Source organism: Variovorax beijingensis (assembly GCF_007828835.1).
In the GTDB taxonomy this organism is placed as follows: domain Bacteria; phylum Pseudomonadota; class Gammaproteobacteria; order Burkholderiales; family Burkholderiaceae_C; genus Variovorax; species Variovorax beijingensis_A.
The window spans coordinates 54,239-108,482 of sequence record NZ_VIVL01000012.1 but is presented as its reverse complement, the minus strand read 5'-3'; the positions used below and the strand labels follow the sequence as shown (position 1 = coordinate 108,482).

58 protein-coding genes (2 of these 58 cut by a window edge) are annotated in these 54,244 nt (G+C 67.8%); 17 read left to right on the top strand and 41 right to left on the bottom strand.

Going from position 1 to position 54,244, the window contains the following annotated elements; all coding sequences use genetic code 11:
• The 3 genes in view from FB547_RS27650 to FB547_RS27640 are tightly spaced (at most 42 nt apart) and all read right to left on the bottom strand, a layout consistent with a single transcriptional unit that may run on beyond the window.
• On the bottom strand, positions 1-935 hold the 5' portion of the coding sequence (locus FB547_RS27650; protein WP_145746832.1) for an enolase C-terminal domain-like protein. The gene continues 313 nt to the left of window position 1, outside the view; only the first 935 of its 1,248 coding nucleotides appear in the window; it begins with the start codon at positions 933-935; its stop codon lies beyond the left edge, outside the window.
• Positions 936-937: 2 nt separating this feature from the next.
• A complete protein-coding gene (locus tag FB547_RS27645) occupies positions 938-1,906 on the bottom strand; it encodes a tripartite tricarboxylate transporter substrate binding protein (protein ID WP_145746831.1) in 969 nt (322 codons plus the stop codon).
• A gap of 42 nt (positions 1,907-1,948) precedes the next feature.
• Complete coding sequence (locus tag FB547_RS27640) at positions 1,949-2,719, bottom strand: SDR family oxidoreductase (RefSeq protein WP_145746830.1); 771 nt, start codon at positions 2,717-2,719, stop codon at positions 1,949-1,951.
• A 221-nt stretch (positions 2,720-2,940) separates the two neighbouring features.
• On the opposite strand from FB547_RS27640, the gene FB547_RS27635 reads away from it, so the two are divergent.
• On the top strand, positions 2,941-3,732 hold the full coding sequence (locus FB547_RS27635; RefSeq protein ID WP_145746829.1) for a GntR family transcriptional regulator: 792 nt from the start codon (positions 2,941-2,943) through the stop codon (positions 3,730-3,732).
• 74 nt (positions 3,733-3,806) lie between these two features.
• Here FB547_RS27635 and FB547_RS33690 read toward each other — a convergent pair whose 3' ends face one another.
• Entirely contained in the window at positions 3,807-4,097 is a 291-nt protein-coding gene (locus FB547_RS33690) for a hypothetical protein (protein WP_145746828.1), read from the bottom strand.
• Between FB547_RS33690 and FB547_RS27625 the strand changes: the two genes are divergently transcribed.
• Entirely contained in the window at positions 4,096-4,470 is a 375-nt protein-coding gene (locus FB547_RS27625) for a hypothetical protein (protein WP_225612954.1), read from the top strand. The genes FB547_RS33690 and FB547_RS27625 overlap by 2 nt on opposite strands.
• Positions 4,471-4,578: 108 nt before the next feature.
• On the opposite strand, the gene FB547_RS27620 is transcribed toward FB547_RS27625, so the two are convergent.
• The 9 genes from FB547_RS27620 to FB547_RS27580 form a co-directional block, all read right to left on the bottom strand.
• A complete protein-coding gene (locus tag FB547_RS27620) occupies positions 4,579-7,659 on the bottom strand; it encodes a hypothetical protein (protein WP_261380416.1) in 3,081 nt (1,026 codons plus the stop codon).
• 238 nt (positions 7,660-7,897) lie between these two features.
• Complete coding sequence (locus FB547_RS27615; protein ID WP_145746880.1) at positions 7,898-9,229, bottom strand: amidase; 1,332 nt, start codon at positions 9,227-9,229, stop codon at positions 7,898-7,900.
• Between the two features lie 14 nt (positions 9,230-9,243).
• Positions 9,244-9,963, bottom strand: coding sequence for a DUF2848 domain-containing protein (locus FB547_RS27610; protein ID WP_145746826.1), 720 nt, complete (start codon positions 9,961-9,963; stop codon positions 9,244-9,246).
• Positions 9,964-9,986: 23 nt separating this feature from the next.
• The gene (locus tag FB547_RS27605; protein WP_145746825.1) at positions 9,987-11,387 is read right to left on the bottom strand and encodes a TRAP transporter large permease; all 1,401 of its coding nucleotides are present in this window, start codon (positions 11,385-11,387) and stop codon (positions 9,987-9,989) included.
• Positions 11,384-12,004 carry a TRAP transporter small permease subunit gene (locus FB547_RS27600; RefSeq protein ID WP_145746824.1) on the bottom strand — a complete coding sequence of 207 codons (621 nt, stop codon included), beginning with the start codon at positions 12,002-12,004 and terminating at the stop codon, positions 11,384-11,386. Before FB547_RS27600 ends, FB547_RS27605 begins: the two co-directional genes overlap by 4 nt.
• 156 nt (positions 12,005-12,160) lie before the next feature.
• On the bottom strand, positions 12,161-13,234 hold the full coding sequence (locus FB547_RS27590) for a TRAP transporter substrate-binding protein (RefSeq protein ID WP_186454261.1): 1,074 nt from the start codon (positions 13,232-13,234) through the stop codon (positions 12,161-12,163).
• A gap of 47 nt (positions 13,235-13,281) precedes the next feature.
• A complete protein-coding gene (locus FB547_RS33390) occupies positions 13,282-13,662 on the bottom strand; it encodes a cupin (protein WP_186454260.1) in 381 nt (126 codons plus the stop codon).
• Positions 13,663-13,801: 139 nt separating this feature from the next.
• Positions 13,802-14,719: a LysR family transcriptional regulator gene (locus tag FB547_RS27585; RefSeq protein ID WP_145746822.1), complete on the bottom strand. Its 918-nt coding sequence runs from the start codon at positions 14,717-14,719 to the stop codon at positions 13,802-13,804.
• A gap of 34 nt (positions 14,720-14,753) precedes the next feature.
• Positions 14,754-16,130: an MFS transporter gene (locus tag FB547_RS27580; protein WP_145746821.1), complete on the bottom strand. Its 1,377-nt coding sequence runs from the start codon at positions 16,128-16,130 to the stop codon at positions 14,754-14,756.
• A 265-nt stretch (positions 16,131-16,395) separates the two neighbouring features.
• Here FB547_RS27580 and FB547_RS27575 point away from each other — a divergent pair, with 265 nt between their 5' ends.
• Genes FB547_RS27575 through FB547_RS27565 form a run of 3 tightly spaced genes read left to right on the top strand, consistent with a single transcriptional unit; the run spans position 16,396 to position 19,343 of the window.
• A complete protein-coding gene (locus FB547_RS27575; protein WP_145746820.1) occupies positions 16,396-17,373 on the top strand; it encodes an amidohydrolase family protein in 978 nt (325 codons plus the stop codon).
• 34 nt (positions 17,374-17,407) lie between these two features.
• Positions 17,408-18,277, top strand: coding sequence for an intradiol ring-cleavage dioxygenase (locus FB547_RS27570; RefSeq protein WP_145746819.1), 870 nt, complete (start codon positions 17,408-17,410; stop codon positions 18,275-18,277).
• Between the two features lie 4 nt (positions 18,278-18,281).
• Entirely contained in the window at positions 18,282-19,343 is a 1,062-nt protein-coding gene (locus FB547_RS27565) for a maleylacetate reductase (protein ID WP_145746818.1), read from the top strand.
• Here FB547_RS27565 and FB547_RS27560 read toward each other — a convergent pair whose 3' ends face one another.
• The gene (locus tag FB547_RS27560; RefSeq protein WP_145746817.1) at positions 19,344-20,297 is read right to left on the bottom strand and encodes a LysR family transcriptional regulator; all 954 of its coding nucleotides are present in this window, start codon (positions 20,295-20,297) and stop codon (positions 19,344-19,346) included.
• A 24-nt stretch (positions 20,298-20,321) separates the two neighbouring features.
• Positions 20,322-20,858 (bottom strand): MarR family winged helix-turn-helix transcriptional regulator, encoded by a 537-nt coding sequence (locus FB547_RS27555; RefSeq protein WP_145746879.1) that lies wholly within the window; start codon positions 20,856-20,858, stop codon positions 20,322-20,324.
• A gap of 134 nt (positions 20,859-20,992) precedes the next feature.
• Here FB547_RS27555 and FB547_RS27550 point away from each other — a divergent pair, with 134 nt between their 5' ends.
• Both FB547_RS27550 and FB547_RS27545 read left to right on the top strand, forming a co-directional pair.
• Positions 20,993-22,258, top strand: a complete 1,266-nt coding sequence (locus FB547_RS27550) for an acyl-CoA dehydrogenase family protein (protein WP_145746816.1) — start codon at positions 20,993-20,995, stop codon at positions 22,256-22,258.
• 14 nt (positions 22,259-22,272) lie between these two features.
• Positions 22,273-22,830: a flavin reductase family protein gene (locus tag FB547_RS27545; protein ID WP_145746815.1), complete on the top strand. Its 558-nt coding sequence runs from the start codon at positions 22,273-22,275 to the stop codon at positions 22,828-22,830.
• A gap of 18 nt (positions 22,831-22,848) precedes the next feature.
• Here FB547_RS27545 and FB547_RS27540 read toward each other — a convergent pair whose 3' ends face one another.
• Entirely contained in the window at positions 22,849-23,718 is an 870-nt protein-coding gene (locus tag FB547_RS27540) for a LysR family transcriptional regulator (protein WP_145746814.1), read from the bottom strand.
• A gap of 85 nt (positions 23,719-23,803) precedes the next feature.
• Here FB547_RS27540 and FB547_RS27535 point away from each other — a divergent pair, with 85 nt between their 5' ends.
• Complete coding sequence (locus tag FB547_RS27535) at positions 23,804-24,745, top strand: DMT family transporter (protein WP_261380414.1); 942 nt, start codon at positions 23,804-23,806, stop codon at positions 24,743-24,745.
• A 13-nt stretch (positions 24,746-24,758) separates the two neighbouring features.
• Here FB547_RS27535 and FB547_RS27530 read toward each other — a convergent pair whose 3' ends face one another.
• The 6 genes from FB547_RS27530 to FB547_RS27505 all read right to left on the bottom strand — a co-directional run bounded on the left by FB547_RS27530 (position 24,759) and on the right by FB547_RS27505 (position 29,505).
• Positions 24,759-25,157, bottom strand: a complete 399-nt coding sequence (locus tag FB547_RS27530) for a c-type cytochrome (RefSeq protein WP_145746812.1) — start codon at positions 25,155-25,157, stop codon at positions 24,759-24,761.
• Positions 25,154-25,723, bottom strand: coding sequence for a ferritin-like domain-containing protein (locus FB547_RS27525; protein WP_145746811.1), 570 nt, complete (start codon positions 25,721-25,723; stop codon positions 25,154-25,156). Before FB547_RS27525 ends, FB547_RS27530 begins: the two co-directional genes overlap by 4 nt.
• A gap of 26 nt (positions 25,724-25,749) precedes the next feature.
• Positions 25,750-26,475, bottom strand: a complete 726-nt coding sequence (locus FB547_RS27520; RefSeq protein WP_145746810.1) for an RNA polymerase sigma factor — start codon at positions 26,473-26,475, stop codon at positions 25,750-25,752.
• Positions 26,476-26,592: 117 nt separating this feature from the next.
• Complete coding sequence (locus FB547_RS27515) at positions 26,593-27,444, bottom strand: nitronate monooxygenase (protein WP_145746809.1); 852 nt, start codon at positions 27,442-27,444, stop codon at positions 26,593-26,595.
• 35 nt (positions 27,445-27,479) lie between these two features.
• Positions 27,480-28,997, bottom strand: a complete 1,518-nt coding sequence (locus FB547_RS27510) for a tripartite tricarboxylate transporter permease (RefSeq protein ID WP_145746878.1) — start codon at positions 28,995-28,997, stop codon at positions 27,480-27,482.
• A gap of 19 nt (positions 28,998-29,016) precedes the next feature.
• Entirely contained in the window at positions 29,017-29,505 is a 489-nt protein-coding gene (locus FB547_RS27505; RefSeq protein WP_145746808.1) for a tripartite tricarboxylate transporter TctB family protein, read from the bottom strand.
• A gap of 246 nt (positions 29,506-29,751) precedes the next feature.
• Here FB547_RS27505 and FB547_RS27500 point away from each other — a divergent pair, with 246 nt between their 5' ends.
• Positions 29,752-30,168 carry a MarR family winged helix-turn-helix transcriptional regulator gene (locus FB547_RS27500; protein WP_145746807.1) on the top strand — a complete coding sequence of 139 codons (417 nt, stop codon included), beginning with the start codon at positions 29,752-29,754 and terminating at the stop codon, positions 30,166-30,168.
• Positions 30,169-30,274: 106 nt separating this feature from the next.
• Positions 30,275-32,032, top strand: coding sequence for a chloride channel protein (locus tag FB547_RS27495; protein ID WP_145746806.1), 1,758 nt, complete (start codon positions 30,275-30,277; stop codon positions 32,030-32,032).
• Positions 32,033-32,046: 14 nt separating this feature from the next.
• Here the strand turns inward: FB547_RS27495 and FB547_RS27490 are convergent, their stop codons facing one another.
• The 14 genes from FB547_RS27490 to nac form a co-directional block, all read right to left on the bottom strand.
• Entirely contained in the window at positions 32,047-32,322 is a 276-nt protein-coding gene (locus FB547_RS27490) for a hypothetical protein (RefSeq protein ID WP_145746805.1), read from the bottom strand.
• 134 nt (positions 32,323-32,456) lie between these two features.
• Positions 32,457-32,663 carry a hypothetical protein gene (locus tag FB547_RS27485; RefSeq protein ID WP_145746804.1) on the bottom strand — a complete coding sequence of 69 codons (207 nt, stop codon included), beginning with the start codon at positions 32,661-32,663 and terminating at the stop codon, positions 32,457-32,459.
• 102 nt (positions 32,664-32,765) lie between these two features.
• Positions 32,766-33,608, bottom strand: coding sequence for an ABC transporter substrate-binding protein (locus FB547_RS27480; protein WP_145746803.1), 843 nt, complete (start codon positions 33,606-33,608; stop codon positions 32,766-32,768).
• A gap of 43 nt (positions 33,609-33,651) precedes the next feature.
• The gene (locus FB547_RS27475) at positions 33,652-34,386 is read right to left on the bottom strand and encodes an amino acid ABC transporter ATP-binding protein (protein WP_145746877.1); all 735 of its coding nucleotides are present in this window, start codon (positions 34,384-34,386) and stop codon (positions 33,652-33,654) included.
• A gap of 82 nt (positions 34,387-34,468) precedes the next feature.
• The gene (locus tag FB547_RS27470) at positions 34,469-35,227 is read right to left on the bottom strand and encodes an amino acid ABC transporter permease (RefSeq protein WP_145746802.1); all 759 of its coding nucleotides are present in this window, start codon (positions 35,225-35,227) and stop codon (positions 34,469-34,471) included.
• Between the two features lie 6 nt (positions 35,228-35,233).
• Positions 35,234-35,935 carry an amino acid ABC transporter permease gene (locus FB547_RS27465; protein ID WP_145746801.1) on the bottom strand — a complete coding sequence of 234 codons (702 nt, stop codon included), beginning with the start codon at positions 35,933-35,935 and terminating at the stop codon, positions 35,234-35,236.
• Between the two features lie 31 nt (positions 35,936-35,966).
• Entirely contained in the window at positions 35,967-36,719 is a 753-nt protein-coding gene (locus tag FB547_RS27460; RefSeq protein WP_145746800.1) for an SDR family oxidoreductase, read from the bottom strand.
• Between the two features lie 173 nt (positions 36,720-36,892).
• On the bottom strand, positions 36,893-37,657 hold the full coding sequence (locus FB547_RS27455) for a LamB/YcsF family protein (protein WP_145746799.1): 765 nt from the start codon (positions 37,655-37,657) through the stop codon (positions 36,893-36,895).
• Between the two features lie 23 nt (positions 37,658-37,680).
• Positions 37,681-38,076: an acetyl-CoA carboxylase biotin carboxyl carrier protein gene (locus FB547_RS27450; protein WP_145746798.1), complete on the bottom strand. Its 396-nt coding sequence runs from the start codon at positions 38,074-38,076 to the stop codon at positions 37,681-37,683.
• Positions 38,077-38,405: 329 nt separating this feature from the next.
• Positions 38,406-39,401, bottom strand: a complete 996-nt coding sequence (locus tag FB547_RS27445) for a biotin-dependent carboxyltransferase family protein (protein WP_145746797.1) — start codon at positions 39,399-39,401, stop codon at positions 38,406-38,408.
• Complete coding sequence (gene pxpB / locus FB547_RS27440; RefSeq protein ID WP_145746796.1) at positions 39,398-40,066, bottom strand: 5-oxoprolinase subunit PxpB; 669 nt, start codon at positions 40,064-40,066, stop codon at positions 39,398-39,400. Before pxpB ends, FB547_RS27445 begins: the two co-directional genes overlap by 4 nt.
• The gene (gene accC, locus FB547_RS27435; RefSeq protein WP_145746795.1) at positions 40,063-41,415 is read right to left on the bottom strand and encodes an acetyl-CoA carboxylase biotin carboxylase subunit; all 1,353 of its coding nucleotides are present in this window, start codon (positions 41,413-41,415) and stop codon (positions 40,063-40,065) included. Before accC ends, pxpB begins: the two co-directional genes overlap by 4 nt.
• A gap of 13 nt (positions 41,416-41,428) precedes the next feature.
• Complete coding sequence (locus FB547_RS27430; protein ID WP_145746794.1) at positions 41,429-41,863, bottom strand: acetyl-CoA carboxylase biotin carboxyl carrier protein; 435 nt, start codon at positions 41,861-41,863, stop codon at positions 41,429-41,431.
• A 147-nt stretch (positions 41,864-42,010) separates the two neighbouring features.
• On the bottom strand, positions 42,011-42,949 hold the full coding sequence (gene nac, locus FB547_RS27425) for a nitrogen assimilation transcriptional regulator NAC (RefSeq protein WP_021004122.1): 939 nt from the start codon (positions 42,947-42,949) through the stop codon (positions 42,011-42,013).
• A gap of 162 nt (positions 42,950-43,111) precedes the next feature.
• Between nac and FB547_RS27420 the strand changes: the two genes are divergently transcribed.
• The gene (locus FB547_RS27420; RefSeq protein WP_145746793.1) at positions 43,112-44,320 is read left to right on the top strand and encodes an aspartate transaminase; all 1,209 of its coding nucleotides are present in this window, start codon (positions 43,112-43,114) and stop codon (positions 44,318-44,320) included.
• Positions 44,321-44,352: 32 nt separating this feature from the next.
• Positions 44,353-45,024 (top strand): RraA family protein, encoded by a 672-nt coding sequence (locus FB547_RS27415; RefSeq protein WP_145746792.1) that lies wholly within the window; start codon positions 44,353-44,355, stop codon positions 45,022-45,024.
• 90 nt (positions 45,025-45,114) lie between these two features.
• Here FB547_RS27415 and FB547_RS27410 read toward each other — a convergent pair whose 3' ends face one another.
• From FB547_RS27410 to FB547_RS27390, 5 genes are read right to left on the bottom strand one after another with little or no spacing between them, the layout of a single operon-like run.
• Positions 45,115-45,801 carry an antibiotic biosynthesis monooxygenase family protein gene (locus FB547_RS27410; RefSeq protein WP_261380413.1) on the bottom strand — a complete coding sequence of 229 codons (687 nt, stop codon included), beginning with the start codon at positions 45,799-45,801 and terminating at the stop codon, positions 45,115-45,117.
• Positions 45,798-46,772, bottom strand: coding sequence for a Bug family tripartite tricarboxylate transporter substrate binding protein (locus FB547_RS27405; protein ID WP_145746791.1), 975 nt, complete (start codon positions 46,770-46,772; stop codon positions 45,798-45,800). Before FB547_RS27405 ends, FB547_RS27410 begins: the two co-directional genes overlap by 4 nt.
• A gap of 54 nt (positions 46,773-46,826) precedes the next feature.
• Positions 46,827-47,783 carry a Bug family tripartite tricarboxylate transporter substrate binding protein gene (locus FB547_RS27400; RefSeq protein ID WP_145746790.1) on the bottom strand — a complete coding sequence of 319 codons (957 nt, stop codon included), beginning with the start codon at positions 47,781-47,783 and terminating at the stop codon, positions 46,827-46,829.
• Entirely contained in the window at positions 47,776-49,152 is a 1,377-nt protein-coding gene (locus FB547_RS27395; protein ID WP_145746789.1) for an amidase, read from the bottom strand. Before FB547_RS27395 ends, FB547_RS27400 begins: the two co-directional genes overlap by 8 nt.
• Positions 49,149-49,817, bottom strand: coding sequence for an RraA family protein (locus FB547_RS27390; RefSeq protein WP_145746788.1), 669 nt, complete (start codon positions 49,815-49,817; stop codon positions 49,149-49,151). The genes FB547_RS27395 and FB547_RS27390 overlap by 4 nt, the downstream gene beginning before the upstream one ends.
• Before the next feature lie 74 nt (positions 49,818-49,891).
• Here FB547_RS27390 and FB547_RS27385 point away from each other — a divergent pair, with 74 nt between their 5' ends.
• From FB547_RS27385 to FB547_RS27365, 5 genes are all read left to right on the top strand, one after another.
• A complete protein-coding gene (locus tag FB547_RS27385) occupies positions 49,892-50,845 on the top strand; it encodes a LysR family transcriptional regulator (RefSeq protein ID WP_145746787.1) in 954 nt (317 codons plus the stop codon).
• A 127-nt stretch (positions 50,846-50,972) separates the two neighbouring features.
• Complete coding sequence (locus tag FB547_RS27380) at positions 50,973-51,947, top strand: Bug family tripartite tricarboxylate transporter substrate binding protein (RefSeq protein ID WP_145746786.1); 975 nt, start codon at positions 50,973-50,975, stop codon at positions 51,945-51,947.
• Between the two features lie 2 nt (positions 51,948-51,949).
• Complete coding sequence (locus FB547_RS27375) at positions 51,950-53,011, top strand: Ldh family oxidoreductase (RefSeq protein ID WP_145746785.1); 1,062 nt, start codon at positions 51,950-51,952, stop codon at positions 53,009-53,011.
• Positions 53,012-53,049: 38 nt separating this feature from the next.
• On the top strand, positions 53,050-53,940 hold the full coding sequence (locus tag FB547_RS27370; RefSeq protein ID WP_145746784.1) for a LysR family transcriptional regulator: 891 nt from the start codon (positions 53,050-53,052) through the stop codon (positions 53,938-53,940).
• 160 nt (positions 53,941-54,100) lie between these two features.
• Positions 54,101-54,244: the 5' portion of a CocE/NonD family hydrolase gene (locus FB547_RS27365; protein ID WP_145746783.1), read on the top strand. Its footprint extends 1,695 nt past the window's final position; the window shows 144 of its 1,839 coding nt (coding positions 1-144); it begins with the start codon at positions 54,101-54,103; its stop codon lies off the right edge, out of view.

Below are 54,244 nucleotides of genomic sequence, written 5' to 3'. Positions count from 1 at the left end.
GGACCATGCCAGGCCGTCTTCACGCCGAACTGTTCGGCGAAGATCTGCAGCTTGCGCCCGGGCGTGATGCCGCCGATCTGGCTCAGGTGCACGCGGATGTAGTCGATCAGCTGCTCAGTGATCAGGAACTTCCATTCCGCGGGGTTGTTGAACAGCTCGCCCTGCGCCAGCGGGGTCGTCGTCTTCTCGCGCAGCTGGCGAATCCAGGCGCCCTCTTCGAGCGGGATCGCATCTTCGAGAAAGAACAGGTCGAAGGGCTCGAGCTCGCATGCGAGCCGGATCGCATCGACGGGCTTGAGCCGCTCGTGCACGTCATGGCACAGGGCCACGTCGAAGCCGAGCTTGCTGCGAAGGCCGTCGAAGAGCGCGACCGTCTCGCGCATGTACTTCTTGCCGTCGAGATAGATGCCGTTCGCCGAGCCGCGCGGCGCGCCGGCCGGCGCGGGGCCGAAGCCGCCGCCACCGTAGCCGCCGCTCTGGCAGCGCACGTGGGTGATGCCCTGCTCGCGGTACTTCTGGATGTTGTCGCACAGCTCGCTCAGGCTCCCGCCGTCGGCGTGGCGGTAGACCGGCACGCCCTCGCGGCACTTGCCGCCGAAGAGCTGGTAGAGCGGCATGCCGGCCATCTTGCCCTTGAGGTCCCACAGCGCCATGTCGACACCCGAGATCGCGTTGTTCTCGGTGGGGCCGTTGCGCCAGTAGGCGTTCTGGTGCATGAGCTGCCAGAGGTCCTCGATCGCGCTCGCGTCGCGGCCGACAAGCAACGGCCTCAAGTACTGCTCGACCAGGCATTGCACCGCCAGGTGCCGGTACGAGAAGGTCGCACAGCCGAGGCCGAAGAGCCCGGGTTGGTTGGTCTCCACCTTCACGACGACGAGGTTGATGCCTTCGGGCGCCGTCAGGATGACCTTGACGTCGGAGATCAGGGTTGCCATGGTCACTTCTGGATGTTCAGGCCGCTGAGCAGCTTCTTGAAATAGTCTGACTGGCTGTTCATGAAGACCTGGAACTGCGCGCCATCCATGTAGGCGGGCTGCAGGTTGGCCTTCGTCAGCGCGTCACGGAAGGCCGGGTCCTCTGCAGTCTTGCGCGCGGCGTCGCGCAAGTACTGCACGACCTCGGGCGGCGTGCCGAGCGGCACGCCCAGGCCGCGCCAGGTGCCGAGCACGAGGTCGGTGCCTTTCTCCTTGAAGGTGGGTACCTTGTCGTAGGGCGCGGGGAGGCGGCGGTCCGCCATCGACACCAGCACGCGGACCTTGCCGGCCGCGACGAAGGAGCCGATCTCGGCCGGGCTCACCGTGATGGCGTCCACATGGCCGCCGACCAGCGCCATGACGCTCGGCGCCGCCCCCTGGTAGGGAACATGGTTGAACTTCACGCCGGTCTTCTCTTCGACCGCTGCGGCCGCGAGATGCCAGATCGTTCCGGTGCCGGCGTTGCCCATCGTCAGGCTGCCAGGCTGCTTGCGTGCCTGCGCGAGCAGATCGTCGATCGACTGCAAGGGGGAATCGGCCTTCACCGCGATCAGGCCCGGATCGCCGTTGAGGCGCGCGATCGGCATGAAATCGGCGGTCGTGACCTTCGCCATGTTGAGGTGCGGAATGATCGCGAGTTCGGAGATCAGCACGCCGACCTTGTAGCCGTCGGGTGCGGCGCGCTGGACCTCCGTCATGGCGATGCCGCCGCTTGCCCCCGGCTTGTTGCTCACGACGATCGGCTGCGCGATGTACTTCTTGGCCGTGTCGGCGAACAGGCGCGCCATGACGTCGGTGCCGCCGCCGGCCGTCGAGGGCACCACCATCTCGATGGGCCGGCTCGGATAATTGGCGGGGCCTGCCGCCAGGGCGACGGGCCCGGCCGCGACGAGTGCGAGAAGCGCCGGCAGCGCGGTGCGAAGCAGTTTCATGTTTGTCTCCGTTTGCGTGGGGATCGACGAAGCCGTCGCGTGCTACAGCACGGCGAGCATGCCGCCGTCGACATAGAGGATCTGGCCGTTGACGTAGTCGGACGCCGACGATGCGAGGTAGATCGCCGTGCCGGCGAGCTCGTCCGGCCGCCCCCATCGGCGCGCCGGCGTGCGCGACTTGACCCAGCCGTCGAAGGCCGGGTTCTGGAGCAGCGCCGTGTTCATCTCGGTGGCCATGTAGCCCGGGCCGATCGCATTGGCCTGGATGCCATGCTCCGCCCATTCGGCCGTCATGGCGCGCGTGAGCATCTTGATGCCGCCCTTGGCTGCGGTGTAGGGCGCGACGGTCGCGCGCGCGGCCTCGCTGGTGAGCGAGCCGATATTGATGATCTTGCCGCCGCTCTTGCGCTCGATCATCCGGCGCGCGGCCTCGCGCCCGACCAGGAAGGCGCTCGTCAGATTGGTGCGCAGCACCTTGTCCCATTCCGGCAGCGAGAGTTCGACCAGCGGCTTGCGCAGCTGGATGCCCGCGTTGTTGACCAGGATGTCGATCGCAAGGCCCGCGGCGTCGAGACGGGCGAAGGCGTCGCTCACCGCGGCTTCATCGGTCACGTCGAAGGCGGCCACTTCCACGCCATGGCCCTTGGCGCGCAGTGCTTCTGCGCTGTGGGCGAGCCGCTGCGCATCGACGCCGTTGAGCACGACCCTGGCGCCGGCCTGCGCCAGCGCCTCGGCGATGGCGTATCCGAGGCCGCGCGAGGAGCCGGTCACCAGCGCGGTGCGGCCCGCAAGATCGAAGAGGGAATGGGGCATGGCCATGGTGCTTCAGAGTTCAATCGAGTCTCAAGAATATCGTGATATTTCACGAAAGTTCTGAGTATTTACCCTGCCGCACGAGGACGATCGAGCGGGGCATTGCGAAAGCGTTTCTCCTATGACAGCAGGATCGCTTGGGCGAGCCTTCAGTGGCATATCAGGATATGCTTGCGCTTCGAATGCGAACCGTGCACTTGCACCCTGGAGAAAGAGCAGAAATGGCCTCGTCCACGCGACCCCGACCCCGGCTGGCCAAAGCGGCCCCGCCGGCGCAGGAGGCGCCCCGCCACCGCAGCCAGGTCAGCCTGGCCGACCTCGCCTACGAGCGGCTGGAGGAACTGCTGGTCTGCTGCGAACTGAAGCCCGGCCGCTTCCTCGCCACGCATGAATTGCAGGCCATGGTGGGCTTCGGCCGCACGCCCGTGCTGCAGGCCGTCAATCGCCTGGCGGCCGACACGCTCGTGACCGTCACGCCACGGCACGGCCTGCAGATCGCGCCGGTCGACCTCACGCGCGACCGCGTGCTGCTGCGCCTGCGGCGCGACATGGAACGCTTCGTGATCCGCCTGGCGACCGAGCGATCCGGCGCATCGCAGCGCAACCAGATGCTGCACCTCAAGCGCCAGTTGCTCGAGCACCGCGCCGACATCAGCCTGGAGCAGTTCAATCTGGTCGACCGGCGCATCGACCAGCTCTTCCTCGCCGCGGCCGGCGAGCCGTTCGTGGAAAGCACGCTCAGGCCGCTGCACACGATCTTCAGGCGCATCGGCTGGATCTATCACATGCAGACGAAGCAGGGTGTCGATCTGCACGACACCGTCGATGGCCACATCGCCGTGATCGACGCCGTTGCCGAAGGCCAGGCCGATGCGGCCATCGCCGCCTCCGATCACCTCATGGACTTCGTCGAGGGCATGTTCGACGTGCTTGAACGCGAGGTCGATCCCGCCCAGCTCGATTGCAGCCTCGGCGGGCTCGACCAGACTTTCCTGGTGGCATCGGCGCCGTAGCGCCTGGCCGGCTTACGCGGCGTTCATGCACACGAAAACACGTTTCGTGGCATCAGGACCGAAGATGCCGATCGCTACTTCAACGCGGCACTGCCCCTTGCGAGGTACTGGGCCGACAGGCGAGCGAACTGGCCCCCATCGGTGCTGATCGAGGTCTGAACGGCACCGCCGGCACCGAAGACGATCGCAAACGCGTGGGTGTCGCCGTATTCCTGCGCGTTGCGCAGCATGTAGTCCACATGGACTTCGCGCTCGTGCACGAGGGCTTCGCGCCATCGGTACTCGGCAAGCGGATGGTCGAGCTGGTTGCCGCATCGCTGAAACAGGCCGGGGGCGGCTGAACACCGCGTCAGAATGCAGCGCATGAACCATCAGAGCGACATGCAGGACAGTGCCGAATACGTTCCCTTCGAGGAATTTCGCCAAGGCCTTCCGCAGGGGCGTTTTCGCGTCATCGTCAATCCGGCGCTGGCAGCGGCCTTCGTGTCACAACGAACGTACGCCATGCCGCTGGCGATTGCCCTCATCGGCCCAGGCATCGCCGTGGCGCTGGCCGGGCATCCATGGGTGGGCGGGCCGCTGGTGGCGGCCGGCATCCTGTTGCGATGGTCCATCAAGACCGGCGCGCCGCGCATCCTGCTGCACCTGGTCACGCGCGTGCCGTCGGTCTACGAGCAGGCCACCGGCCATGGCGTGATGGAAGTGCGCCGCGCAGATCCGGCAGCAGCGTTGCGCTGAGCCGGATCTGCGCGGGCTTGTCCGGGACAGGCCGCGAAGGCCCGTCCCTTCTTTTCAGAAGCGTCCACCACCGCCCCTCTCGACGAAGGACGGTGGCCGGATCATCGATCAGCCCAGCAGGCTGTCCAGGATGCTGGCAACTGGCGTTCCGCTGCCGCCGAGCCCTTGATCGACCTGGCTGGTGATCGGAGCGATGGTCCCTCCCAGGAGGTCGCCACCGAGCAGGTTGCCGACGAGGCCATCCTCACCCAGCACGCCACCCAGCAGGTCACCGCCGAGCAGATCACCGCCCAGGAGATCGCCACCGACCAGGTTGCCGGCCAGGCCGTCTTCACCCAGCACGCCACCCAGCAGATCACCACCAAGCAGATCACCACCCAGGAGGTCGCCACCGACCAGGTTGTCGACCAGGCCGTCTTCGCCCAGCACGCCACCCAGCAGGTCACCGCCAAGCAGATCACCACCCAGCAGGTCGCCGCCGAGCAGGTTGCCGACCAGGCCGTCTTCACCCAGCACGCCACCCAGCAGATCATCACCGAGCAGGTCGCCACCCAAGAGGTCCCCACCGAGCAGGTTGCCGACGAGGCCGTCTTCGCCCAGCACGCTACCCAGCAGGTCACCGCCAAGCAGATCACCACCCAAGAGATCGCCACCGAGCAGGTTGTCGACCAGGCCGTCTTCGCCCAGCACGCCACCCAGCAGATCACCACCGAGCAGGTCGCCACCCAAGAGGTCCCCACCGAGCAGGTTGCCTACGAGGCCGTCTTCGCCCAGCACGCCGCCCAGCAGATCGCCACCGAGCAAGTCACCGCCCAAGAGGTCGCCACCGAGCAGGTTGCCGACCAGGCCGTCTTCACCCAGCACGCCGCCCAGCAGATCACCACCGAGCAAGTCACCGCCCAAGAGGTCGCCACCGAGCAGGTTGCCGACGAGGCCGTCTTCACCCAGCACGCCACCCAACAGATCACCGCCGAGCAAGTCACCGCCCAGGAGGTCGCCACCGAGCACGTTGCCCAGGAGGCCGTCCTCGGACAGCAAGCCGCCGACCACGCCGTCTTCGCCCAGCAGACCGCCCAGCAGGCCATCGTCACCCAGGACGCCGTCGGTCAGGCCGCCGAGCAGGCCGTCCTCGCCGCCCAGCAGGCCACCGAGCGGGCTGTCTTCGATCAGGCCGCCCACGACGCCGTCCGTGCCGAGCAGGTTGTCCACCACGCCGTCCTGGCCGAGCAAGCTACCGGTCAGACCTTCGCTGCCGAGCACGCCGGCCAGCGTGCCTTCTCCGCCCAGCAAGCCACCGACCAGGCCGTCGCCAAGGAGGCCGCCGAGGGCACCGTCGCCGCCGAGCAGTCCACCGAGCAGGCCTTCCTCGCCCAACGGACCGCCGAGCAGCCCGCCCAGCACGCCGTCTTCGCCCAGGAGTCCGCCAACGATGCCTTCGTCGCTCAGCGCGTTGCCGAGCAGCCCGCCGACGGCGCTGTCTTCACCCAGGAGGTTGCCGACCAGGCCGTCTTCGGCGAGGAGTCCACCCACCAGTCCACTTTCCTCCATCAGGCCGCTGACGAGGCTGTCCTGGCCAAGCACGCCTTCGACGAGGTCGCCGACCACACCACCGTCGCCCACCAGGTCGTCAATGACGCCATCGAGGCCGAGCGCCGTCGTCGCCCCGCTCAGGATGCCGTCCTCGCCCACCAGGTTGTCCAGGCCATTCTGAAGTGCATCGGTGACGTGGTCGACCTGGCCGACCAGCGCATCGGTGGCACCTTCGCCGAGCAGGGCGTCGACGACGGGACCTGCCACGCCGTCCACGCTGTCGACCACGGTTTCAGTGAAGTCGTCCACCGGATCGAACTGGTTCGGATCGTCTCGGGTGAACTCTTCGCCCAGGATCGGCGACACGATGTCATCGATCAGGTCGGTCGTGCCGTCGATGACGCCCGGCACCGGCGTGAGTGAACCACCCAGGCCCAGGTTGTCGTCCGTCGCGCCGATCAAGCCGCCGGTGAGGTCATCGCCCGGATCGAGCAGGTGATCGCCGTCTGCGTCGGCATCGGCATCGGCATCGGCATCGGCATCGGCATCGGCGTCCGCATCAGCATCAGCATCAGCATCAGCATCAGCGTCAGCATCAGCATCAGCATCAGCATCAGCATCAGCATCAGCATCAGCATCAGCATCAGCATCAGCATCAGCATCAGCATCAGCATCAGCATCGGCATCGGCATCGGCATCGGCATCGGCATCGGCATCGGCATCGGCATCGGCATCAGCGTCCGCATCGGCATCGGCATCGGCATCGGCATCGGCATCGGCGTCCGCATCGGCGTCGGCGTCGGCATCAGCGTCAGCGTCAGCGTCGGCGTCGGCATCGGCATCGGCATCGGCATCGGCATCGGCATCGGCATCGGCATCAGCGTCGGCGTCGGCATCAGCATCAGCATCAGCATCAGCATCAGCATCAGCATCAGCGTCAGCATCAGCGTCCGCATCAGCGTCCGCATCAGCGTCCGCATCAGCATCAGCATCAGCATCAGCGTCCGCATCACTGTCGCTGTCACCATCATCAAGACCGCCCCCCGTACCGCCCCCGCTGCCAAGGAAGAACGGAACCGTTCCACCGTCGCTGCCGCCGCCGCCGCCCAATGCCGCGCCGAGCGCGACTGCGCCGAGCGCGCCGAGGGCGAACTCGCCCAGGCCGATGCCGGCTGCACCGGTGTGCGCCTTCGTGACTGCGACAGCTGCTGCGTCCGCATCGTTGTCGGGCGGCGTGATCTTGAGGTCGCCCGCGGCGACGTCGACGTTCACCTGCTCGAGGCCGCCCGGCAGCTTGGTCGATCCGAGCGTCGCGTCGGTGCCGCCGGTAAAGACGCCGGCCAGCGGTGCCTTGTTGGAAGGCGAACCCGGAAACAGCACCTCGGCCTGGCCGCCTTCGGGGACCAGCACGCGGTCGCCGGTGAGAAGGGCGTGGCTGCCGTCCACGGGAATCCGGACGCCGTCGCGGATCAGCGCGGTGCCGGGAGTGGCATTGGAAAGCGATCCGATGCTGGACGGCGCGGAGGCGGCGACCGGCGGCACTGTGGACGATCCCATCGGAGCGATGGGGGTCACCGTAGCTTGGGCGACGACCACCGGTGCAACGTCGTTGTTGACGGCTCCGGAAGTGGATGGAATCGATGTCTGCGACGCGGTCATGTGAGAGGCCTCCTCGTTGATTGGATGGTCATAGGGGGCAACATGCGTGCCACTGCCCGTCCATTCCGGAGAGACCTCCTGCGATTAATCGCAAGTCGTTGAATCGAAAGGATTTTTGGCTGTTCGTTTGCGCCGCGAAACTACCGCCGTTCGTCACGGACACCCAAGCTTTTGGCTGTTGCTACGTTACGTGGGGGGTCGCGTACCACGTAACACGGCACAGAATCCGGCCGCGACATCAGCAGTCGGCCAACGCCTCCTCCGCCGCCAGCGCAACCGCCGCCAGCCGCGCGTCGTCCCCGCACACGGAAGAGAGCATCAGCCCCACCGGCAGTTCACCGTCGCGGTGGCACGGCAGGCTGAAGGCGCAGCCATCGAGGAAGTTGATGGCGAAGGTGTTGCGCAGCAGCAGGCCGTTGGCCTTGAAGAATTCGGCGTCGGCCGCGAGCGCGTCGATGGCCGGCGCGACGATCGGCACGGTGGGGCAGAGCAAGGCGTCGAAGCCTTCGAGCACCGCTTCGACGCGGCCGATCCAGTCGCGGCGGCGGTCCTGCATCAGGAGGTAGTCGGCGGCGCCGACCGACATGCCAAGGTCCACGCGGGCTGCGACCCGTGGGTCGAAGCGCTCGCGCTGCGCACCGATGCGCGCGCGATGCACGGCCGATGCCTCGACGGGTGAGAAGCCGCCCGGCGCGTTGATCCCGGCGATCTCGGCCAGTTCTGCGAGCGTGATGTCGACCACGATGGCGCCTGCCGCCGACAGTGCGCTCACCGCACGGTCGAAGGCCTGCGCCACGGCCGGCTCGATGCCGTCGAACATCAGCGTGCGCGGCACCGCCAGGCGCAGGCCCTGCAGCGGGCGCCGGCGCACCGCGAGCGGGGTGCCGGCGATGGCGGCATCGACGACGAGGCAATCGGCCACGCTGCGCGTCATGGCGCAGACGGTATCGAGCGAGCGCGCCAGTTCGAAGGCGCCGGTGCGCGGCACGCGCGACTGGGTGCTCTTGAAGCCGACGAGGCCGCACAGCGCCGCGGGAATGCGGATGGAGCCTCCGGTGTCGGAGCCCAGGCCCGCGACGGCAAGGCCCAGTGCGACCGACACCGCGGCACCCGATGAGGAACCACCGGGGATGCGCGCCACGGCGGCATCCGCGGGATTGCGCGGCGTGCCGTGGTGCGGGTTGATGCCGACGCCGGAAAAGGCGAACTCGGTCATGTTGGTCTTGCCGATGATGGCCGCGCCGGTGCTGCGCAGGCGGGCCACGGCCACGGCGTCGGCCAACGCTGCGGGTTCGCCTTCGCACACGACCGAGCCGGCCATGGTGGCTTCGCCCGCCACGTCGTAGAGGTCCTTCACCGTGACGGGCAGGCCGGCCAGCGCGGGCAGCACGACGCCGGCGCGCTGCGCCGCATCGGCATGGCGCGCGGCGGCCAGCGCTGCTTGCGCGTAGCGCTTGGTGAAGACGTGTTGCGCGGCGGGCAGCTCGGCGCCTTCGAGCGCCTGCGCCACCACGGCCTCGTGTGACACCTCGCCGCGCGCGATGCGCCCGCGCAGCGTGGCGATGTCCATGCCGGCGGCGGCCGTCACGCGACCACCTCGAGCGCCTGCACGGCATAGCGGTGCACGATGCTGCGCTTCAGGCGCGGGTCGTGGATCTCGAGCTCCATCTCGGCGGCCGGGCGGATGCCCTCGCCCTTGCCGTTGGCAATGGCGCCGAGTGTGCCGCAGGTCATGAAGCGGCCTTCGTCGCCGCCTTCGGCCTGGTAGATGCCGTCGCGCAGCGCCGCCAGTGGGCGGATCGACGCGAAGGTGCCTTGCTGGTAGTCGATCCAACGCCCCTCCTCCAGGATGCGCGAGCGCAGCTGCAGCTCGTCCTGGTAGGGCGCTACGTCGCGCCAGCGCCAGGCGGTGGTTGCGACCGGCTTGGCGCACATCTGCTTGGACACGGCGACCGAGTAGGTCTCGACGCGGCGGTCGGTATGGTCGGAAGCCACGGTGAGCCACCATTCGCCGGCGGCGCAGAAGAGCATCGGCTCGGCCTCGCCGGAGCTCTGCGCGCCGAGCGCCTCGATGGCGGCCGACTGCGTGAGCAGCCCGGCGCTCACGCGGTAGTACAGCGGCACGCTCGACGGCCGCGGCACGCCGATGGCCTCGAGTTCCTCGATGTGATGGGCAATGGCGGCGGCGTCGCGGCCGGTCCAGCCGGCAATCACGAGCTGGCGCGCCGGCACCGACAGCAGTTGTGCCGAACGCGTGCCGTCGGCCGCCACGCTTTCGCAGGCGAAGGAAAGGGTCAATGACATGAAAGGGCTCCGCAAACGGGGGGTCACATGAGATGGGCCGGCAGCCACAGTGCGATGGCGGGGAACACCATCAGCACGACGATCGCGAGCATGTAGACGAACATGAAGGGCAGCACGCCAGCAAAGACGTCGGTGATGGGCCCGGGCTGCCGCCGCATGCCCTGCAGCACATAGAGCACGGTGCCGTCGGGCGGGCTGATCATGGCGATCTCGACCAGCATGGTGATGACCACGCCGAACCAGATCGGGTCGTAGCCAAGCGCCGTGACCACCGGGAACAGCAGCGGAATGGTGGTGATCACCATCGACATGCCTTCCATGAAGGTGCCCAGCGCCAGGTAGAAGCCGATGATCACCAGCATGATCACCCAGCCCGGGAACGGCAGCCCGGTCAGGAACTTCGCCAGCATCTGCGGAATGCCCAGCGACGACAGGATGTAGTTCAGGAAGTACGCGCCGAACAGGATCAGCGCGATCATCGAGGTGGTGCGCGCGGTGGCGCGCATCGACTCGGCCAGCATCTTCCACTTGAGCTTGCGGTCCACCAGCGCCAGCAGCAGGCTGCCCGCCACGCCCAGCGCGGCCGACTCGGTGGGCGTGGCCCAGCCGGCGTAGATGGTGCCCAGCACCAGCGCGATGAGCAGCGCCGTGGGCACCAGGTCCGACAGGCTCGCGATGCGGTGCTTCCAGCCGATGGCCTTCGAGGCCTCGTCGCCGTGCAGCTTCAGCCGGTAGCTGTAGTACAGGATGACCGCGGTGAACAACAGCACCACCAGGATGCTCGGCCCCACCGCCGCCAGGTACAGCGCGCCCACCGAGGTCTCGGTGATCAGCCCGTAGATGATGAAGGTGATGCCCGGCGGGATCAGGTTGCCCAGCGCGCCGCCGGCGGCCAGCGAGCCCAGCACCAGCTTCGGCGGGTAGTGGCTCTTCTCGAAGTACGGCAGCGCCACCGAGCCCATGGTCGCGGCGGTGGCCACGCTGGAGCCGGCCACGGCCGAGAACACGCCGCACGAGATGATGTTGGTGTGCAGCAGCCCGCCGGGCAGCCGGCCCATCCAGATGTTGAGCGCGCGGTACAGCCGCTCGGAGAGGCCGGCGCGCAGCATCACCTCCCCCATCAGCAGGAAGAGCGGCACCGACACCAGCACGAAGTTGGTCGAGGGGCTCCAGATCATCTCGCCGATGAAGTTCCAGAACGGCCGGTCCGACAGGCCGAAGCCCGCCAGCAGCGAAAGCACGGCCAGCGCTGCGCCCACGTAGATGCCGCCGGCGAAGAAGCCGACGAAGGCCACCAGCACTGCGGCCAGCGCCCACCAGGGCACGCTGGCCGATGCGGCCGCGGCCGCATGCCCCTGCACCCCGAAGAGCGATGCACCGGCAATCAGGATGCCGATGGCGACGATGAAGACAATGGCGATCATCGGGAGACTCCTGCGGCCGCTGCGGACACGGCGGGTTGCTGCATGCCTTGCTGTGCTTCGGCCACGGCCTCCAGCGTCTCGGCGGCTTCGTCGACGTAGGTGCGTGCCATCAACATGCGGTCCATGCCGTCGGCGTCGCCGGTGGCAAGCTGGCGCAGGGCACGCGCGGCCAGCGCGACCACGGCCAGCAGCAGCAGGCCCAGGCCCGCGGCCCACAGGCCCTGCGGCAGGGCCAGCGGCGTGTGCAGCGCCGACAGGTCGGTGGCGCCGAAGTCCCACGAATCCCTGGCCAGCGAGAAAGCACCCCAGGCGAAGAAGCCCGAAGCGGCCATGAGCGCGATGAGCGACGCCAGGTGCAGCCAGACGCGCAGCTTCAGCGGCATCTTCTGCACCAGCACGTCGATGCGCACATGGCCGCGCTCGAACAGCGTGCCCGCCAGGCCCCAGCTCATGCCGATGGCCATCAGGTAGCCGGTGACTTCGGTCGTTGCCTCGGTCGAGAAGCCCAGCAGGCGCCGGGCCGCGATGTCGAAGCAGATCAGCAGAGTGATCACGAGGTAGCACCAGCCGGCGATGGTCATCGCCTTGGCGCTCACCCATTCAAGCATCTTGAACATACGAATTTCTCCAGTGGACACACGCCTCCAGCCTCATGAGCGCTTGCATCGCATTGCCAGGAACACCGCGGAACCGGCTTTGCCGGCCCGCTGGTGTTGCCCCCTGCAAGGGGGTTGGCGCAGCGACACGAAGTGCGCGAAGACTGGGGGTTAGCCTTATTTCGCGGCGTACTTGATGCCGGTGATCGGGGCGATCACGTCGGTGTAGACGGCCGCGCAGCGCTCGCCGCAGCGCTTGATCCAGCCGGGCAGCACGTCATCGGCCAGGTGCTTGCGCAGCGACGCGCCAACGCTGGCCTCGGGCCTGGCTTCGACCATCGGCTTCTTCATCAGCGTGTGCAGCTTGCAGTCGGCGGTGCGGCCGACGTTGCAGGCGATGCCATCGTTGGTGGCTTCGACACCCAGCTTCCACTGCGCTTCCTGCACCTCGCTCATCGTCTTCTCGAACTGCGCGCGGATCGCCGGGTCGAGCTTGTTCCACCACGCGAGGTTCACGAAATAGCCCGAGGTCGACCACGACAGCGGCAGTGTGTAGAGGTGCGTCGTGACCTCGGGCCACTTCACGCCGTTGCCTGAACCGGCGCCGGTGATGCCGCAGTCGACCGTGCCGCGTTCCAGCGCGGTGTAGACCTCGCCGAAAGCCAGCGACACCGGCTGGCCGCCGAGCGACTTGATCAGGTCCGAGGCCGAGGGGCCGTTGGTGCGCACCTTCAGGCCCTTGAGATCGGCCAGGCTCGCCACGGGCTTGCGGCAGAACAGCATCTGGCCCGAGAACGGATAGGTCGCGACCAGCTTGATGCCCAGGCGCTCCAGCTCCTTGTTGGCCACCGGCACCATCGCATCGGCCACCTTGCGGGCCTGGGCGATGTCGGCGTTCATGCCCGCGAGGTCGACGCCGTCGAGCATCGGCACGTCGCCCGACACGGTGGTCAGCGGCGCGGCGGCGATGTCGACCTGGCCCGAGCGCACCAGGCGCAGGACTTCGGGGCCGTTCACGTTGCGTTCGGGCCAGGACGAGAGCGTGAGCTCCACACGCCCGCCGGTCGCCTTCGCGATGCCGTCGCGCAGCAGCGGCTGGTCGACCTTGGTGTACTGCGGCAGGTTGGGCGCCACCTGGGTGATGGCCTGCACGGCTAGCTTCGGGCCGGCCGGCACCTGGGCGGCGGCGGGTCCGGCCAGCAGCGCGGCGGCCACGGCGACGGATGCGAGGGAACACAGCGAAGGCTTCATCGGAAAACTCCAGGAACAAGAAAACGGGCGGGACGGGGAATGGGGGTTCATTCGTAGTACTGGATCTCGAACAGCACGCAGCCGGTGCGCGACACGAAGGGGCCGTGCACCGCGCCCGGCGGACGGCAGGCGAAGGTGTAGGGGCCGAAGGCTTCGCCGCCCTCGCCTTCCGCGTCGCAGCCGACCACCAGCTCGCCTTCGACGATGAAGACCTCTTCGTGGAAGTCGTGCACCACGGGCCGGTCGATCAGCGCACCGGCCGACCAGCGGGCCAGGCGGGTGCGCGAGCCGCTGCGCGCGGCGGTGTCGAGGTTGTCGGCCAACAGCAGTTCCTCGATGCGTCCCGCGGTGCAAGGCACCGTCGACCATTCGGTCGATTCCGCATCGGGGCGGATCGCGAAGAACTCGCGATGTCTTTTTCCGGTCATGAGTTTGTGCATGGCGCGCAGTGTTGTCGCGCGCCCCTGCAGGGTCAAACGGGAAATTCTTTGGGCGGGCGATAGGATTTCGTGATGCACAGCCCTGGCGCATCGGGCCGCCCCAGCCTCGGGCGCGGCGTGGGCCGGATCAGGGCGCGAGCACGTCGTCGCGGCAGCCGGCGATGAACTGGTCGCACGATACCTGCGCCATGCCGACCAGCGCCTCGGCCAGTGGCGAGGCCGGCTCCAGCCGCATGCTGGCCACCAGCGGCAGCGCAATGGGCAGCGGGTCCACGTCCAGCACCACCAGCTTGCCGTGCAGCAGGTCCTGCTGGATCACGGCCAGCGGCAACAGCGCCGTGCCGAAGCCCGTGCGCGCCAGGTCGATCATCGCGCCCAGCGACGAGAAGTAGCTCACGCGCAGGTTGGCGCAGCCGCTCGCGTTCTGGGCGATGTTGCGGTAGACGCCGGACTCGCGGTGGAAGGAGATGATGGGCTGCGTGGCGATGTCGGCAAAGGACAGCAGCTTGCGCGACGGGAACTTGAGCGCCAGCGAGGGGCTCGTGACCCAGCGCATCGCGAGGTTGGCGATGCGCCGATTGTCGATGAAGCCCGGCGTGATCTCTTCCGACAGGATGGCGCAGTCGAGGGTACCGCGCAGCAGGTCATCGCGCAGCCTGGGCGTGATGTCGGAGATCAGCTCCAGCGTGGCGTTCGGGTATTTCTCGGCAAAGCGCGAAAACAGGTCGGGCAGCCAGGTGTGGGCCACCGTCTCGATCACGCCGATGCGCAGCATGCCCGAGAAGGCGTCGGCCTGGCCCATGGCGGCAACCATGCGCGCCTGCATCTCGATCATGCGTTCGGCATAGGGCATGAGCTCGGTGCCCTGGTAGGTGAGCATCACGCCGCGGTGCTCGCGGTCGAACAGGCGCACGCCGAATTGCTCTTCGAGCGTGGCGATCCGGCTGGAGATGCCGGCCTGCGTGGTGTGCATCTTCTCGGCGGCCGCCTTGAAGCTGCCCAGCTTGGCGACCCAGACGAAGGCTTCGAGAAAACGCACGTTCATCGCCCGAGTTTACGGGGAGCCGGGCGCGCCGTGCTCAGCCTCCAGGCGTTCCGGGCACGCCCGCCGCCACCTTGTCCAGCGCAGGACCGGCATCCGCGCGCAGCGCCGACGCCGACCGGTCGTGCTGGATCAGCAGCACCGCCACCATGCCGATGACGGCCGGGATGGCAATGGCAATGAAGTTCTGGTGCAGCGGCAGGTTCATGCCGACCAGCACGCCGATCAGGATCGGCGCCAGGATCGCGCCGCTGCGGCCGACCCCCAATGCCCAGCCGAGGCCGGTGGCGCGCACGGCCATCGGATAGTACTGGCCGGTGTAGGCATTGGCCACGATCTGCGTGCCGATCGTCGACGCGCCGGCCAGCCCGATCAGGATGAACAGCACCGGTGTCGGCATCCTGTAGCCCAGCAGCGTGAGGGAAACCGCTGCCAGCGCATACATCCCCGCGAGCACGTACTTGATGTGGAAGCGGTCGGCGAGCCAGCCGCCCGCGATGGCGCCGACCATCGCGCCTGCGTTCAGCACCAGGACGAAGGTCAAGGCCGAACCCAGGCTGTAGCCCGCGCTGGCCATGAGCTTGGTCAGCCATGAGCTCAGCGCGAAGACCATGAAAAGGCACATGAAGAACGCGATCCAGAACATCACGGTGCTGAAGCCGCGGCCGTCGTGGAAGAGGTGCTTGATCGGTGCGCTGTCGGCCCGGTCCTTGGCCGGTACGACGAAGCGGTCGGTCGCCTGCGGCGTGTAGCTCGGGTCGAGCCGGGAGGCGATCTTCTTCAGCTCCTCGGTGCGGCCCCGGGCCAGCAGGAACGGCATCGATTCCGGAACCGACTTGAGGATGAACGGAATCAGAAGGACCGGCAGGCCGGCGGCGAAGAATACCGATTGCCAGCCATAGCTTTCGATGAATCCCTTGCCAAGGAGCGCCGCGATCATTCCGCCGACGGCATAGCCGCTGAACATCAGCGTGACGAGGGTGGCGCGGATCTTCTTCGGCGAATACTCGGTCATCTGCGCCACGACGTTCGGCATCACGCCCCCGATGCCGAGTCCGGCGAGAAAGCGCATGGCGCTGAATGCAACGGGATCCTCCGCCAGTCCGGCCAAAGCAGTGAAGATGCTGAAGAGGCCGACGCAGACGGCGATCGCCCAGCGGCGGCCGATCCTGTCGGCGATGGTCCCCATGAAGATGGCGCCGAACATCATTCCGAAGAGTGCCGAGCTGACCATGAAGCCGGCATTGGTCGCGTCGACGCCCATCTTCTTCATGATCGAGGGCAGTGCGATGCCCACCACCGACAGGTCGTAGCCGTCGAACACGATGATCAGCGCACACCAGAACAGCACCAGGCCGTGGAAGCGGTTGAAGCGGGCGTCGTCGGCCAGCTTGTGAAGATCGATGTGGCGCATGGCTCTTGTCTCCTTCGAATGGCAAAGATCGCGGCCAGGCATGGCTGGCGGTGGCTGCGATCATGGGCGTGCCGGTTTCGAGGGTCCAACGCATTTTCCGGATGTCCCGTATGCAGCCTGTGAATGTTGGGGCGGGTCTACCCATGGGTTGCGGCCGCCCTGCCGCTGCATGCGGTCTGCGAATGCGCGCTATCACCGTTTTTTGTTGGACCGCGCCTGTCGCCACCCATAGATTGGCCCATCCGCCCGCACACAGGAGATAGGCATGCAAGGAAAGATCGGTCTCGAAGAACATTTCGCAATTCCAGAGACGCTGCAGGATTCGGCCGGCTTCGTGCCCGGCGTCTATTGGAAGGAGCTCAGCAGCCGCCTGCTCGACATTCATGACGGCCGGCTGCGCCAGATGGACGAGCACGGCATGGAGATGATGATCCTCTCGCTGAACGCGCCCGCCGTCCAGGCGGTGGCCGATCCGGCAAAAGCGTACGAGCTTGCGGTGCGCGCCAACGACTTCCTTGCAGAGCAGGTGGCGAAGCGGCCCGACCGCTTCCAGGCGTTTGCCGCCCTGCCGATGCAGGACCCCGAGAAGGCGACGCAGGAACTCGAGCGCTGCATGAGCGTGCTCGGCTTCCGCGGTGCGCTGGTCAATGGCTTCTCGCAAGTCGGCAAGCCCGACAACGTCGCCTACTACGACGCGCCGCAGTACGCGCCCTTCTGGGCCGCGGCGGAGCGGCTCGATGCGCCGTTCTACCTGCATCCGCGCAACCCCATCGCGAGCTGGGCGCAGATCTATGAAGGCCACCCCTGGCTGCTCGGCCCCACCTGGGCCTTTGCGCAGGAAACAGCCGTGCATGCGCTGCGGCTCATGGCGAGCGGGCTCTTCGACCGCCATCCAGGCCTCAAGATCATCCTCGGCCACCTGGGCGAAGGCCTCCCCTACAACATGTGGCGTGTCGATCACCGCAATGCCTGGGTCAAGGCGCCCAAGGGCTATCCGGCCCAGCGCAAGCTCTGCGAGTACTTCCAGGAAAACTTCTATCTGACGACCTCCGGCAACTTCCGCACCCAGACGCTGATCGATGCGATGCTGGAGATCGGATCGGACCGCATCCTGTTCTCGACCGACTGGCCGTTCGAGAACATCGACCACGCCTCGAACTGGTTCAACGACACGAGCATCAGCGAGGCCGACCGCAAGAAGATCGGCCGGACGAACGCGCTGTCGCTGTTCAAGCTCGCCTGATCCCGGGGCGCTCATCGACAAGGCACAGGCACCCATGATCGACATCGACGAATGGACCATCACCAGCGCGGCCCTGAAGGCGCAAGCCGCAACGCCCAGCCCGCGCCTGAAGGCCGTGATGGACAGCCTGGTGCGGCATCTTCACGACTTCGCGCGCGAGGTGCAGCTCACCGAGGCCGAGTGGGCCAGCGGCATCGACTTTCTCACGCGGGTCGGAAAGATCACGGACGACAAGCGGCAGGAGTTCATCCTGCTGTCCGACGTGCTGGGGCTTTCGACGCTGGTCAGCGCGCAGTGCAACCGGCGCCCGACGGGATGCACCGAGGCGACGGTGTTCGGGCCCTTCTACGTGCCCGATGCGCCGGCGTACCGCAATGGCGAGGACATTTCCAACGGGGCAAGCGGCGAACACTGCTTCGTCAGCGGCACCATCCGCGGCATCGGCGGCGAGCCGATCGGGCATGCGAGCATCGACGTGTGGCAGTCCGACGACGAAGGCTGGTACGACGTGCAGCGGCCCGAGCTGGACCACGCGCAGGGCCGGGGCCATCTGAAGAGCCTGGAGGACGGGCGCTACCACTTCAGATCCATCGTGGCCGTGCCCTACGCCATTCCCCACGATGGTCCGGTGGGCCGGATGCTGGAGCAGCTCGGCCGCCACCCGTGGCGCCCTGCGCACCTGCACTTCATGATCAAGGCGCCGGGCTACGAGACGCTCATCACCCACGTGTTCCGCTCGGGAGGCCGCTATCTGGATTCGGACGCCGTGTTCGGCGTGCGCTCCTCCCTCATCGCCGACTGGAAGCGGCACGCACCCGGCGTCGCGCCCGACGGAACGCATATGAAAGTGCCGTTCTATACGCTCGACTACGACTTCGTACTGAACACCGCACCGAAGGACTAGGGGTATGGATCGCTTCGTCTACACCGCAAGCCCTGCGCGCATCGTCTTCGGTGCGAACAGCATCGACCGGCTGCCGGCGGAGATCGAACGCCTGGGCGCCACGCGCGCCCTCGTCCTGTGCACGCCCAACCAGCGCGGGCAGGCGCAAGCCATTGCCGACCGGCTGCCGGGCCGCATCGCGGGGATCTTCGACGAAGCAGCCATGCACGTGCCGATCGAGACCGCGCGCAAGGCCCGCGCACTGGCCTCCGAGCTGAAGGCGGATTGCGCGCTCGCGGTTGGCGGTGGCTCCACCATCGGGCTCGGCAAGGCGATTGCGCTGGAGTCCGGCCTGCCGATCATCGCGGTGCCGACGACCTACGCGGGCAGCGAAGCGACGCCCATCTACGGCATCACGGAAGCGGGCCTGAAGAAGACCGGACGCGACGCGCGCGTGCTTCCGCGTGTCGTCATCTACGACCCCAGGCTCACCCTGTCGCTGCCCTTGGAGCTGAGCGTCACGAGCGCGATCAATGCGATGGCGCATGCGGCGGAAGGCCTGTATGCGCACGACGGCAATCCGGTGATCTCGTTGATGGCCGAAGAGGGAATCCGCGCCTGCGCGGCGTCGCTGCAGCCGCTGCGGGAGAACCCGCGCGACCTGCCCGCACGCAGCCAGGCCCTCTACGGCGCCTGGCTGTGCGGCACCGTGCTCGGTGCCGTGTCGATGGGCCTGCACCACAAGCTGTGCCACACGCTGGGCGGCACGTTCGACCTGCCGCATGCGCAGGTGCACACCGTGGTTCTCCCGCATGCGCTTGCGTACAACGCAGGCGCGGCGCCACAGGCCATGGCGCGCATCGCGAGGGCCCTGGGCGTCGCGGATGCGGCCATGGGGTTCTTCGAACTGGCAAGAGCGCACGGCGCCGCCGTGTCGCTGAAGGCGATCGGCATGCCGGCTGACGGGCTCGAGCAGGCGGCCGGCCTGGCCGTCTCGAATCAGTACCCGAATCCGCGGCCGCTCGAGAAGGCGGCGCTGCGCGCGCTGCTCGACCGCGCATGGGAAGGGGCGCCGCCCGGGCTGTGATCAGGTGGCCCGTGCCCGCGGCGCAGGATCGCGGTTCGACCGCTCGTGGAAGAGCCCGAAGATCAGCTCGCGCAGCCAGCGGTTGCCGCTGTCCTGGTGAAAGCGCTCGTGCCACTGCTGGCGGATCTCGAAGGGCGTGACTTCGAACGGCGCTTCGACGCTGTGCAGGTCCGCGCGTGACGCCACCATGGCCTTGGCGAGGCGTGCCGGCGCGGTCAGCAGCAAACCCGATGTGGCGACGATCGACGTCAGGCCCAGCGAGTGGGCGGCCGTGAGAACGACCCGCCGCCGATCGAGCGCGCCAGCTCTCTCCAGGGTTTGCTGAAGCTGGGAGTCGGTGGTGCCCTGGGGCCGATAGGCGATGTGCTCGGCCGCAAGATAGTCGTCGAGCGCGATGCGCTCGCGCGTGCCCAGCGGCGACGCCTTGGACATCAGCACGACGAAGGTCTCGTCGAACAGCCGCTGCTGGTAGAACGATGGCCCCATCGCCTCCCAGCTGCCCAGGGCGATGTCGATCTGTCCATGGAGCATGCGCTGCCGGGCCTCGGCCACCGAGACATCCACGGTTTCGAACCGAACGCCCGGCGCGATGCCGCGCGCGACCGAGAGCAGTTCCGGCACCATGACCAGTTGCCCGATGTCGTTGACGGCGATCCGGAACGTGCGGCTCGAGGTCTCCGGCTCGAAGGTGCGGCCCTGGTCGACCGCCTGCACCAGGCAGGCGATGCCTTCCTCGATGGGAGCGATGAGCCGCTCGGCGACGGGCGTGGGCACCATCCCGTCGGCCGAGCGCACGAACAGCGCGTCGTTGAAGCGTTCGCGCATGCGCTTGAGGGCATTGCTCACCGCGGACTGCGTCATGCCGAGGCGGTCGCCTGCGAGCGTGACGCTGCGCGTGGCGTAGATGGCCTGGAACACCAGGAAGAGATTCAGGTCGATGGAGTTGATGTTCATCGCGCCGCCTCCTTCACCGAACGGTCATTCGTTGTCCAGCACCGCCAGGTTGTCATAGACCATCCGAAGCATGTCCCGCAGCGACTCGGCTTGCGCAGCGGTCAGCCCGGACAGCGACACGCGCTCGTACACCTGCGCCAGCGGAATGATCCGCAAGGTGAGATCGCGGCCCGCCTCGGTCAGGCTCAGCGCGAGCGCGCGCGCATCCTCGTCCGACCGGTCGCGCACCAGCACGCCGCGCTGCAGCAGGCCGTCGACCACCCGCGAGAGCGTGGAAGCGTCCGTCGACGTGTGCAGCGCCAGGTCGGAAAGCCGCTGGTGCGCCTTGTGGTGCAGCGCCACGCACACCCGCCACTCGGTCAAAGAGAGCTTGAACTGCTTGAGTTCCTTGCTGAACGACTGCCCCATGCGCATGCCTGCGCGCGCAAGCAGGTACGGAATGGCCCGCTCCAGATCGTGATCTGTCGATTTGTCTGCAGTTGCATTCAATTTGGATGGTACCTCGGTGCGAGCCTTGCGCGGCTGCGGCGCCTTTGCTGCGGTTTGTTTTCTGATGGCCATGCCGAATGCTACAGGCGAATGCCGGCATCGATATAGCGTAAACCCCAAGCATTTATTATTTGCATTTGCAAGTTTCATGCGATTCAATCAAGGCCTTGTCCCGTCGAATTCCCCACCATCATCCGGAGACCGCCATGACTGAAGCCGCGAACCCTTTTGCTCAACTAGACCGCGTGGATCTTCCCGCTCCGGGCCGAAAGTCGCCCGTGAAGGACGCACCTCCGATCGAAAAAATAGCTGCATCTGCAAGCAATATGGTGCCGATGCTGCGCGAGCGGGCGCAGCAAACCGAACGGGACCGCCGCGTTTCCGACGCCACCACCCAGGCGTTCCACGACGCGGGTTTCTTCAGGCTGATGCAGCCCGCACGCTACGGCGGCTACGAGTACGGGTTCACGGCATTCATCGACGTGGTCAGCGAACTGGCACGGGGCTGCACTTCGTCGTCCTGGGGCTGCTCGCTCGGCGCCATCCACCAGTGGCTGGTCGCGATCTTTCCGGAACAGGCGCAGGACGACGTCTGGCGCAAGGACCCGCGCGCGATCGTCTGCGGCTCGTATGCGCCGGCGACCATGGCCGAGAAGGTCGACGGCGGCTATCTGGTGCAAGGCAAATGGCTTTTCGCATCGAACGTGGACAACTCCCAGTGGGCCTTGCTGGGCGTGCAGTTTCCGCCCGAAGAAAAGGGCGCTCCGCCGACGGCCGGCTTCCTGCTCGCGCCGCGGTCGGACTGGGCGATCGAAGACAACTGGCACGTGGCCGGCCAGGCAGGCACGGGATCGAAGGCCATCGTCATCGACAAGCCGGTGTTCATTCCGGGGCACCGCAAGCTGACGTTCGCGGAGGCTTCGTCCAACAATCCCCCCGGCGCCAAGGTCAATGCCAATCCGATCTATCGCATTCCCTTCCTGTCGGCGGTACCGGTCTGCCTCGTGTCGCCGATCGTCGGCACGGCGCAAGGCGCGGTCGACGAACTGATCGCGCTGGCCGGCACGCGCGTCACCCGGGGGGCGGTGGCCGGCGGCGGCAGCCGGCTCAGCGAATTCTTTCCCGTGCAGTCGCGCCTGGCCGAAGCGTCGGCGAGCGTCGATGCGGCGCGCCTCCTGCTCTACCGCGACACCGCGCAGGTGGAGCAGATGGCCGTGGATGGCCATGTCATCAGCATCGAGCAGCGCATCCGCAACCGGCGCGACCATGCCTTTGCCGCGCGGCTCTCGCGCGATGCCGTCGAGGCGGTGTTCGCGAGCGTCGGAGGCGCGGGCCTGTCGCTGAACCAGCCGATCCAGCGCATGTGGCGCGATGCGAATGCGATCTCGCGCCACATCAGCCTCAACTGGGATGCGGTCTCTTCGATGGTGGGCCAGTACCTGCTCGGCCTGGAGCCGAAGGGCCAGTACTGATCGAGGCACCGGCCATGTACTCCTGGGCTCTCATCACGGGCGACGCGGCCGAGACGGTCGATGCCCGCCAGCTGCGGCAGGCGCTCGGCGCCTTTCCGACGGGGGTGTGCCTCGTGACCACCACCACGCCGGACGGCAAGCGCGAAGGCATGACGATCAACTCCTTCGCTTCGGTGTCGCTCGACCCACCGTTGATCCTGTGGAGCATCCGCGACGACACGCGCAGCGCCGATGCATTTTTGGCAACGCGGCCGTTCAATCTCAGCGTGCTGACCGCCGATCAGCGCGACCTGGCCTGGCATTTCGCCAAGCCCGCGGCCGACAAGTTCGAGCGCTTCGCCGGAGCCTTCGAGCTGGCACCCAACGGCTGCGCGAGGCTGGTCGACAGCGTCGCGACTTTCGAATGCTCGACCTACTCGCGCCACCAGGAAGGCGATCACACCATCATTCTCGGCCGCGTGGAACGCTTCTCGCGGACCGATGCGCCGCCCCTGCTCTTTCATTCGGGGCAGATGGGCTCGCTGTGGGAGCTTGCCGAAACCCTGGCGCGGCCGCAGGGCGGCGGCGATTGATTGTGCCGGTGCGCTCGACTAGGCCGGGCTCAAGGTCCTGAGCATCTGCTCGTACATCGCGTCCACCGCGGGCGAGCGCAGCGACACCTTGCTGCGCAGCGCCGCCACGTCCATCGATTTCAGTTTCGGCAGATCGAAGCCGGCAGGCAGGTTCTGCAAGATCTGCAGGTGAGCCGGAACGCTGCAGCGCGTGAACACGGCCACGGCCAGGCCGCTCTCCACGGCCGCGAGCTGGCCGGCAAGGCTGGAGCTGTGATAGACGATGCGGTAGGCGCGCCGCCTGGCCGCCAGGCTCGAGAGCGCCGCGATTCGGGCCATGCTGCCCGCTTCGTAGACCGCAATCGGCAGCGGATCGCGGCGCCAGGCTTCATGCTGCGCCGTGCCCACCCACACCAGGGGTTCCTGGAACAGGAGCTGTCCGCGTTGCGGCTTGTCCCGGGAAACCAGCGCCAGGTCCAGCTCGCCCCGCGCGATCTTGGGGATGAGGGAGGTCGACTGCTCGCAGGTCAGCTCGATCTCCACGCCCTTGTAGCGGCCGGCAAAGCTGCGCAGCACGGGCGTCAGGTAGGTGGAGGCATAGTCGTCCGGCACGCCGAGCCGCACGCGGCCGGCGAGCTCCGGTCCGAACATGGCGTTCTGCGTTTCCGACTGCAGTTCGAGCATGCGGCGCGCATAGACCAGCAGCTGCGCGCCCGCCGGGGTCACTTCCAGGTGCCGCGGGCCGCGCAGCAGCACGGCCTGGCCGAGCGCGTTTTCCAGCTTCTTGATCTGCATGCTCACCGCGGACTGGGAGCGGTGGACCAGGGGCGCCGCGGCAGACAGCGAGCCGGCGTCCACCACCGCCACCAGGGCGCGCAGCCAGTCGATCTGGAAATCGGGATATTTCATCGTCGCTCTCTCATTCGATGTTCGAATGATAGGCGTTCGAACTATGCGCTTTACGCCGTTGCCGCATGGGCAGACGATCGCCCTCATGCAAAAGAAGGCAGTTCAGGTGCACCCCGTGTTTGCGGCGGCGCGGCCATCCGACCGGGAGAGCACGGGGCAATGGCTGCTGATTGCCGGCGGCATGCTGCTCGGCACCATCGGCGTCTTCGTGGAAGAGGCGAACCAGCATCCGCTGGTCACGGTCCTGTTTCGCTGTGCCTTCGGTGCGTTGGCCCTGCTCGCATGGGGCCTGGCCACCGGCCGAACCGGCGAGCTGCGGCTGCGCGGCAAGAGCGGATGGATCGCCTGCGCGACGGGCTGCCTGATGGTCCTGAACTGGGCGCTGTTCTTCGCGGCGATCCCGCGCATCTCGATTGCGGTGGCCACCATTGTTTTTCACATCCAGCCGGTGTGGATCATTCTCTTCGGCGCACTGGTCCTGCGTGAAGCCGTGTCGCCGCGCCAGTGGGCTGCCACCCTGGCCGCGCTGTGCGGGCTGGCGTTGACGACCGGGCTTTTCGGGGACATGGCATCGATGGCCTCATGGGGCAGCGGCTATGCGCTGGGCCTGCTCGTGTGCCTTGGCGGTTCGCTGTGCTATGCCGCGGTGACCGTCCTCGCCAATACGGAAAAAACCATCACGTCCTATGCGCTGGCCTGGTGGCAGTGCGTGACCGGGCTCGTCGTTCTGGCGTGGGTGCCTTTGGTGTTCGGATGGCCGGATTCGGCGCCGGCCTGGGCATGGCTCGCGGGGCTGGGCGTGCTGCACACTGGCCTGGCCTATGCGCTTCTCTTCGCTGGCATGGTCCGGCTTCCACTTGGCAGGATCGCGGTGCTGCAGTTCGTGTACCCGCTGACCGCGGTGCTGGTGGACTGGGGTGTGTATGGGCGCAGCTTGAATGCCGTCCAGCTTGCGGGTGTCGCCCTGATGGCCGCGGCGCTGTGGACGATCAAGCAGCCGAAGCGGGAGGCGGTGGGCGCTGGCTGATGGGCCCTGGCGTTCATTCGCGTGCGCGCTCGCTGCATGGCGGCGCTTCATTGGCACGCCGGAGGTAGGCGATCAGGTCCGCGCGCTCCGCGGGGTCGGGCACGCCGTCGTAGGTCATGGCGGTGCCGGGCACCATGGCCAACGGCTTGGCCAGGAAGCGGTCGAGCGTCTTGTCGTTCCAGACGATCTTCGATTTCTTCAGGGCCTCCGAATAGACGAAGCCGGGCACGCTGCCGGCCAGCCGGCCGAAAAGGCCGCAGTGCCTGGGCCCGACGCGGTCGACCGCGAGCGCATGGCAGGCCAGGCAGCGCGCGTAGACCTGCTCGCCGCGCACGGCGTCGGGCGAGGCCCACGCGTGCGCGGCCGCGGCCAGCGAGGCGGCCGCCGCAAGGAGCCACCGGCCTGAGCTCATGACATGAAGGCCGAAGGCACGGGTGTTTCGCCGAGCGCCTGCCGCAGCACGGCCCAGTGCATGGCCTCGTCGCCCAGGATGCTCGCGGCGGCCTTCGAAAGATCGCGATTGTCGAACAGGGGAACGGCGCCCAGGTAGGCGCTCACGGCGCCCTGCTCGAGCCTGGCTGCGAAGCGCAGCACGTCGGCCTGCGATTTCAGCTGCTCCAGCGGAAAGCCGTAGCTGGACCTGGCTGCTACGGCATGGCCGCCGAGCTTGGCGACCGTCTTGGCGAGCAGATCCGCATGCTCCTTGTGGTGGCCCTGGAAGCTCAGGGCCAGGTCGAGCACGGGCTTCTCGAGCAGCTTGCTTTCGGCACCGGCCTGGTAGGCCGCGATGGCCTCGAGTTCGGCGGCGAGTGCGGTGTTGAGGATCTGCACGTCGTTGCCGGTGGCGCCGCCGGCCTTGGCAGCCAGGGCATCGCGGCCGGCCAGCAGCGCGACCGCGGCACCGGACAGCACGAGCCCCGACTGGCCGAGGAACATGCGCCGCGCAGCGACGGGAGAAGTCATTTGAAAGAAGGACATGGTGGTTTTCCTCGTGGGTGGAAGCCTCAGGGGCGGGGTGATTCCCGCTCGTCGGCCAGGCTCGCCAGCACACGCGCCACGATGCGATTGCAGCGTGCGCCGTCGAATGAGAATGCGTCGCCCACGGCCACGTCGATGTCGCGGGACAGGCCTTCGCGCAAGAGGCTGCGCGCGCGGAAGAAGCGGGTGCGCACGGTGGCTTCGGGCAGCGCGAGGGCCGCCGCCGTTTCCTCGACGCTCATCTCCTCGACCGCCCGCAGCATGAAGACGGTGCGGTAGGCATCGGGCAGGCGATCGATGCGGCGCTCCATCAGCCGCCGAAGTTCTTCCCGCATGGCGTGGCGTTCCGGTTGTTTGTCGGGATCGTCGGCGGCCGCCGATTCGGGCTCGTTTTCATCGAGGCCGGGCGCGGCGGTACCGTCGAGCGGAATCACCTGTGCACCGCGGCGCCGCAGGCGCCCGAGGGCCTCATTGATCACGATGCGCACCAGCCAGGTCGAGAGCTGCGCATCGTCGCGGAAACTGCCGATGGCGCGCCAGGCACGCAGGTAGCTGTCCTGCAGCGCGTCCTCGGTTTCCTCGTCGCTCTTCAGGATGCTGCGCGCCGTGCGGAACAGCAGCTGGTTGTGGCGCCGCATGATGCACTCGAAGGCCGGCGCATCGCCTTGCGCGGCGCGCGCCGCAAGCTCGCGGTCGGAGCCCTGTGCGGGGCTCGCCGGTGCGGCCAGTGGAGAGGGGGCGGCGTGGGACATGTGTGCTTCTCTTTCCCATTGGATGAAGCAGCCCTGCGCCGCGTTTCAGTTATTTTTTCCCGATGGCGCGGCCGGACCGCCACCTGCCTTTTCTCGCCCGGCCGGCGCGTTCCCGGGTCATCGATCGCGCACGGACCTGTAGGCCGCATCGAGTTCGTCGGCATAGCAGACCGGCGACGACAGCATCACGCGTTCAGGAAAGCGCAGTGCCCGGCCCCGCAGCGAGGCCGCGGCATCCGATGCGAGCTGTTGCAGGCGGCTCCTGGCGCTGGCGATCGTCTCCAGCGGCGCCGCGCCTTCGGCCTGGCCTTCGCCCGCGCCCGCCTGCAGCGCCGCGGGACCCAGAACGGCGCCCTGCGCGCCCGCGGCCAGCGCGGCGGCGATGTCCGTTCCATCGGCGATGCCGCCCGCCGCGAGCACCGGAACCGATGCGAGCGCCAGCACATCCGCGAGGATGGCTGCAAGGGGTTGCGCGCCGCGCGCAGGGTCACCGGCCTCCCGGCCCTGCACGATCAGGATCTGTGCCCCGGCACCTTCTGCTTCGCACCTGGCGCTCACCGATGAGACGTGGCAGGCCACCACCACCCCGGCTTCGCGAAGCTGCCGCACGGCGGTCCTGGACGGTGCGCCGAGCAGCCCGGCCACCGGTACGCGCAGTTCGATGCAGGCAGCAATCTGTGCGCCGAGCAGCGCCGGCTCCGTGCCCGCCGGATTCATTTCGACGCCGAAGTGCCGGTCTGTGTGCGCCCGCACCGCCAGCACCTCCTCGCGGATACGCGCAGGCGGCGCTTCCGACGTGTCGAGGAAGCCGAAGCCGCCGGCCTGCGTCACGGCCGCGACCAGTTCCGGCCCGGCCGCGCCGCCTGTGCCGGCCAGCACCAGGGGGAGGCTGCACTTGAGCAGCTCGCACACTGGCCGGTGCAGCACCGCCGCGGATTCGGGTGCCGAAGCCTGGCGGGAACTGGACATGGGCGGCTCCTGGCTTTCTGTTGGATCGCTGCGGGCTAACCCGCTTCCTCGACAAACGCCTCTTCGCGCTTCGATCTGATCGAGGGCAGGAGCACGATCAGCAGCAGCGCCACCGCCCCTGCCAGCAGCCCCGCGGAAATCGGCCGCGAGACGAACACGCTCCAGTCGCCGCGCGAGAGCAGCAGCGCGCGCCGCAGGTTCTCTTCCATCATCGGCCCCAGGATGAGGCCGAGCAGCAGCGGCGCCGGCTCGCATCCGAGCTTGATGAAGGTGTAGCCCACGACACCGAAGATCGCCACCAGCCAGATGTCGAACACGTTGTTGTTGGTCGAGTACACGCCGATCGCGCAGAACAGCACGATCGCGGGGAACAGCCACCGGTAGGGAATGGTCAGCAGCTTGATCCACAGGCCGATGAGCGGCAGGTTCAGGATCACCAGCATCAGGTTGCCGATCCACATCGAGGCGATCAGCCCCCAGAACAGTTCCGGGTTGCTGGTCATCACCTGCGGGCCCGGCTGGATGTTGTGGATCGTCATGGCGCCCACCATGAGGGCCATCACCGGGTTGGGCGGAATACCCAGCGTCAGCATCGGGATGAAGGAGGTCTGCGCGCCCGCGTTGTTCGCGGCTTCCGGGCCGGCCACGCCGCGGATGTTGCCCTTGCCGAAGGGCACCTCGCCCGCCTTGAGCTTGATTTTCTTTTCGAGCGTGTAGGCCGCAAAGGCCGACAGCGTGGCGCCACCGCCCGGCAGGATGCCCAGCGACGAGCCCAGCGCCGTGCCGCGCAGCACGGCCGGGAACATGCGCTTGAAGTCCTCCTTGGTGGGCATCAGGCCCGTGACGCTGGCCGTGAACACCTCGCGCTCGTCCTCGGGCCGGGCCAGGTTGGCAATGATCTCGCCGTAGCCGAAGACGCCCATCGCGATCGCGATGAAGCCCAGGCCGTCGGTCAGTTCCGGAATGTCGAAGCTGTAGCGCGCCACGCCGGAGTTCACGTCGGTGCCGACCAAGCCCAGAAGCAGGCCCACCATGATCATGCAGATGGCCTTGAGCAAGGAGCCCGAGGCCATCACCACTGCGCCGATCAGGCCCAGCACCATCAGCGAGAAATACTCGGCCGGGCCGAACTTGAAGGCGATCTCGGTCAGCGGCGGCGCGAACGCGGCAAGGATCAGCGTGCCCACGCAGCCCGCGAAGAACGAGCCCAGGCCGGCGGCCGCGAGCGCCGGTCCGCCGCGCCCCCGCTTGGCCATCTGGTGGCCGTCGATCACCGTGACCACGGACGAGGATTCGCCCGGCAGGTTGACCAGGATGGCCGTGGTGGAGCCGCCATATTGCGAGCCGTAGTAGATGCCCGCGAGCATGATGAGCGCGGCCACGGGCGGCAGCGCATAGGTGGCCGGCAGCAGCATCGCGATGGTGGCCGTCGGGCCGATGCCCGGCAGCACGCCGATCAGCGTGCCCAGCAGGCAGCCGATGAACGCATAGGCCAGGTTCTGCAGCGTCACCGCGGTGGAGAAGCCGAGCGACAGGTGGTTGATCAGATCCATCATGGGTGGTGCCTCGCGTTCAGCCGGTGATGAAGGTGGGCCACACCTGGAACTGCAGCTTGAGCCCCACGATGAAGGTCAGGTAGCTGCCGATGGCCAGCACGGTCGCAAGCACCAGCGACAGCTTCATCGAGAAGTTGGCACCGGCCATGCAGGCCACGATCACGAGTGCATAGATGGCGAGGATCAGGCCCATGGCGGGCAGGCCGATGCTGCGCAGGCCCGCCAGCAGGATGCCGAACAGCAGGTTGGCGCCGATGATGAAGCCGAGCGGCTTCCATGCGATCTTTCCGACCGGCTCGCCGTCGGACGTGGGGCCCGCGAAGGCGGTGGCGATCACCACCAGGCCCAGCAGCGTCAGCAGCGCGCCGACGATCAGCGGGAAGTAGCCCGGCCCCATGCGGGCCGCACTCCCGACGTTGTAGTTGACGGCGCCCAGCGCGAACGCCGCCCCCACGCAGGTGAACATGATGCCCGAGAAGAAGGTCTTCTGGCTCTTGATCTGCATACGCAATCTTTCTCTTTCTCGAATGGAATGGATACGGAAGCCCGCACAGGTGCACGGGCAACGGCAGCGACAACGGGGAAGTGCGCGCGACATGCCGAGCAGGCAGACGGCATCGCACAGGTCAGGTTCAAGTCAGATGCATCATGTTATGAGGTTTATTGCATCACACTGTGAGTAATTACCCTGCATAGGATCGGGCCGGCTGCTACATTGCCTTCCGTTCGCACACTCATTCTTGGAACGTTCATGGCCAGCCAACGGGGATCCATCGAAAAGCAGCATTTCGAGGCACTGTCAGATTTCAGATTCAGGCTGCGCAGCTTCCTTCGCTTCAGCGAGGACGCCGCGCGGGAGGAAGGCATCACCGTCCTTCAATACCAGCTGATGCTCCACACCCAGGGCTTTCCCGGCCGCGAATGGGCCACGATCAGCGAGATCGCCGATCGCCTGCAGGCCCAGCACCACGGCGTGGTGGCCCTCGTCTCGCGCTGCGAGGAGGCCGGCCTCGTCAAACGCAAGCCCAGCCACACGGACCGGCGGCAGGTCGAAGTCCACCTGCTGGCCGCGGGGCGCAGGAAGCTCGAGCGCCTTGCCGCGCTGCACGCGGACCAGGTGGCCGAACTGGCCAAGGTGGTGGCGCTCGTCAGCAGGGGCGGCGCCTAGCAGGCCGCTGCGGGGTTCGCAATGGGAGGGGTGGGGCTGATATGTCATGAAATGATATATTTGAAGGCTGGCCTCGGATGAGGCAGATCGACCCTCCCGAACAGCCATGACCCCAGCCTCCCACCTGCCCCGCGGCGACTTCGCCCTCAATGCGCGCCTGCTGCGCATCACTGTCATGGCCGTCGTCATCGGGGCGGTCAGCACCGTGGCCGCGCGCGTGCTGCTCGACCTGATCCGCTTCTTCACCAACCTGTTCTTCTTCCAGACCTTTTCCCTGGTGGACCGCTCGCCGGCCGGGCACACGCTGGGTGCCTGGGTCATCGTGGTGCCGGTGATCGGCGGGCTGATCGTCGGCCTGGTCGCGCGCTACGGCTCCGACAAGATCCGCGGCCATGGCATTCCCGAGGCGATCGAGGCGATCCTGTTCGGCAAGAGCAAGATGTCGCCGAAGGTCGCGCTGCTCAAGCCGCTGTCCTCGGGCATCGTGATCGGCAGCGGCGGCCCGTTCGGCGCCGAAGGGCCGATCATCATGACCGGGGGCGCCATCGGTTCGCTGATCGCGCAGCATTTCCACCTCACGGCCGCGGAGCGCAAGGCGCTGCTGGTGGCGGGCGCCACCGCGGGCATGACGGCCGTGTTCGGCACCCCTGTGGCGGCCGTGCTGCTGGCCGTCGAACTGCTGCTGTTCGAACTCCGGCCGCGCAGCCTGCTGCCGGTGGCCGTGGCCTGCGCGGTGGCGGGTTTCACGCGCCCGCTGCTGATGGATGCCGGCCCGCTGTTCCCGCTGCAGACGGCGGTGCCCGGCCCGCTCGCGATGCTCTCGTGCGTGGCCGCGGGGCTTCTGTGCGGCGCGCTCTCGGCCTCGCTCTCGATCTCGCTCTACAAGGTCGAGGACCTGTTCGGCAAGCTGCCGATCCACTGGATGTGGTGGCCGGCGATCGGCGGCCTGGCGGTGGGCATCGGCGGGTACTTCGAGCCGCGTGCGCTGGGCGTGGGCTACGACGTGATCGGCGACCTGCTGCACAACCACCTCGCACTCGGCGTGGTGGCCGCGCTGCTGGCGGTGAAGGCGTTGATCTGGGTCATCTCGCTGGGGTCGGGCACTTCGGGCGGCGTGCTCGCGCCGCTCCTGATGATGGGCGCGGGCTTGGGCGTGGTGCTCTCGCACGTGCTGCCCGGCAACGATCCGATGCTGTGGCCGCTGGTCTGCATGGCGGCCACGCTGGGCGGCGTGATGCGCGCGCCGCTCACCGCCACCATCTTCGCCTTCGGGCTCACGCACGACAGCAATGCGCTGCTGCCGCTGCTGACCACGTCGGCCGTGGCCTACGGCTTCACGGTGCTGACCATGCGCCGCTCGATCCTCACCGAGAAGATCGCGCGCCGCGGCTATCACATCTACCGCGAATACGGCGTCGATCCGCTCGAGCGGCACGCCGTGGAAGAGGTCATGACGCGCGAGGTGCACAGCATCGACGCGGCCCTGCCGGTGGCGCGGGCGCTGTTCGAGCATTTCGGCGACGGCCAGGCCCACCGTGCGTTTCCCGTGGTGCGCAACGGCGCGGTGATCGGCGTGGCGGACCGCGGGATGCTGGCTGCGTGCGGCACGCGCGATCCCATTGCCACCGTGGGCGACGCATGTGCCGACGTGCCGCTGTTCTTTGCGATGCCGGGCGAGAACTGCCGCGCGGTGGCCACGCGGCTCGCACGCCATCGGCTCGAGCGGCTGCCGGTCGTGAAGGACGCGCAGTCGCTCGAGCTGGTGGGCATCGTGGCGCGCAGCGACCTGATCAAGCCCTCGCTCGCGCACTTCGACGAGGAAGAGAAGCGCGAGCGGATGCGCGGGCTGCCGTGGCAGGCCTGAGCCGCAGGCAGTCCCTACATCAAGCGCAATCCGCGCGCGAACTGCATCGAGGTCTTCACGAACCTGGGCGCGTCGTTCATCTTGGCGAGCTCGGCAAGGCCTTCCTCGGTGATGCGCCTCACCGTCGCGATGCGCGATGCGGCATCCCGGCCGGTGGGTTTCACGGGTGCGAACTCGGCCTCGATCAGGCCGGTGGCCACAAGCACCGAGACGATCCGGACTTCCTCCGGAAGAGCGACCCGGACGGGCAGCAGCGTGTGCTGCAGCCTCAGCAGGAACAAGAGCGGCATTCGATTCCTCCGATTGCCGGCGCTTGCTCGATGCCAAAATGCCGGCCTTTTTGGCCTGGAAACTGTAGCTTTAAGTTCCCTTTTGCCGCACCTGGCCAGTCGGCATAGAACCCCGTCCGGAGGATCTGCCGACGCTACCTGGGCATCACGATGTCGCGCCTCAAGCTCCAGATGCAGGCTCCGAGACGAAGCAGCTCTTCGACCCTGCGGTCGTAGAACACGCTTTGCGCATCCTCCTGGGCGATGAGCGTGGCGATGTGGTCGAGGGCGTCGGCGGGCGTGAAGCCGAGGCCGGTGCGCGCCATCTCGATCAGGGTCACGAGAGCCTTTGTCTTCTCCATGGCGCGATGATGCCGAAACCCGAGTGAAAACAACACAGGGTTCCATTTTAATAATTACTGCTTATAACCAATGGAGGGGGCGCCCGGAGGCGAGGCGGCCGCTCAGGGCAGGAGTTCGAACTTGAGGTCAGCCAGCGGCGTGACCTTTTCCTCGCGCACCATCTTGTATTCGGTGTTTGGCCCGAGCCACTTCGCCCAGAGCTTGTCGAGCTCGCCCGACTTTTCCAGCGCGTAGAGCGCGGCGTTCACCTTGGCCAGCAGCACCGGCTCGTCCTTCTTCATGCCGATGCCGATGGGCTGCAGCACCATCGGCTCCTTGATCATCTTCAGCGCGACGCCCTCGGTCTTCGACTGGTTGACCAGCTTGGTGATGGTCATGGTGTTCGCGACCATGCCGGCCGACTTGTTCTGCTGCACCGCCATGAAGGCCGAGCCCGTGTCCTGGAAGGTCACCGGTTCCGAGCCGTTCATCTTGATCGACAGCTCGGAAGTCGAGCCCTTGGTCGAGCTCAGGCGCTTGCCCTTGAAGTCGGCCTTTGCCGTTCCGGGGTCGGAAGCCTTCACCGCCAGCATTTCCTTGGCCACGTAGTACGGGTCGCTGAACTGGATCTGTTCGCCGCGGCTCTTGGTGTAGGCCAGATTGGCAATAGTCACGTCGACGCGCCCGAGCTTGACCTCGGGCACGCGTGCCTCGACCGACAGCGGCGTGACCTTGGCCGTCAAGCCGAGTTCCTTGGCCAGCGCGTGGCACAGGTCCACGTCGTGGCCCACCATCTCGCGTGTCTTCGGATCGGGTGCGGCGAACGGCGGCACATCGGCGAAGGTGCCGCAGCGCAGCTCCTTGCGCGCGCTGATGTCGCTCCACTGGTCGGCATGCGCCAGGAGAGAGGCGGCGCAAAGACAGGTCCCGATCGTGGTGAGGCGGAAGACGTTTCTGTTCGACATGGTGAGCTCCTGAGGAGATGCGGGGGAGGGGAAAAAACAAGCATCAGTGCGCGCGCAGGTCCGACAGGAAGCGCTGCGCGCGCGGATGCTGCGGACTCTTGAAGAAGGTTTCGGGGTCGGCCTTCTCGAGGATCCGACCGGCGTCCATGAACCAGACGCGGTCGGCCACCTCGCGGGCGAAGTTCATCTCGTGCGTGACGCACATCATGGTCATGCCGTCGTGGGCCAGGCCGCGCATCACCGACAGCACCTCGCCCACCATCTCGGGGTCGAGCGCGCTGGTGGGCTCATCGAACAGCATCGCGGGCGGCTCCATGGCGAGCGCGCGGGCAATGGCCACGCGCTGCTGCTGCCCGCCCGACAGCTGGGCCGGGTAGGCGCCTGCCTTGCTCGACAGGCCTACGCGATCGAGCAGCTGCGCCGCCCTCGCCTTCGCGTCGGACCGCTTCACGCCCAGCACCCGCATCGGCGACAGCATGATGTTCTCCATCACCGAGAGATGCGGAAACAGGTTGAAGCTCTGGAACACGAAGCCGATGCGGCTGCGCAGCTTGTTGAGCGCCGCGCTGCTCATGGGCGCGTGGATGTCGTGGCCGTCGAACAGCAGCTGCCCCGTCTTCACTTCCTCCAGCCGGTTGACGGTGCGGATCAGCGTGGACTTGCCCGAGCCCGAAGGGCCGCAGACCACCACCACCTCGCCCTTCTTCACCTCGGCGTTGACGTCGGCGAGCGCCTGGTAGTCGCCATACCACTTGTTGATGTTGGAGAACAGGATCATGGTGTCATCCCCTGGGGGGCGTGGAACGGGGTTCATGGCGCTGTCTCCTGGTCTTGGGGGCGATAGCCGCTGGGCGCGGGGCTCATGGATTCACCACCGCGGGCGGCGGCAGCGAGACGCCGTCTTCGGACGTCTTCACCAAGACGGCGCCGAGCCGCTTGTGGGCGATGCGCCGCTCCAGCCATTGCGCGAGCTGCGTCAGGCTGAAGCAAACGGCGTAGTAGGTCATCGCCAGGATGAAGAACACCTGGAACGGCTTGGTCAGCAGCTGGTTGTTGATCTGGTTGGCCGCGAAGGTCAGCTCCTGCACGTTGATGACGTAGCCCAGCGTGGTCTCCTTGATGGTGGAGATGAACTGGCTCAGCATGCTCGGCAGCATGTTGTAGAGCGCCTGCGGCAGGATCACGAACCACATCGTGCCGAGGTGGCTGTGGCCGAGCGCGCGCGCCGCCTCGGTCTGGCCCCTGGGCAGGGCCTGGATGCCGGCGCGCACCACCTCCGACAGGTAGGCGCCCTCGTAGATCACCAGCGTGCACAGCATGGTGGTGAAGCCCGACACGTCCCGCCCGATCAGGATCGGCACCAGGAAATAGACCCACAGGATCACCATCAAGAGCGGCACGCCGCGCACCACGTAGACCAGCACCGTGGCCGGCCAGCGCAGCAGGCGCCAGGGCGACAGCCGCGCGAGCGCCAGCAGCACCGACAGCGGAAACGCCAGCACGATGCTCAGCACCGACAGGATCAGCGTGGCGACGATGCCGCCGAGCGGTCCGCTGGGGTACTGGCCGATGAGCAGCAGCAGCCAGTTGTCGCGCAGGATTTCATAGACGCTGAACATGGCTTCTTACCTCGCTCCGACGATGCGGTAGCGCCGCGACAGCCAGCCGCCCACGGCCATGATGAGCAGCGAGCACACGAGGTACAGCACCGTCGCCATGCTGTAGGCCTCGAAGGTGCGAAAGCTCTGGCTCTCGATCTCCTTCACCGCATGGGTCAGCTCGGCCACGCCGATGGCCATGGCCAGGCTGCTGTTCTTGAACAGCGACACGCTGTGGTTCACGAGTGCCGGCACCGCGTTGCGGATGGCCTGCGGCAGCATCACGTGGCGCATCGAACCGATGTAGCCATGGCCGAGCGCGCGTGCGGCCTCGGCCTGCCCGGCCGGGATCGAGCGCAGGCCCGAGCGCATGTCCTCGCTGAAATAGGCCGCCTGGCAGAGCCCGAGCGCGATGATCGAGAGAATCGTCTCGGCGTTGTGCACCGACAGCCAGCCCTGCAGCGCATCGGGCAGCAGGCTGAAGATGCCGAAGTACCAGAGCATGAGCTGCACCAGTGTCGGCACGTTGCGGTGATAGGAGACATAGCCAGCCACCACGCGTTCGGCCAGCCGGCTCGGCGTGAGGCGCACGACCAGCAGGACGACCGCCATGGCCATGGCCAGCAGCCAGGAGCCGGCCGCGATCTTCAGCGTCTCCTGCAGGCCGTGCAGCAGCATCGCACCGAACTCCGGCTTCAGCAGGATTGCCAGCAGGTCGAAGTCCTTCATGTACTGCTCCTTGACGTGGCGTGTGGGACGCTCAGGCCCGCGGCGCTTCCGGCCGCGCGGTCGAGAGCCCGCCGGGCACCTGCAGCGTGGGCGTGATTTCCATGTGGCCCACGTTGACCGCGATGGGCGCCGCAATCGCGAAGGCGATGGCGTTCGCGATGTCTTCGGCCTGCGGCAGCTCGTAGCCTTCGACGAAGCGCTTGTGGGTCTCTTCGGAATCGCCGTGCACGTGCGCGAAGATGTCGGTGGCCACGCGCCCCGGGCAGATCTCGGTCACCCGCACGCGCTTGCCGAAGACGTCGATGCGCAGTTGGCGTGACAGCATGCTCACGGCCGCCTTGGTCGCGTGGTAGGTGCTGTTGCCGCCGAAGTTGTAGGCCGCGGCAATGGAGCTGATGTTGACCACGTGGCCCCGGTCTCGCGCGGCCATGCCGGGCACCACGAGGCGGCACAGGTGCAGCACGGCGCGCAGGTTCACGTCGACCAGCAGGTCGATGCCCTCGGCGTCGGCCTTGAGGATGGAGCCGGGGCGGTCCACGCCGGCGTTGTTGACCAGCACGTCGAACTCGACCTCCTGCGTGAGGCGGGTGATGCAGGCGAGGTCGCTCACGTCGATGGCGTGCGGGATGCAGCCGGTGCGCGCGGCCAGCTCGGCCAGCTTGTCGGCGCTGCGCGCCAGCGCGTGGACTTTCAGGCCCTCCTTGCTCAGGCGTTCGACGACGGCGGCGCCGATGCCCGAGGAGGCCCCCGTCACCAGTGCGGTCTTGTAGTCAGAGAACGGCATCTTCGTTTCTTTCGTTGGAACTGGAGATCACTGCTTTGCTTTGAATTCACTGTATCGAGCGCTTCTTCGCGGCGCCAAGACGGATTGGCTGTGGAGCGATAAGCCGCCCTTATGTTGCCCCGTGGGCGTGCGCATGACCTAGGGTAAGCACCATGTCCGGGCTCCGGGACCTGCTAGCCCGACTGCCTCGAAATGGGCACCACGCGCCCCGCCCGCTCGACCACGCCGCGCACCGCACGGGCCAGTTCCACCGCGCCGGGCGTGTCGCCGTGCAGCAGGATCGAATGTGCGCGCATCGGGATCTTCCTGCCGCTGTAGCTGGTGACCGTGCCCTCCTCCAGCAGCTGGCGCACCCGCGCCAGCACCGCGCCCTGGTCGTGGATCACAGAACCAGGCAGCTTGCGCGGCACCAGCAGGCCATCGTCGCCGCAGGCGCGGTCGGCCAGGAAGGTGGTGCGCACGCGCAGGCCGCAGCGCGCGGCAGCGTCCTCGATGGCGCGGCTCGCGGAAGTGCTGACGATGAGCCTCGGATCGAAATCCGCCACCGCGCGCACCAGCGGCTCGGCGAGCGCGGCGTCGGCGGCGGCCATGTTGCCGAGCGCGCCGTGAAAGCTCATGTGCGTCATGCGGTGGCCGGCGGTGCGCGCCATGCCGTCCAGCGCGCTCAGCTGGTAGAGGACGTAGGCGACGAGTTCCTTCGGCTCGATCTGCATCGGCCGGCGGCCGAACCCGAGCAGGTCGGGAAAGCCCACGTGCGCCCCCACATCGACGCCCCGCGCACGCGCCATGCGCACGGTGCGGTCCATGATGACCGGATCGCCCGCATGGAAGCCGCAGGCCACGTTGGCGGAAGAGACGATGTCCAGCAGCGCGTCGTCCTCGCCCATGCGCCAGGGGCCGAAGCCTTCGCCGAGGTCTGCGTTCAGGTCGATGTCCATGGGGGGTCCTTCTCTCTCGTTCGTCAGAGGGGGTGCAGGTCGACCAGCGGCGCGCCGTAGCCGACCGCGAGGCCGTCGGCCACGTGGATACCGTCGACGATGCCGGCCTGCGGCGCGGTCACGGGCAGCAGCAGCGGGCCGATCTTCAGCAGGCCGACGGCCTGGCCGGCGTCCACGCGCTGGCCGATGCGCACCAGCGGCGCGGCGGCCTGCGGATGGCTGTGCAGGAACACACCGACCGAGGGGGCGTGGATCGACAAGGGCTCTGGTTCGGCTTCTTCTGCCGACAACTCCACAATGTCATCGCCTTGCCGTTCGAGGCGCAGCGTGCCCTGCGGCGTGCGCAGCTCGAGCAAGCCGATGCCGGTGCCGGCCAGCCAAGCGGCCAGCTGTGGGGTACGCAGTGCGGTGTCCTGCATGTCAGTTTCTTCCGGGGCGCGTGCACAGGACACCGGGTACTCCCCTCCGCGAATGTCCCCCGGGGGCTGCGCCCCCTCCTCCTTTATTTCGCTGCGGGGAGCACCCGATGCCCTGTGCACGATGGACGCGGTCGCTGCGCTGGCCGATCAACGACTGCCGTGCATAACGATCACGTCGATGGGGTGCCTTGCGCAGCGAAATAAAGGAGGAGGCCGCAGGCCGGGGGACATTCGCGGAGCAAGGTACCCCGTCGGCGGGATCGCGCCCTGAATGGCGCCGTGAACCGCGCGCTTGACAGACAAGAAGAAGCGGAACCAGAGGTTTCATCTCAGTGCCTTCCCGCAGCCACTGGCGCACCGCGGTGCAGTTCCACCATGCGCGCCACCTTGTCGAGCCAGGCGCGCACTTCGTCGAGCGCGGCCAGCGCTTCGTCCCAGGTGGTTTCGATGAAGCGCACGCGGCTGCCGATCGGCGCCTGGCCGAGGCGCCACATGTCGGCCTCGATCACGGTGCCGAACTTGGGGTAGCCGCCCGAGGGCTGGGCATCGCGCATCTGGATGATCGGTTGCCCGCTGTGCGGCACCTGGATCACGCCCGGCACGATGCCGTGCGAGCGCAGCTCCATCGGCGCGATGGGGCGCAGCGCTTCGCCCTCCAGGCGGTAGCCGTAACGGTCGCTCTGGGAGGTGATCTTCCATTCACCGGCCCAGAAGGCGGCGCGCGATGCCGGTTCGAACCCCAGATACTCCGCCGCCGGCAGCACGCGCACCGCCGCGACGCCGCCGTGCTGCAGCGGCAGCATGAGCGCGGGCGGCACCAGGCCGAAGCCGGTCTTGCATACGGCACCCGCAGCGCCGGCATGCAGCACGTCGCCCCGGCGCAGCGCACGGCCTTCGTAGCCGCCGAACGCGCCGCGCAGTTGCGTGCTGCGCGAGCCCAGCACCTCGGGCACGTCGACCCCGCCGGCCAGGCACAGCATGGCGCGGCTGCCGCGCTGCGCGCCGCCTTGCGGCAGGCCCAGTGTCAGCACCTGCCCGGCCCGCGCCTGGTGAACCCACCAGGGCAGCAGCGGCTGGTCGTCCAGCCGCGCCGCGCAATCGGCGCCGGTCAGCGCGAAGGCGCAGTCCTCGCCGAAACGCACCTTGAAGGGAAACACCGGGACTTCGATACCGGCCGCATCGAGCGCATTGCCCAGCAGAAGGTTGCCGGCCGCGAGCGCCAGGTTGTCCATGGCGCCCGAGGTGCCGACGCCCCAGCGCAGGCTGCCGGTGCGCCCCAGGTCCTGCACGGTGGCGAGCGCGGCCGAGGAAAGCACTTCGATCATCGAACGATGCCCTCCACGCGAAAACGGATCATGTCGCCCGGCCGCAGCGCCGCGGGCGGGTCCTGCGCGGGATCGAAGAAGGACATCGAGGTGCTGCCGATGGTGTTCCAGCCGCTGGGTCCGGTCGAGGCCGACACGCCGGTCTGCGCGCCGCCGATCGACACCGCGCCGCCCGGAATGCTCAGCACCGGCACCTTGCGGCGCGGCGTGGCAAGGCGCGCGTCCATGCCGCCCAGGTAGCAGTAGCCCGGATGGCTGCCGAGCGCGTACACCGGGTAGAGCGGCGCGCTGTGCAGCTCGACGATCTGCTCGACGCTCAGGCCCGTGTGCGCCACCACGTCGGCCATGTGCGGGCCGCCCGCGCCGCCATAGACCACGGGCAGCTCGACCACCCGGCCTTCCCGCGGCAGCGCGACAGCCGCCTCCCACGCATCGCGCAGGCGCGCCTCCAGGGCTTCGAGCGCGCCGAGGCCGCGCGGCGGGCGCAGGAAGGTCAGCATCAGGTTGTTCATGCCCGGCACGGCTTCGCGAATCTCGGGCCAGGCCTGGGTCTCGTGCGCCAGCGCCCAGATGCGCTGCTGCGAGGTCAGGTTCATCTCGCCCGGCGCTTCGAAGATCAGCGCGGTCGTGCCCAGCAGGCTGATCGATGGCCGTTGCGCGATCACGCGGCGCTCCTTTGCTGGAGCCAGCGCTCGAGGTGGTGGATGTCCACGCCGCCGGCGGCAAAGCCCTCGTCGCGCAGCAGCTCGCGGTGCAGGGGCACGTTGGTCGCGATGCCGTCGATGCGCATCTCCGCGAGCGCGAGGCGCATGCGGTCGAGCGCATCGTTGCGCGTGCTGCCGTGCACGATCAGCTTGGCGATCATCGAGTCGTAGTAAGGCGGCACGCGGTAGCCGGCGTTGGCATGCGAATCGACACGCACGCCGAAGCCGCCCGGCACCTGCCAGCCGGTGATGCGCCCCGGAGACGGCGCGAAGGTGTCGGGGTTCTCGGCGTTGATGCGGCACTCGATCGCATGGCCCTGGCACCGCACCTCGCGCTGCGCCAGCGAAAGGCGCTCGCCGCGCGCCATGCGCAGTTGCTGCTGCACGATGTCGATGCCCGCGGTCATCTCGGTCACCGGGTGCTCGACCTGCAGGCGGGTGTTCATCTCGATGAAATAGAAGGCCCCCTTCTCGTAGAGGAACTCGAAGGTGCCGACGCCGCAGTAGCCGATCTGCCGGCAGGCGGCCGCGCAGCGCTCGCCCACCTCGGCCATCAGCGCATCGTCGATGCCGGGCGCTGGCGCCTCCTCGATCACCTTCTGGTGGCGGCGCTGCAGCGAGCAGTCGCGGCTGCCCAGCCAGACGGCGTTGCCGTGGCTGTCGGCCAGCACCTGGATCTCGACATGGCGCGGATGCAGCAGGAACTTCTCGATATAGACCTCGGGGTTGCCGAAGGCCTGGCGCGCTTCCTCGCGCGTGAGCGCCATCGCATCGAGCAGCGCGGCTTCGCCCTGCACCACGCGCATGCCGCGCCCACCGCCGCCGCCCGCGGCCTTGACGATCACCGGGTAGCCGATTTCCCGCGCGAGCGCCAGGACGGCGGCCGGATCTTCCGGCAGGCCTTCGTCGGGCCCCGGCACGCAGGGCACGCCGGCCTTGCGCATCGCGCGCTTGGCCGAGACCTTGTCGCCCATGGTGCGGATGCAGGCGGCGCTCGGGCCGATGAAGACCAGGCCAGCCTGCTCGACGCGCGCGGCAAAGCCCGCGTTCTCCGACAGGAAGCCGTAGCCCGGGTGAATGGCCTGGGCACCGCTGACTTCGGCGGCAAACAGGAGGGCGGAGGGGTTCAGGTAGCTCTGCCCCGGCGCGGACGGCCCGATGCACAGCGCCTGGTCGGCCTGGGCGACATAGTTGGCTTCGCTGTCGGCCTCGGAATGCGCGACCACGGTCCGCAGGCCCAGGCCGCGGCAGGCGCGCAGGATGCGCAAGGCGATTTCGCCGCGGTTGGCAATGAGGACGGTATCGAACATCGCGCGGCCTTCCTCAGCCGAAGCGGAACAGGGGCTGGCCTGCGTCCACTTCCTGGCCCGAACGCACCAGCACGGCCTGCACGATGGCGGCAGCGTCGGCGCGGACTTCGTTGAACATCTTCATGGCCTCGATCACGCAGAGCATCTGGCCGGCCTCGACGGCCTGCCCCGGCTGCACGAAGGGCGGCTCGCCCGGCGCGGGCTGCAGGTGCACCACGCCGTAGAGCGGTGCGAGGCATTCGGCTGCGGCGGCTGCCGGCAGAGCCGGTTCTGCGGACACCGCGGCGGGCGCCTTGCGCGCAGCAGCCGGGCGCCGCACGGCGGGCACACCCTTCAATGCCGATTGCTTCACCAGCCGCAGCGTGCTGCCGTCTTCGCTGTACTCCAGCTCCGCGAGGTCCGAGGCCGCGAGTGCGTCGATGAGCGTCTTGATCTGTTCCTGCTTCATGCCGAGCCTGCCTGTGGCGACAGAACATCCTTGGTGGCCGACGCATTCCGCGAACGCGTGACGGCAGGCATGAAAGGTAACGGGCCGCGGGCACAAAGCCCAAGACGGAATGGCTGTGCCGGGATAAGGCCGGCTTATGACGGCACGTTACGACAGCGCGGCCAGCTCGGGTTCGGGCGTGGCCGCGAAGGTGCCTGCGAGGTCGACCACGAGTTCGAGCAGGATGCTCTTCACCGCCTGTGCCGGTTCCGAGAGCGGCAGGTGGTCCGACTGGCACAGCGCCAGCGGCGCCTCGATGACCGGGTCGACGATCTGGAACTGCCAGGCCCCGCAGGACGCCACCACTTCGCGCGCCATCGACGCCGGCAGGATGGTGGCGCCCAGCCCGTCGGCAATGGCCGCCGTCAGCGTGAAGGCCGATTCGATCTCGGCCACCACGCGGGGCACCATGCCCGCGCGCACGAAGGCCGCGTCGACCAGCTTGCGCACCACGTTGTAGGGGCGCGGCAGGAAGAGCTCGATGTCGCGCAGGTCGGCCAGCTTCACCGGTTGCGCGGGCGCCGGCATGGCGCGCGGGCCGACCAGGAACAGCGGCTCCTTGAGCAGCGGCAGGAACGAGAGGCCGTGGATCGCCTTGTCGCCGTAGAGCACGGCCAGGTCCATGCGGCCGTTCATGATGAGCTCGCTCAGCGTGGTGCCGTAGTTCTCGTTCAGGTAGAGCAGGATGCCGGGGTGGCGCGCACGCACGGTGCGCAGCAGCGGCAGCGAGAGCGCAGAAGCCGCCGTCCCGGGCGCAAGACCCACCGACACCTGGCCCGACAGTCCTTCGCCGGCCGCTTCCATGTCCACGCGGGCCTGCTCGCACTGGCGCAGGATGATCTGTGCATGCCGGTACAGCACCTTGCCGGCCTCGGTGGGCGTGACGCCGCGCTTGGTGCGCACGAGCAGTTGCTGGCGCACCTCGCCCTCGAGCGTGGCCAGTTGCTGGCTCAGCGCCGGCTGGGCAATGAAAAGAACTTCGGCCGCCTGCGTCAGGCTGCCGATGTCCACGATCTTCACGAAATATTTGAGGCGTCGCAGGTTCACGCCGTGTCCCCAAGCAAAAGCCGAGCCTAGCACCGCCCCCGCGCAGCGGCCATCGGGACCCACCATAAGCTGCGCCTATACAACCAGTGCAATCTCGTCTTGGCCTCGCGGGATCGATGTGCGTACCGTTCGGTCCATGCCATCCCCAACCCAGGAAGACAAGTGACGCCCTCCCGCATTGCCGCCCGCGTGCGGCGCATCAAGCCCTCGCCCAGCACCTCCGCCGCCGACCGCGCCAACGAGCTGCGCCGCCAGGGCAGGTCGATCGTGAACCTCGTGGTGGGCGAGCCCGACTTCGACACGCCGCCCCACATCCGGCAGGCCGCCGCCACCGCCATCGAGCAAGGCGCGACGCGCTACACCCTGATGGCCGGCACGGTGGAACTGCGCCAGGCCATCGCCGCCAAGCTCGAACGCGAGAACGGCCTGCGCTACGCGATGAACGAGATCATCGCCACCAGCGGCGCCAAGAGCGCGATCTACAACGCCTTCGCCGTCACGCTGGAGCCGGGCGACGAGGTGATCATTCCCGCGCCCTACTGGGTGTCGTACCCCGACATGGTGCTGGCCTGCGAAGGTACGCCGGTCACCGTGGCCTGCCCCGAGAGCGACGGCTTCAAGCTGACGCCCGCGCAGCTCGACGCCGCGATCACGCCGCGCACGCGCTGGCTGCTGATCAACTCGCCCAGCAACCCGACCGGCGCCAGCTACACCGCCGACGAATACCGTGCGCTGGCCGAGGTGCTGCAGCGCCATCCGCAGGTGATGGTGATGACCGACGACATCTACGAGCACATCCGCTTCGACGGCCAGCCGACGCCGCACCTGCTCGCGGTGGCGCCCGCGCTGCGCGAGCGCACGCTGGTGGTCAACGGCGTCTCCAAGACCTATGCAATGACGGGCTGGCGCATCGGCTACGCGGTTGGTCCGGCCGACCTGGTCAAGGCGATGGACACGCTGTTGTCGCAGTCCACCGGCAACTGCTGCTCGGTGAGCCAGGCCGCCGCCGCGGCCGCCATGAATGGCGACCAGGGCTTCGTGGCCGAGAGCGTGGCGATCTACAAGCAGCGCCGCGACCGCACCCTGGCGCTCGTCAACGCCATCCCCGGCCTGCGCTGCACCCCGCCGCCCGGCGCCTTCTACCTCTACATCCACTGCGGCGGCCTGATCGGCAAGACCACGCCCCAGGGCAAGCGCCTGGCCGAAGACGGCGACGTGGTGATGTACCTGCTCGAGAGCGAAGGCGTGGCCGTGGTCGCGGGCACCGCCTACGGGCTGTCGCCCTACTTTCGTCTCTCCATCGCCACCGCCATCGAGACGCTGGAAGAAGGCTGCACGCGCATCGCGCGGGCCGTGGCCGCCCTGCGCTGAAGCGCCCACCGGAACTCCCGAGGAGAACACCCATGCCCTACAAAGCCATCCGCAAGAACCCGTCGGCCGCGCCGGTCGCTCCCAAGATCCTCACAGCACTGCGCGAGATCCCGGTCGCGGCCCTGAGCGACAACATGCACCGCAACATCGGCAGCACCGGCCTGCATCCCTACCACCGCCCCGCTGCCCGAACCATGGCGGGCACCGCCGTCACGGCGCGCTCGCGCGGGGGCGACAACCTCACGTATCTTCGCGCGCTCGAATTCTGCCGGCCCGGCGACGTGCTGGTGATCGATGCCGGCGGCGACCTCAACAACGCGGTGGTCGGCGGCATCCTCTCGTTCTACGCCGCGCACATCGGCACCGTAGGCGTGGTGATCGACGGCGCGATCCGCGACGTGGCCGAGATCCGGGCGCGCGAGTTCCCGGTCTATGCGCGAGGCGTCACCCATCGCGGCCCCTACAAGGACGGCCCTGGCGAGATCAACGTGCCGGTGTCGGTCGGCGGGATGGTCGTCAATCCCGGCGACATCGTGGTCGGCGACCAGGACGGCCTGATGGCTTTCGCGCCAGACGAGGCCGAGTTGCTGATCGAGAAGGCGCACGCGCACCTCGCGACGGAAGCGGAAACCATCCGCGCGATGAAGGAGGGCCGATGGGACCGCGCCTTCATCGACGCGCTCGAGGCGCGCTGCGCCAATTGAAGCCTGGATGAGCAAGGGCGATGACCATCACCTGCCGCAAAGCCGGGAGACGCGAGCGCCTTCGCGACGGACCCCACGCTGGGGGTCGTCTTACGCGCCGATATCCATGCGATACCGGAAAACTCGCGCGTCGATGAGTTCTCCATACTTCTCCACTGACGCTCCCAGTCGGGCAATGATCTTCCCGGCTGCGGCCTCGCTCGTGCACTCGATGAGCACGTAGCAGTCCTCACTGCCCACGTAGCCAGAATCCGCCGTCACCGGCCTGGAAAGGCCGGCATCGGCTTCGACAAAGTGGACCGAAGCCGTGCCGGGTTGATCAAGCACGCTCAGAACGCTCGCCAGCGCCGGCATCATGGCCGGATCGCCGGAAGGTCGCAGCCGTATCAATGCGACTGCAACGCCTCGCGCGACCCCTGCGCTGTGCACCAGGTGTCCGACCACACGCGTCGGCGCGATGAATCGGGAAATGTGGTGATTCGACCACTCGGTCTGGTTCGCCAGGGCCGCCTTGTAGGGCGCACCGTCCAGCACATCGAAGCTGGTGGTGTTGTAGATCTGCAGGTAGCGGGTTGGTGTGCCCACAGATTCATACCGTCTCGCCTCGAGAAAGCCGGGAATCGCCACTCTCTCGGCCAGGTGCTCGCGGTCGAACCACTCGTTGAAGTCGGCCTCCTCCTCCGGGAGCACTTCCATCGATGAAATCAGGATGCCTTCGCCAGCAAAGACCATGTCGGTTCTCTCTTTCGGATGATGATGTGGGTCGGTGCGGATCAATCGATCCTGATGTTCGATTCGACGATCACCTTCTCCCACTTGAGGCGGTCCCGCTTGATCGTTTCGGCCAATCGCTGCGGCGAGCCGCCTTCGAGCTCCATTCCCATTTCAAGCAGCTTGTTCTTCACCTCCGGGTCCTTCAGGATGTCGTTCACGTTCCTGTTCAGCAGTGCAATGACAGCGTCGGGCGTCCGGGCGGGTGCCAGCAGTGCGAACCAGTGCAGCAGTTCGAAGTTGGCAAAGCCCTTGGTCTCGGAGACTGCGGGCAATCCGGGATAGGCGGGCGAACGCTTCGCCGTGGTGACTGCGAGCGCCTTCATCCGGCCGGCCTTGGCCATCGGCATCGACTCCGGACCTATGGCCATCATCACAGACACCTGGCCGGACATCAGATCCTGAAGCGCGGGCGCTCCACCCTTGTAGGGCACATGCGTCATGTCGATGGACGCCGCGCGCTTGTACAGCTCCATGCCCAGATGGCTGGGGTTGCCGGCGCCGCTGGAAGCGTAGTTGATCGGTGTCGTCGAAGACCGCGCGAACGCCGTGAGCTCGTCGAACGAATTGACCGGCAGCGAAGGATGAACCATGACCACGCTGGGAAGGGTCACGGCCATGACGATCGGCGCGAGGTCCTTTTCCGGGTCGTAGGCGAGGCGTCCCTTGTAGAGGGTCGGATTGACCGAAAGCCCCGCGGTGGAGGCCAGCAGGATCGTGTAGCCGTCCGGGCTCGCCTTGGCGACGAAGCTGGTCGCGATCTGTTCGGTGGCACCCGGCTTGTTCTCGACGACGACGGGCTGCTTGAGCCGCTGCGACAGCTGCTGCCCGATCAACCGGGACACCGTGTCGGATGCACCGCCCGGCGGATAGGGAACCACGATGCGGATGGGCTTGTCCGGGTAGTCCCCAGCGCACGCCCACCCTGCCATCGACAGCGAGAGGGCGCACGCAGCACGTATCAAGGCGATCTTCATATCAGCATCCAATCAAGAGAGTGAGAAATTCGTCGTCCGGACCGCCCTGCAAGATCACTGGGGCGTGATCTTCGCGGCCTTCACCAGGCGGGCGTAGCTGTCCGCGTCCTTGCGCATGAACTCCCGGAAGGCCTCGGGCGAGTCCCCGACCGGAATGAGGGAGGTCTCCTCGAGCTGCCTGCGCAACTCGCCGCGCAGCGCGGTCTTGATCGCGGCGTTGAGCCTGTCGATCACGGCCCGGGGTGTCCCGGCCGGCGCGGCAATGCCGGTCCAGGTGACGACCTCGAAGTCGGGCAGCCCTGCTTCCTTCATCGTGGGAACGTCCGGCAGCAGCGGCGAGCGCTGGCGGCTGGTGATGGCCAGCGCGCGCAGCTTGCCGCTCCTGGCGTAGGGCAAGGCTGTCGGCGAGGTGTCGAACAGCATGTCGATCTGCCCGCCCATCAGATCCACGAGCGCCGGCGCGCCTCCCTTGTACGGAACGTGCAGGAGCTCCACGCCGGCCTGCTGCATGAAGATCTCGGTGGAGAAATGCTGGGCGGAACCGACGCTGGCGCTGCCGAAGCTCAACTTCCCCGGGCGTGCCTTGGCCAGCGCGATCAGCTCGCTGACGCTGTGAACGGGCGACTGGTGGCCCACGACCAGGATGTTGGGCTGATCGACGATCCGCATGATGGGCGCAAAGGCCTGCAGCGGATCGAAGGGCGGATTGGCATACAGGAACTGGTTGGCGGCAAAGACACCGGCGCTGCCGACCAGCAGCGTGTAGCCGTCCGGCGGCGCCTTGGCGACGTAGGCGGCGCCCACGTTGCCGGAGGCGCCGGGCTTGTTGTCGACCACGAAGGGCTGCTTCAGCGCATCCTGCAGGCTCTTGCCGACCAGGCGCGCGACCAGATCCACGCTGCCGCCCGGGGGGAACGGGACAATCAGGCGCACCGGCTTGTGCGGGTAGTCCTGGGCCGCCGCGCACGGGACGGCGAATGCCAGCAGGACGGCGGCCAGCTTGCTAAGCATTGCGCACCTCCGGCGGCGGATTTCGGGACGGATGCAGTGCACCGGCGACTTCGGCAGCGACACCCAGCAGTGCGTGATCGCCACCCGCCCGCCCGACCAGTTGCAGCCCGATGGGCCGTGCGTCGTCGTCCTCACCCGCGGGAAGCGAGATACCGCACAGCGCGAGCAGGTTGACCGGGCGGGTGAAATGGACCGGCGCCACGTTGTGGTCGACGTCCTCGAGGCGCGGCGCGGTCATCGCCGTGACAGGCATGGCGATGGCACACAGCCCGAGCCTGTCCATCTCGCCGGCGAACGCCTGCTGCCAGCGCGACGCAGTGGCCTGAGCCTGCAGGTACTGCACGGCCGTGGTCGCGCGGGCGGCGAGGAGCCGCGATCGCACCGACGGATCCATCGGCGCGTCCGGGTCGTCCAGGAACCTGTCGTTCACCGAGGCGCCTTCGGCGATCATGATGGCGTTGGTGGGTTCCTTGAACGCCGCCAGCGGCACCGGAAACCGGAACGGCACCAGACTGAAACCCGCCTGCGCGAGCCTTTGCAGGCTCTGCGCATGGCATCGCGCGACGGCCGGCGCGAGTGGCGCGAGTTCGTCCGCCTCCAGGACGCCGATCCGCCGGCGGGCGTCCAGGCCCGAACCGGGCGCACCGACGAACGCCTCGAAGCACAACCGGGCATCCTGCACCGACGCGGCAATGAGGCCCACGCTGTCCAGGCTCTCGCTGAGCGGATAGACGCCCTCGCGCGGCAGCGCATCGATGGTCGGCTTGAAGCCCACGATGCCGCAGAAGGCCGCGGGTACGCGAACCGAGCCGCCGGTGTCGGAGCCGATCGCCCATGGCACCAGGTGGGCTGCCACGGCCACGGCCGATCCGCTGCTGGAGCCGCCTGCCACCAGCGTGTCCGTGGCGCGGCCCGCTGGATTGCGTGGCGTGTCCATGTGGGTGTTGGTGCCCCAGGCGCCCAGCGCGAACTGCACCATGTGGGTCTTGCCGATGATGACGCCGCCGGCCTCGGCAATGCGCCGAACGATGGCTGCGTCCCGCTGCGCGATGTGGGCCGACAGCAGCGGCGATCCCGCCGTCGTGGGCTTGCCTTGGATGTCCACCAGGTCCTTCAGTGCCAACGGAATGCCGTGCAGCGGGCCGCGGTCGTGGCCTGCGCGGAGCTCCTCGTCGGCGAGGGCCGCCGCAGCCAGGGCCTCTTCTTCGTAGACCGCCAGGAAGCTCTTGAAGACGGCGTCGTGCGCCGCGATGCGGCGAAGACACTCCCGCGTGAGGATCACCGAACTGGTCTCTCCGGTTCGCAAGGCACGCGACAGTTCCGCCATCGGCGCGAAGGCGGGCGGCCTGGTCTGATGGGAGCCCGTCATGCCTCTGCCTCCTGGAAAACAAGGCGCGTGTCCAGCACGTCGGAATAGGACTCGCCGGCGCGCAGCCGTGACAGCGTCTGCTGCTCCGCCTGTTGCAGCCCGATCGCCTTCCGGGCCAAGGCCCACGCCTCGTCGGGCGGCATCACCAGAACGCCGTTCTCGTCGGCCAGCACGGCATCGCCGGGATGCACGCGCACGCCCCCGCAGTCCACTGGCCGGCAGAAGCTGCCCGACTGCCCGCCGGTGCGGGTGGTGCGGGCGCTCAGGCCGCGGGCCCACACCGGCACGCCGAGCTCGCGCAGCTCCGCAATGTCCGTGACGCAGCCATCGACCACCACGCCTGCGACACCGCGAAGGCGCGCCGCCAGCATGCTGGCGCCTCCCATGCACGCGATCGTCTCGTCGCCTGCGCGGTCGACGAACAGGAAATCGCCGGTCCGCAGCTGCCCCAGCGCGTGATGCAGGATGGATCCGTCCGAGCCCTCGCAACGCACGGTGACGGCGGTGCCGACGCTGCGCGCCACCGCCGTCATGGCCCGGATCCGCCCATGCAGGAAGCCGCGATCATGAAAATGGCCGATGGTGGCCGGCTCGGCCTCCTTCAGCAGGGCCAGCAGTTGCAGCGCGCAAGGCAGTGGCAACGCTCCTCGTTCGATGGCAGTCATTTCGGATATCGTCGTTGTGAATGACGGCAATCGTAGGCAGCCGGTCCCGGCACCGATACTGATCAATTCTCACGATGGTTGATACAAGTTCCTTATCAACGAGGTTCACCCTCCACCAGCTGGAAGCCTTCGTATGGACCGCGCGTCTCGGCACGGTGCATGCGGCGGCCCGCCACCTGCATCTCACCCAGCCCGCGATCTCGCACCGCATTCGCGACCTGGAGGAGGAACTGGGCATCCAGCTGTTCGAACGCCAGAGCCAGCGCCTGCTGGTGACAGAACTGGGCCGCAATGTGCTGGTCTACGCGGAGCGTGTGCTGGCGTCGGCGCAGGACATGGCGCGGCTCGATCTGCGGCGCACCATCACCGGCCTGGTGCGCATGGGGGTGGACGAGTCCTGCGCGATCATCGGGATGCCGCAGATCCTCAAGGACATCAAGGACAGCTATCCGGCGCTTCGCGTGGACCTGACGGTGGGCGGAGGCGCCCAGCTGCTTCAGAAGATCAACAACCACGAGCTGGACATGGCGCTGCACACGGGGCAAAGCAGCCAGCCCGACGTGACAAGCCAGTTCATTGGCCTGACCGAACACCAGTGGGTGGCGGCCCACGACCTGATGATGCCCGAGGGAGACTTTCTGCCGGCCCACGCCCTGAACCACCGTATCGTCTGCAATGCGCCGCCATCGACCCTGCATGAATCGGCATCGCGCTGGCTGGCCTCGGACGGCTATTCATTCGAGGAGTACAGCAGTTGCAACTCGCTCTCCCTCATGGTGGCGCTGGTCGCCTCCGGCCATGCGATTGCCATGCTGCCCGCATCGATCACACGCCGGCAGGTCGCCGACAAAGCCCTGCAGGTTCTGCGCGCCAAGCCGGAGGTGCCGAACGTGCCCTACTACTTCTCGTACCTGGCGCACCACCGCAGCGACACGACGGCACGCATCCTGGACATCGTGCTGCGCAACCTGCAGGACGCCGGGTTCTTCCGCGCTGGCGGACCGTCCCGGGACGGCAACCGCGTCTGAAGGTGCGGGACTTTCGATTCAACAAGCGTATCAATCCATCCCACATTTGGATTGGACGCGCCATGCGCGCGATGCTGCAATGCCTGCACGGCGGACCTCGATCCGCCGATCAAGACAGGAGACAGGCATGGCACATCGCCGACAAATATTGCGGATGCTGGGCGCCGGCACCTTCGCCGCGGCCGGCCTGGCACGCGCCGAAGCGTGGCCCAGCCGGGCGCTGCGCATCATCGTGCCCAACGCACCCGGCGGCACATCCGACATCATCTCGCGCCTTCTGAGCAAGCCGCTCGGCGATGCCCTGGGAGTGCCCGTCGTGGTGGAGAACCGCGGCGGCGCCGGCGGCAACATCGGCGCTGCGGCCGTGGCCAGCGCCACCGACCAGCACACCGTGCTGCTGTGCGATCTCGGCGGGCTTGCGATCGGCCCGGCGATCTACAAGGACATGGCCTACGACCTCGACCGCGACCTGCAGGGCATCGCGATGCTCGCGCAGTCGCCGCACCTGCTGGTGGTGCATCCGTCGGTGCCGGCCGCCAATCTCGAGGAACTGGTGGCGCTGTCGAAGCGCACGCCGATCAACGTCGCGCTGGCGGGCCAGGGCACGCCCAATCATCTTGCCACCGTGCAGCTGGCGCAGGCCACCGGCGTGCGATGGCAGCACGTGCCCTACAAGGGCGGTGCTCCTGCGGTCGCCGATACGGCGGCCAACGTCACGCAGGCCGTGCTCAACGGGATGCTTGCCACCCTGCCGCTGGTGCAGGCGGGCAGGCTCAAGGCCATCGGCGTGTCGGGCAAGTCCCGCTCCCCACTGCTGCCGAACGTGCCTACGCTCGCTGAACAGGGTGCGGTTGATTTCGAGTCCGGCACCTGGCAGGGCGTGACGGCGCCGTCGAGGCTCCCGAAGGATCATGTGGTGCGGCTCAACGCGGAGCTGGTGCGCATCGTGCAGCTGCCCGCGTTGCGCGAGCAGCTGCGCAATGCGGGCGTCGAGGTGGTCACCATGTCGCCGCAGGAAACCACCCAGTTCATCGCACGCGACCGCGCCCGCTGGGCGGCGGTGGTGCGCAAGTCCGGCAACACGATAGAAGGCGCTTCCTGAACATGGCCGTCGAATCCACGCAGCTCGCTTGTTTCGCGACACAGCTTTTCATGGCCGCCGGCATGGAGGAGGACAAGGCCGCCTGCGTCGCGCGCCTGCTGGTGCTCACCGACTGCATGGGCCGGCGAACGCACGGCCTCGCGATGGCGCCGCTTTACCTTGCCGACATTGCCAAGGGCGGCATGGCGCTGAGCGGTGCACCCGAGGTCGTGAAGGACACCGGCGCCACGGTGGTCTGGGACGGCAACTACCTGCCCGGCCTCTGGCTGATGGACCGTGCCATCGCCATGGCGATGGAGCGCGCGGCCGATCTGGGCGTGGTGACCGTTGCGATCCGCCGCAGCCACCACATCGGCTGCCTGGCGGCGCTGGTGAAGACGGCGGCGGACCAGGGCTTCGTGGCCATCGTGCAAAACTCCGAGCCCGCAGCCCGGCGCGTCGCGCCCTACGGCGGCGTCGAGCCGCTCTTCACGCCGAACCCGATGGCCATTGGCTACCCGGCCGGCGAGCATCCTGTGCTGGTCGACATGTGCGCGTCGATCACCACCACCTCGATGACGCGGCAGAAGCACGCCGCAGGCGAACAGTTCGAACATCCGTGGCTGCTCGACGGCCATGGCAACCCGACGCGCGACCCTGCGGTGCTGGAACACGCCGAGCCGCGCGGTTCGCTGCAGTTGGTGGGCGGCAGCGAATACGGCCACAAGGGCTTCGGTCTCGCGCTCATGATCGAAGCGCTGTCCCAGGGGCTCTCCGGCCACGGCCGCGCCGACCGGCCGGGCCGCTGGGGCGGCAACGTGTTCCTGCAGATCCTGGCGCCCGATTTCTTCGCCGGTGCCGAGGCCTTCTCGCGGCAGACCGGATTCTTCGCGGACGCTTGCCGCGCCAACCGCCCGGCGCGGGCCGGCCAGCCCGTTCGCCTGCCTGGCGACCAGGCCGCGCTGGCGATCGAACGCGCGCAGGTCCACGGCCTGGACTACGACGCGGCCACCTGGGCGGCGTTGCGCGGATGCGCCGAGCGGCTGGATGTGGCGATGCCGACATCGGACGCCATGGCCGCCTGAGCCGGCACTTGCCCGCTCGGCGGGCATACGATCGCGTGATGTTCCAGCTCAGCCAGATCCGGTGCTTCGTGATCGTCGCCAACGAGTTGCACTTCGGCCGTGCGGCGGCGCGCCTGCACATGACGCAGCCGCCGCTCAGCCGCCAGATCCAGCAGCTGGAGGCCGCGCTCGGCGTGCCTCTGCTCGAGCGCAACCAACGCAATGTGCGGCTCACGCCTGCCGGCAAGGCCTTCCTGCCCGAGGCCACCTACCTGCTGGAGGCGAGCCAGACCGCGGCATCGGTGGCGCGCCGCGCCGCCAGCGGCGAAGCCGGCAGCATTTCGCTGGGCTACGTGGCCGGCGCGAGCTTCGTGTTGCTGCCGCGCATCGTCGCTGCGGCGCGGATGCAGCTTCCGGGGCTGGACGTGGTGCTGCGCGACATGAGCACCGTCGAGCAATATGAGGCCCTGCGTTCCGGCCGCCTGGACGTCGGCATCGTGCGCGCGCCGGCAGACCATGCCGACCTGCGCAGCGCGAGCGTGGTCCGCGAGCCTTTCGTTGCGGCCGTGCCCGTCGGCCATCCGCTGGCCGCGCGTCGCAGGCTCGCGATGGCCGACCTGCACGGCCAGGACCTCGTGATGTACGAGCCCGGCCAGGGCGGCAGCATGTACGAGCTGCTCACGGCCGCCTTCCATGCGGCGCACGTGGCGCCGCGCTATGTGCAGTACGTGCGGCAGACCTACTGCGTGATGGGACTGGTCAGCAGCGGCATCGGCATTGCCCTGGTGCAGGCCTCCGCCGCGGGGCTGCGCGTGCCCGGCGTGGTGGCGCGTCCGATCGCCTTGCCTGCCGATACCGTGTCGGAGATGCATCTTGCGTGGCGCGCGGCGGACGAGAACGGCAACCCCGCCGTCGAGCGATTCCGCCAGCTGGTTCTGAGATCCAGGTAAGTTGTTCGGTCGGCGCGAGGGAGCATGGCTTCCATCCATAGGTCCAACCTATGGATCGATCGGGATTTCGCATTTTTCAACGCGAGCGCGCATTCCCAGAATGACAGGACGGTGACAGCGCCGTCCATCTCCATCTGCCTTCAGGAAAGCACCTCGCCCCATGTCGGACCGCGATCGCACGCCAGGCGCCTGGCACCTGCCGCCCAGCGCCTACCTCGCCAGCCGCAAGGCCCCCTTCGGCCTGCCCGAGAAGCCGGAGTCCCTCTACGTCACTATGCGCGACGGCTGCCGCCTCGCGCTCGAC

What these genes read in the sequence shown, in the direction of transcription:
- accC (WP_145746795.1), bottom strand. Translation starts at nt 41,415, where the DNA reads ATGTTCGATACCGTCCTCATTGCCAACCGCGGCGAAATCGCCTTGCGC.
- FB547_RS27385 (WP_145746787.1), top strand. Translation starts at nt 49,892, where the DNA reads ATGGTTGATACAAGTTCCTTATCAACGAGGTTCACCCTCCACCAGCTG.
- FB547_RS27535 (WP_261380414.1), top strand. Translation starts at nt 23,804, where the DNA reads ATGCAAAAGAAGGCAGTTCAGGTGCACCCCGTGTTTGCGGCGGCGCGG.
- FB547_RS27485 (WP_145746804.1), bottom strand. Translation starts at nt 32,663, where the DNA reads ATGGAGAAGACAAAGGCTCTCGTGACCCTGATCGAGATGGCGCGCACC.
- FB547_RS27450 (WP_145746798.1), bottom strand. Translation starts at nt 38,076, where the DNA reads ATGCAGGACACCGCACTGCGTACCCCACAGCTGGCCGCTTGGCTGGCC.
- FB547_RS27600 (WP_145746824.1), bottom strand. Translation starts at nt 12,004, where the DNA reads ATGTTCAAGATGCTTGAATGGGTGAGCGCCAAGGCGATGACCATCGCC.
- FB547_RS27545 (WP_145746815.1), top strand. Translation starts at nt 22,273, where the DNA reads ATGTACTCCTGGGCTCTCATCACGGGCGACGCGGCCGAGACGGTCGAT.
- FB547_RS27415 (WP_145746792.1), top strand. Translation starts at nt 44,353, where the DNA reads ATGCCCTACAAAGCCATCCGCAAGAACCCGTCGGCCGCGCCGGTCGCT.
- FB547_RS27615 (WP_145746880.1), bottom strand. Translation starts at nt 9,229, where the DNA reads ATGGACATCGCCACGCTGCGCGGGCGCATCGCGCGCGGCGAGGTGTCA.
- FB547_RS27445 (WP_145746797.1), bottom strand. Translation starts at nt 39,401, where the DNA reads ATGATCGAAGTGCTTTCCTCGGCCGCGCTCGCCACCGTGCAGGACCTG.
- FB547_RS27530 (WP_145746812.1), bottom strand. Translation starts at nt 25,157, where the DNA reads ATGAGCTCAGGCCGGTGGCTCCTTGCGGCGGCCGCCTCGCTGGCCGCG.
- FB547_RS27475 (WP_145746877.1), bottom strand. Translation starts at nt 34,386, where the DNA reads ATGATCCTGTTCTCCAACATCAACAAGTGGTATGGCGACTACCAGGCG.
- FB547_RS27370 (WP_145746784.1), top strand. Translation starts at nt 53,050, where the DNA reads ATGTTCCAGCTCAGCCAGATCCGGTGCTTCGTGATCGTCGCCAACGAG.
- FB547_RS27490 (WP_145746805.1), bottom strand. Translation starts at nt 32,322, where the DNA reads ATGCCGCTCTTGTTCCTGCTGAGGCTGCAGCACACGCTGCTGCCCGTC.
- FB547_RS27605 (WP_145746825.1), bottom strand. Translation starts at nt 11,387, where the DNA reads ATGATCGCCATTGTCTTCATCGTCGCCATCGGCATCCTGATTGCCGGT.
- FB547_RS27580 (WP_145746821.1), bottom strand. Translation starts at nt 16,130, where the DNA reads ATGCGCCACATCGATCTTCACAAGCTGGCCGACGACGCCCGCTTCAAC.
- FB547_RS27375 (WP_145746785.1), top strand. Translation starts at nt 51,950, where the DNA reads ATGGCCGTCGAATCCACGCAGCTCGCTTGTTTCGCGACACAGCTTTTC.
- FB547_RS27510 (WP_145746878.1), bottom strand. Translation starts at nt 28,997, where the DNA reads ATGGATCTGATCAACCACCTGTCGCTCGGCTTCTCCACCGCGGTGACG.
- FB547_RS27585 (WP_145746822.1), bottom strand. Translation starts at nt 14,719, where the DNA reads ATGAACGTGCGTTTTCTCGAAGCCTTCGTCTGGGTCGCCAAGCTGGGC.
- FB547_RS27500 (WP_145746807.1), top strand. Translation starts at nt 29,752, where the DNA reads ATGGCCAGCCAACGGGGATCCATCGAAAAGCAGCATTTCGAGGCACTG.
- FB547_RS27400 (WP_145746790.1), bottom strand. Translation starts at nt 47,783, where the DNA reads ATGCTTAGCAAGCTGGCCGCCGTCCTGCTGGCATTCGCCGTCCCGTGC.
- FB547_RS27610 (WP_145746826.1), bottom strand. Translation starts at nt 9,963, where the DNA reads ATGTCATTGACCCTTTCCTTCGCCTGCGAAAGCGTGGCGGCCGACGGC.
- FB547_RS33390 (WP_186454260.1), bottom strand. Translation starts at nt 13,662, where the DNA reads ATGACCGGAAAAAGACATCGCGAGTTCTTCGCGATCCGCCCCGATGCG.
- FB547_RS27515 (WP_145746809.1), bottom strand. Translation starts at nt 27,444, where the DNA reads ATGTCCAGTTCCCGCCAGGCTTCGGCACCCGAATCCGCGGCGGTGCTG.
- FB547_RS27460 (WP_145746800.1), bottom strand. Translation starts at nt 36,719, where the DNA reads ATGCCGTTCTCTGACTACAAGACCGCACTGGTGACGGGGGCCTCCTCG.
- FB547_RS27395 (WP_145746789.1), bottom strand. Translation starts at nt 49,152, where the DNA reads ATGACGGGCTCCCATCAGACCAGGCCGCCCGCCTTCGCGCCGATGGCG.
- FB547_RS27525 (WP_145746811.1), bottom strand. Translation starts at nt 25,723, where the DNA reads ATGTCCTTCTTTCAAATGACTTCTCCCGTCGCTGCGCGGCGCATGTTC.
- FB547_RS27565 (WP_145746818.1), top strand. Translation starts at nt 18,282, where the DNA reads ATGGATCGCTTCGTCTACACCGCAAGCCCTGCGCGCATCGTCTTCGGT.
- FB547_RS27520 (WP_145746810.1), bottom strand. Translation starts at nt 26,475, where the DNA reads ATGTCCCACGCCGCCCCCTCTCCACTGGCCGCACCGGCGAGCCCCGCA.
- FB547_RS27645 (WP_145746831.1), bottom strand. Translation starts at nt 1,906, where the DNA reads ATGAAACTGCTTCGCACCGCGCTGCCGGCGCTTCTCGCACTCGTCGCG.
- FB547_RS27570 (WP_145746819.1), top strand. Translation starts at nt 17,408, where the DNA reads ATGATCGACATCGACGAATGGACCATCACCAGCGCGGCCCTGAAGGCG.
- FB547_RS27455 (WP_145746799.1), bottom strand. Translation starts at nt 37,657, where the DNA reads ATGGACATCGACCTGAACGCAGACCTCGGCGAAGGCTTCGGCCCCTGG.
- FB547_RS27590 (WP_186454261.1), bottom strand. Translation starts at nt 13,234, where the DNA reads ATGAAGCCTTCGCTGTGTTCCCTCGCATCCGTCGCCGTGGCCGCCGCG.
- FB547_RS27540 (WP_145746814.1), bottom strand. Translation starts at nt 23,718, where the DNA reads ATGAAATATCCCGATTTCCAGATCGACTGGCTGCGCGCCCTGGTGGCG.
- FB547_RS33690 (WP_145746828.1), bottom strand. Translation starts at nt 4,097, where the DNA reads ATGCGCTGCATTCTGACGCGGTGTTCAGCCGCCCCCGGCCTGTTTCAG.
- FB547_RS27620 (WP_261380416.1), bottom strand. Translation starts at nt 7,659, where the DNA reads ATGACCGCGTCGCAGACATCGATTCCATCCACTTCCGGAGCCGTCAAC.
- FB547_RS27405 (WP_145746791.1), bottom strand. Translation starts at nt 46,772, where the DNA reads ATGAAGATCGCCTTGATACGTGCTGCGTGCGCCCTCTCGCTGTCGATG.
- FB547_RS27390 (WP_145746788.1), bottom strand. Translation starts at nt 49,817, where the DNA reads ATGACTGCCATCGAACGAGGAGCGTTGCCACTGCCTTGCGCGCTGCAA.
- FB547_RS27505 (WP_145746808.1), bottom strand. Translation starts at nt 29,505, where the DNA reads ATGCAGATCAAGAGCCAGAAGACCTTCTTCTCGGGCATCATGTTCACC.
- FB547_RS27635 (WP_145746829.1), top strand. Translation starts at nt 2,941, where the DNA reads ATGGCCTCGTCCACGCGACCCCGACCCCGGCTGGCCAAAGCGGCCCCG.
- FB547_RS27495 (WP_145746806.1), top strand. Translation starts at nt 30,275, where the DNA reads ATGACCCCAGCCTCCCACCTGCCCCGCGGCGACTTCGCCCTCAATGCG.
- FB547_RS27555 (WP_145746879.1), bottom strand. Translation starts at nt 20,858, where the DNA reads ATGGCCATCAGAAAACAAACCGCAGCAAAGGCGCCGCAGCCGCGCAAG.
- FB547_RS27625 (WP_225612954.1), top strand. Translation starts at nt 4,096, where the DNA reads ATGAACCATCAGAGCGACATGCAGGACAGTGCCGAATACGTTCCCTTC.
- FB547_RS27465 (WP_145746801.1), bottom strand. Translation starts at nt 35,935, where the DNA reads ATGAAGGACTTCGACCTGCTGGCAATCCTGCTGAAGCCGGAGTTCGGT.
- FB547_RS27550 (WP_145746816.1), top strand. Translation starts at nt 20,993, where the DNA reads ATGACTGAAGCCGCGAACCCTTTTGCTCAACTAGACCGCGTGGATCTT.
- FB547_RS27470 (WP_145746802.1), bottom strand. Translation starts at nt 35,227, where the DNA reads ATGTTCAGCGTCTATGAAATCCTGCGCGACAACTGGCTGCTGCTGCTC.
- FB547_RS27480 (WP_145746803.1), bottom strand. Translation starts at nt 33,608, where the DNA reads ATGTCGAACAGAAACGTCTTCCGCCTCACCACGATCGGGACCTGTCTT.
- FB547_RS27640 (WP_145746830.1), bottom strand. Translation starts at nt 2,719, where the DNA reads ATGCCCCATTCCCTCTTCGATCTTGCGGGCCGCACCGCGCTGGTGACC.
- FB547_RS27380 (WP_145746786.1), top strand. Translation starts at nt 50,973, where the DNA reads ATGGCACATCGCCGACAAATATTGCGGATGCTGGGCGCCGGCACCTTC.
- FB547_RS27560 (WP_145746817.1), bottom strand. Translation starts at nt 20,297, where the DNA reads ATGAACATCAACTCCATCGACCTGAATCTCTTCCTGGTGTTCCAGGCC.
- FB547_RS27575 (WP_145746820.1), top strand. Translation starts at nt 16,396, where the DNA reads ATGCAAGGAAAGATCGGTCTCGAAGAACATTTCGCAATTCCAGAGACG.
- FB547_RS27430 (WP_145746794.1), bottom strand. Translation starts at nt 41,863, where the DNA reads ATGAAGCAGGAACAGATCAAGACGCTCATCGACGCACTCGCGGCCTCG.